Consider the following 44,893-nt stretch of genomic DNA (forward strand, 5'->3'; position numbering starts at 1 on the left):
TCAGTTCTCATTACCCCTGATAGACTTCCAGGCATGACCCTTAACAACGACGAGGTGCTGGGGTTCAGTTCTCATTACCCCTGATAGACTTCTCGGACGCACATTTGACTATGCGCGATAGCTGGGGTTCAGTTCTCATTACCCCTGATAGACTTCTTCAGTGCAGAAGAGATTGCTCAGATTCAGCTGGGGTTCAGTTCTCATTACCCCTGATAGACTTCGCCGCCGCGCTCTGGTGTACGCCGACGGGCTGGGGTTCAGTTCTCATTACCCCTGATAGACTTCAGTGTGGCCCCAAAAGGGTCGTTTAACTGGAGTTTATCGGTGATCCTCCGCTAGAAAATCGTGAGCTGAGGTGGGGTATTCTCCATTTCGGAAGGCTCTGATTTGGAAAAGCGAATCGCTTTCGACCATTGAATATCAGTGACGGATATGATTCTCACATCTCCGCCTTCTGGTAGACCAGACTTGATTTGCTTGACGGTTGTCGCGATACGGGAGGCGAGGGGGAAATACTGAACGTAAACGCTTAGTTGGGATCTACAAAAGCCAAGGTCTAAGAGGTGGTTTCGAAACCGGTTGGCCTCTCTGGTTTGAATTCTTGATTTAACGGGAAGATCGAACATGACCACGCACCACATTGGTTCACTATCTTTCGCCGGCATCGAGTTTTCCTTCCCAGACGGGAACGTTTAGGTGTTTTAGATTTCCCTCGATATATAGGCCATATTGTTGGCTGAACTCATTAAAAGCTGTGCTTAAGGATTTTCCACTGGAATTGAAGGGGCTGTTTAGATACTGCGATATGAGGGTCTTTTGCGGAGATCCTAATGCTTGTCCGTCACTAGAAACGGTGAATACAACCTGATCAACCATTGGTCGAAATGGTTCAATAAGGTCATCGACCAATGCCCACTTGTTGCCGCGGCCGTGGTGGAATACGCCTAATGCTCCAGATAATCCAGCGCTAGCTACAACTCGAATGCCGTGGCCGCGCAAAAGTGTGTAACCGTAATCGAGCGCAGAATTCCAGCCAGGTTCTCCGCTGCCAGGTAAACGTAAGTAAGCATGACCATGGGAGATGCAAGACCAGTATTTGCGCGCTGCCTGTGCTTCAAGATTCTCTGGATCGCCAGATTTAACGGTACGAGAGAGGGCGTAGAGTTCCTTGGCTCCAGGCTTAGCTAGTGCTTTTAGAACGGAAGCTTGACCAGAAATTTTGGCTGCGACAATTCGAGACCAAGCTTGCTTCTTTTTGGGCAAAGATAATTGTGATTGGGCTTGGTGGCGAGCACCGATCCGGGAATGTTCGTTCCATGGGTAAGCACCGGCGACCGGAACGTTTCTCCAGTCGCAAACTAAGAGGGCGATGTCGTAGTCACTGAGCTTCTGGAGAACGGCACCGCTGATTGTGCTTTCTGAGCCAATGAGGACGACTGCGATTTGGGCTAGCGGCAGCGAAACATCGGTTGGAGTATCTTCTCGATGGATGATGAGCTGGCCCCGGGAATACCGGAGAGACCCCTTCAAATTGAGACAATCAATGACCCGCCACCCAGAGTTCATTATTCTGCCTTCCAAGAAATGGGCAGATGAGCCTTGCTAGTCAGCCTTATTCTTCCCAGAGCATCTCGACGGACCACAGTCATGTTGCCTTCACCAAAAGCTTTGTTTACGGCTGGCAGCCAGCCCGGTCTATCTATTACTTTCTTGGAGGCTTGAGACACATCGGAAGATAGTCCCTCGGCACTCATATAAAGTGGGCGCAGTCGCAACTTAGAGTTTGAGAAGAACCCATCTAGGCGCCAGCGTTGAATTTGTCCAAACTCTTTTTGCACTTCCGCAATCTGTCCGGTGTTGAAGCTTGAGGTGTCGATGACTAGCTCATCGTCTACAACCAACCAACCAATATACTCTGCCGTGCCGTCGGCAAGGGCCTTGCGCAGTTTGGGCTCTGCCTGGCGGACTGACATTGTCTGCGGTTTGATCTCAGCGGAGAACAGGTCCCCATGTCGGTGCTGCATTAGATCGACATTATAAACCCGCAACATGCTGAAGGAGGAAGCCTTTTTCCCGGGGATTTTATAGATCCGGGCATGGTGGAAACGGCTTAGTTCAGCGTAACCACCTCGTACCTTGATAGCGCCTGCACCAACTGGAAAGACTTCGATTTCGTCGTCGGCATCGTACCAAGTGCCGTGCACACGAATTCGTCGTTCGGGATTCTCTGGCAGACCTTCTTTAGGATCGAAGTCTTCTTCGCGAGTGAGTGCACACCATAATGCTTCGGTGGATGCCCTGTCGATATCGGTGACCGAAATAGCATCGCCGACGCGTATCTTCTTTAACTCTCCGATTGTGTCCTCGTGGGCGCGTCCGTTGCCGATGCGTAGCCTTAGATTCGAGGTAACTACGACTCGGTCTTCATCCAACGCCTGCTGCAAGAGCATGGCGAGTTTTCGCATCTTAGGCAGCCAAGCATTCCACGCCGCGCGATGTGCTTCATCAGCTCCAGTGAATTCTTTCCACTGGGGTGCAGAGCGAAGCAGCTCAGCTTCTCGCTTTTTGTTTGAACGAATGGCAAGAGTTTCTGCGACGTAGTTTTGAGTAAAAGCTACTACTGCAGCATCGACAGCATGATGACGACGGTCGAGGCGAGATTTTCCAGTGCCATCGATGAAACGTAGTTGGCCTGATATTCCCGAAGCACGGCGAGCTTCCGCAGTGAGTGCACCTCGATAGACACTTACGGTAGTGCCGTTATCTTGAAAGCGCTGCGCAACTCTGCCGCGTAGTTCGTTCGCCATCCAAGCAACAGATTCCATCGAGCGGGCGTCGATCGGTTCATCCATGGCGGTTCGCTTCAGTCGCTCGCGGACGCTGGTACGGAATTTGTTGAAGTCCTTTGCTGACATGCCGGAATCTTCGGCCCAGTGGCGCGTACGGTCGAGTGCCTCCTTAACGCTCACACCTGGAATTCCAGACTGGGCTGCCCAAACAGCAAAGGGGAAGTTTTTCTTGGACAGATTACAGCGATGACACACAGCCACGAGGTTGTCACGAGTATTGGTGGAGCCTTGGCCAGCGCGGGGGACAATATGATCCATCTCGCACGTGGAATAAGTGATTGGTTCCCCGCAGTAGGCGCATTGGCAATTTTGGCGTTGTACTGATTGGAACCGCCAAAGGTCGGCACTGCGTGGCTTTCCTTCGATGCCTAGTTTCTCCTGCATATCTTGGAAAAGCTTTTGGTTGCGTTTATGGCGCGCGTTGTTCTCGCGATCAATTTCGTTAGCCTTCGATTTACTGACGAACCCATCGCGGACGTGTTCAATTACGACGGACTTTGGGGCACCCCATACGTCTGCGGCTGCTTCCAGCCACCTTGCCACGCCTTTCAGAACGCGATCTACAGCTGGGTTTCCTACTGGTTCACCAATTCGAGGAGCGGGAGGGGTCCAATCCTTGGGGATGTTAAATTCCGCCAAACGTGCCGCGTAAAGATCAAGATTTTCGTCCAGCATGCGGCTAGTTAGTCGCTTCAGAGTGTCTTCGCAGTATGCGGCACGGCCCATCGGCAGATGTAGAGAATCGAGCTTCTCATGCTCGGTCTCGTCGAGCTCCGCGAAGAAAGCTTGAACTTGAGCTCCTTCAGGGGAATCGAAATCATCAACTTCGGCATTCGACAGAGACTTGAGCATGGCGGCGCGTTCGTCATCCGAGGCCCGCTCCCACCAGGCAGCTAAAGGCTTCACCTTGCAGCCGAGAATCGTCCGGTTGGTGTCATGCACAGGTGGTCGAGCGCCTGCACGTTCGCCATCGTCAGTCATTATGGCCGTTCCTCTTAGTTGGCCACGGTCAATGCGCAAAAGCTCGGCTATGTCTAACCAGGTGGGTTCTTTCTTGTGAGAAAGATTGACAAGGTAATTAAAAACAATCAGCCGCTCATCGCGATCAAGGGGAGAGGTATCGCCGCCGCGGTTGATACGGAGGTTTCCGGTGAGAGCAGCGATACGGTACTGCTGAAAGACGTCAGAAGCTTTTAGAGCTCGGTCTTGACTGGGTTGCAGGGGGTCCTTGCCGACGCGCCCTTGTTGAGCACCTTTGGGGGATTCAGCCTCGAAGACTAGTTCTAAAATGTTTTTCCGTAGTGTGTCGTCTATCTTTTGGACACGGCAAATCTCGTTGATTTCGCGCGCGTGGTCTATCTGATGCAGCCGCGCAGAAATAACTGCCTGCTTCACCTCGTTTGCGGGCTTCTTGTCGTCTTTCTTCTTGCCACCGCCTCGTAGCCTGTCGGTACCCAATTGAGCAAAGGAAATGAGTTGCCCAACGGTGGCATCGTGAGGAATTGCGCGGCCGGTGGCCGCCTCCAGCTCCTTGCGTATTTGTTGAAAAGCCTCGCTAGGCTCGCTCGGTGCGTACAGGCTCGATACCTTCCAATATGGATTACGCCAACCTCGGTGGTTGGCAATATGGCGTAGCGCGATAGAAAGATATCGGCCTCGTTCTTCGTCATCGTGGATGAAGGAATTTACCAATTCCACGCGAGCCTTCCATGGAAGGTAAGGGTCGGAATAGTGCTCAAAAGGTAGAGTTTCCCAGCCTTGCGCTTTGAGAAACTTTTCAAGCTTAATCATGCGCTTGCGGCGACGGCGGTACAGACGTCGCGTACGTCGTGCGACTCCAGAAGAAGCAAGTCGGGTCACCGCTCGCTTTTGCTGGTCGGGATCTAGTCCTGAGTCGTGGATCAGCGAAACCGCACTGAGAATTTTTACTGGTAGATCATTTTCGTCGACTTCAATGGCGGTGCAGCCAAGCGAATAAGTTCCGACATCTATTCCAACGCGGTAAGAGAGAGACAAAGGATTAGCCCTTTCAGATAAAAAGAAAGCCGAACCCGAGGGTTCGGCTTGGAGCAATCAACGTCGGAAACGAGCCGACGCTTACTGAGGTTCAGTTCTGGTTAAGAACATAGCAGAATACGTCTCGTGTGTCTTGGTTTCCTCCACAAAATTGGCGGAAGACTATTGGGTTCGCACCGATGACTTTCATCCAATAAACATGAACGCAAACAGCGTGTTGAGCACCGTCGCCACAATCATGGGCACGGAGGTGCGCTTGACCAATTGGATGGGATTGACCTTGATGGCGCCGGCAACAATGAGTACCGCGGCGTTGACCGGGGAGACCTGGCGCATCAGGTTGGACGTACCCCAAATGGCGGTGAGCATCTGCGGGGCGTGGATGGAGGTCTGCGAGGCCAGGTTGGGCACTACCTCAGAGAAGGCGAAGTAAGGCGCGGTGCCGGAACCGGTGAGTGCGGCCATCGCGGCGGTCGCGGCGACGAAGATGAGAACGATGATGACGGCGGCGCCGGAGGAGCCTTCGGCGGCGTCGATGAGCATGTCAATGACGCCCATCTGCGTAATACCTTCGACCAGGACGGCGGCGGCAACCAGCAGGGCCACGACGCCCGCAGCACCTTCGCCCATGCCCTTGAAGAAGCTGGAGATGGAATCCACGGCACCCGTGACGGTGCGCTTGCGGATGGACTCGATGATCATCGCGATGAACAGGGAGACCACAGTCACTGGGAGGATGCCGCCCTCAAAGGGGATAACGCCCATGCGGTTGAGGATGGCGGAGACGATGATGAGTAGCAGCGGCATGAGCGGAAGCACGGCGTAGTAGCCCGGCAGGGAAGCGGCGCGGGCGATAGCTTCCTCGGTAGCGTCATCGTGCATCGAATCGGCGCTGACCTCACCGGAGCTTTCAGCCTTGCGGGCATCCACCTTATCGCAGTGGCGCTGCCACCACATGTGGACGAAGGCCGTGATGAGGAGCGTGGGAACGGTGGCATAGGCGACAGCACCGTAGACGAATTCCGTCGGCGTCATGTTGGTGAGATCGGCGCCCTGAATGAGGCCGGCCTCAAGTGGGGTGGGCACAATGGTAGAGGAGGTCACCACGATGGCGCCCACGGTCAGCGGGGTCAGGCCCGCAGCGATGAGCGCTGGCAGGAGAGTGGCCACAAGAAGCAAGGACAGCGCTGCGGCCGAGGGGATCACCAGCGAGAGCAGCGTGCCCAAGATGAAGCCCACTGGAACCAGCCAGTAGGAACCTTTGAAGCGCTTGAGCGGTGAGGAGAGCACCACGACCGTCTTGGCATCAGCACCAATGTGCCGCATATAGGACACGAAGCCGAAGAGCACCATAATCGCCATGCCGATGCCGGAGAAGCGTGCTTTGAATAGCGCGTCCACGACGAGCAGCTGATCGTAGAAGGCATTACCCGTGGCTTCGATTTCGGTGGTGCGGAAATCCGCGCGCCCAGTGAGGGCGGCGAGCATGAGCAGGACTACGCCAACGGCGAAGATGGAGGCCGCGGCGTGGACTTTCTTATAGATGAGGTAGACAACTGCGGCGATGGCCAGCAGTGCGATGAGAAGGTAAAGCATCTGAGGATCCTTCTTCTGGTTATATCCACTTACTGTTATAAGGTAACACCGGCTATGACAGGTGTCGCGCTCAACCCCCCCACACGTACGATGAACCTCATGCACATTGATGACGTCCTCGATCGCGCCCACGTGGTATCCCTGCCCCTCGCCGTGAAATTCCGCGGCATTACTACCCGGGAGGCGCTGCTTATCGATGGCCCCGCGGGCTGGGGTGAGTTCGCCCCCTTCCTGGAGTACGGAGCGGAGGAATCCGCCCGCTGGCTCGCCGCCGGGCTGGAAGCGGCCTACGAAGGCTTTCCGGAACCCGTGCGCGAGTGGGTAGAAGTCAACGGCACCGTCCCTGCGGTTCCTGCCGAGCAGGTGCCGGAGGTCATGGAGCGCTATCCCGGCTGCCGCACCTTCAAAATCAAGGTGGCGGAGAAGGGGCAGACCCTAGAGGACGATATCGCGCGCGTTCACGCTGTCCGCGCCTACATCGAGGCACAGGGTCGCGTGCCGGTTTTGCGCGTCGACGCCAACTGCGGCTGGAGCGTTGAGGAAGCCGTCACCGCGGCCAAGGAGCTCATGCCGCTGGATTACATGGAACAGCCGTGCAAGACCGTTGAGGAACTCAAGGAGGTGCGCACCCAGCTCATGCGCGCCGGGATTTTCGTGCGTGTGGCGGCTGATGAATCCATCCGTAAGGCTAGCGACCCTTATCGGGTGGCGGAATTGCAGGCGGCCGATGTCGCCGTGGTTAAGCCCGCGCCGCTGGGCGGGGTGCGCAAAGTACTCGAGGTAGCCTCCCACCTGCGCGAGCGCCACATGGACATCACGGTGGCCTCTGCCCTGGATACCTCGGTGGGAATCTCCATGGGACTTGCCGCAGTGGCCGCCTTGCCGCAAATCTATGACGACGAAGACATCGACGTCACCCCGGCCGCTGCAGGCCTGGCTACCGGGTCGCTGTTCCTGGAGGATGTGACAGCACCACGCGAGCTTGTCGACGGTCACCTGCGCGCCGAATCCCTTGCCCCCGATCCGGATCGCCTCAGCGCGCTCGCCGCGCCGGGCGAGCGCCGCGAGTGGTGGTTCGAGCGTGTGCGTCAGTGCTGGCCGCACCTTTAAAAGCACAGCTCACGGTCCATGTCCGGAGGTCAGCGTAGGCTGGCGGGCATGACGATTTCCGTGAGAGACGCGCACCTGCACAACCTTCGCAACGTGGATGTGGACCTTCCACGCGGCCAGCTCGTGGCCGTGACGGGGGTGTCCGGTTCCGGCAAGTCCTCGCTGGCCTTCGGCACCATTCATGGCGAAGGCCAGCGCCGCTACCTGGAATCCGTCGCGCCCTTTGCTCGACGCCTCATCGCTTCAGCGGTGGACCCGCAGGTCGGCCGCATTGAGGGGTTGCCGCCGACGGTGGCGTTGCAGCAGTCGGCGTCGGCAAGCAGCGCGCGCTCCACCGTGGGCACGATCTCCGCCATGTCTAACTCCGTGCGCCTTCTTTACTCGCGCTGCGGTGACAACCCGGAGGGCCTGTACTCCGATTCCTTCTCCCCGAATACCCCAGAAGGCATGTGCCCGGAGTGCCAGGGCACCGGCGTGGTCCACGAACCCACGGAGGCGTCCATGGTGCCGGACCCCAGCCTGAGCATCGAGGAAGGCGCGATTGCTGCGTGGCCCGGAGCCTGGGCGGGCAAGAACTTCCACGACATTCTGCAAGAACTGGGCTATGACTTGGATTCACCGTGGGAGGATTTGCCGAAGAAAGACCGCGAGTGGATCCTCTTCACCGAGGAGCGCCCGGTGGTAACCGTCAAGCCGCGCCGCGGGGCGGATCAGATCCAGCGCAATTACGAGGGCACGTGGCGCTCCGTGGCCAGCTACCTGACCAAGACCTATGCGGAGACGAAGTCGGATACACTCCGCGCCCGCGTCTTGAGCTTCATGGAACCCCGCCGCTGCGATACCTGTCAGGGACGCCGGCTGACGGCGAAGGCGCTCAAGGTCACCTGCGCCGGGCTGCCGATCGACGAATTCAATGCCCTTCCGTTGAGCGAAGCCTACGAGCTGCTTAACGGCCAAAGTCCGCAGCCGAATGACGCGGAAGACCTACTCCTCAAGGCTCTCCTGCCAGCCTTTGAATCTGCATTGGAACTCGGCCTGGGGCACCTCAGCCTGGATAGGCCTACGGACACGCTCTCGGGCGGTGAGGTGCAGCGCCTGCGCCTGGCTGCGCAGCTGCGCTCTGGACTCTATGGCGTGACCTATGTCCTGGATGAGCCCTCTGCGGGCCTGCACCCGGTGGAGCGGGGCGCGGTGCTGGATATGTGCCGGCGCTTCATCGCGGAGGGGAACTCGGTGCTGCTGGTGGAACACGACATGGAACTGGTCAAGCAGGCCGATTGGATCGTGGATGTCGGCCCGCTCGCCGGTGAGCGCGGCGGCCAGGTGGTGTACTCGGGTCCCGTCGCCGAGTACATAGAGGCGGCGGACTCTGCAGATACTCCCACCGCGCGTGCCTTGGCGCGCCCGCGCCCCACGCCCAAGTCCGATGTGCGCCCGGCACACGGGGACATCGCGCTGCACCAGGTGTACTCGCACACCATCGATGGCCTCGACGTGAACTTTGGGCTCGGCCAGTTTACGGCCATTACTGGGCTTTCGGGTTCCGGCAAATCCACGTTGCTGGACGCACTCCATGACATGCTCACGGGGCCGGACTGTCCGAAGCAGGTCAAGCGCGTGGTCTCCATTACCCAAAAGCCAATCGGCCGAACCCCGCGCTCCACGGTGGCGACGTACACCAACCTCTTCGACAACGTGCGCAAGCTCTTCGCGGCCACCCCGGAGGCCAAGAAGAAGAAATGGACGGTCTCGCGCTTTTCCTACAACGTTAAGCAAGGCCAGTGCCCCACCTGCGGTGGCGCCGGCCAGATCGAGGTCGAGCTGGTCTTCCTTCCAGGCTCCTATACCCAATGCCCGGATTGCCAGGGACAGCGCTATAACGATGACACCTTGTCCATCCGCTGGCAGGACAGGACCATCGCGGACATCCTCGACCTTACGGTGGAAGAGGCCCTGGAGGTCTTTGCAGATGAAGCGCCGATCCTCCACGCGCTGCAAACCTTGGAGGCGGTCGGTCTGGGTTACCTGCGCTTGGGCCAGGGCGCTCCGGAGCTTTCCGGCGGTGAAGCGCAGCGCATCAAGCTTGCCACGGAGCTGCAGCGCTCCCGCAACTCGCGCCGGGGCCATACCGTCTACCTGCTGGATGAGCCCACCGTCGGGTTGCACCCGGCCGATATTGACCTGCTCATCGCTGAGCTGCACTCGCTGGTGGAGGCCTCCCATACTGTCGTGGTGGCAGATCATGACCGTCACCTCATTGCCGGCGCTGACCGGGTTATTGAGATGGGCCCGGGGTCTGGTTCGGATGGCGGAAAGATTGTGGCGGATGGCACGCCGGGTCAGGTTTCCACGGGACTAACGCCCACCGGGCGGGTGCTAAGTGGCGCGGGTGCACGATAAGGTAAATCCCATGACCAACAACAACGGCGACAACGAGACGCGGCAGTTCGGCCGCGTCACCGGTGAGAACGAAACCCGCCAGTTCGGCGCGCCCCAACAGCAGCCGCCACAGCGTCCCCAACAACACTTCCCGGAGCCCGGATCCCAGAACGCGCAGGCCTATGGTCAGCCCTATCAGCAGGGCTATGACCAGAACTATCAGCAGCCGCAGTATGACCCGGTCCCGTCCAGCTACCAGGTGGAGCAGCCGAAGAAGGGCGGGGGAGCCCTGTCCTATGTCTTCGCGGCCATCGCTGCTATCGCCGTCGTTTTCGCCGGCGTGCTGTTCTTCCTGTGGCGCGGTGCGGCAGCGGATGCTGACAAACCCGCCCCGGAGCCGGTTACCGAGACCGTGACCACCGAGGTTCCCACCACGGTGACCACCACCAAGAGCTCGCCGCGGGATAACCTCCCCACCGATATTCCGACGGAGCTGCCGACGGAGCTGCCGCCGGACGTCCAGGACCGTGTGGACCAGGGTGGAGCCGAATTGGAAGGGTTGATCAATGACCTCTTCGAGCAATTCGATTCGGGCATGGAAGAGCTCGATACGGGTGGTGCAGGCAATGCCTAATACTGAATCTCACACCGAGCCCACTGCCTCCGCGCAGCCGGAGTCGATGCAGCTGGCCGAAGCACTGGCGGCCCAGCTTTCGCGGCACCTCACCGACGTGGTTATCTGCCCGGGTTCGCGCAACGCACCGCTGTCTTTGGCGCTTCTCGCGCGCAGCGATATTCGCGTGCATACCCGCCTGGATGAGCGCTCCGCCGCCTTCGCTGCTTTAGGTTTGGCACGCGTCCAACGCCGGCACGTCGGCATCGTGATGACCTCCGGCACCGCGGTGGCTAATGCCCTGCCCGCGATGGTGGAGGCGCATTACTCGCATACCCCGCTGGCCGTCATCAGCGCGGACCGGCCGGCCCGCTTGGTGGGCACGGGGGCCTCCCAGACTATTGAGCAGCCCGGCATCTTCGGCGTGTACGCAGAGACCACCCAGGTGGAGAGCACGAGTGATATCCCGCTTATCGCGGAGCGCTTTTTGAATGACCGCCAGGTGCACATCAACGTGGCTCTCGATGCCCCGCTGGTAGGCGAAGAGCTGCCCGGTAGCCCGACGGATTACACGCAGCACCGCGCTCGTACCCCGCGGTGGGCGAATCACGGAGAGGTGGCCGTCGATCTCAGCCGCAACACGCTCGTCATCGCCGGCGATGAGGCCTGGGAAGTCGAAGGCCTGGAGGATGTCCCCACCATCGCCGAGCCCACGGCACCTGCGCCCTATCACCCGGTGCACCCGGCCGCGGCGCACCTCTTCCGCCGCGCTCAGGTCTCCGCCAACGACTACGTGGTCAACACCAAGGTGGAGCAGGTCATCGTCGTGGGCCATCCCACCCTGCACCGTGGAGTTCTGGCGCTGCTGAGTGATCCCGATATCGACCTCATCTGCCTGTCCCGCACGGAAGATTTCACTAACCCGCGCGGCGGGGCCGCGCAGCTAGGAACCACCGTCAAGACCAGCGGCGAGCCCACGCGAGAGTGGATGAAAATCTGCGAAGGCGCAGCCCAGATGGCGGCCGACGGTGTTCGTGAGGTTCTCGCGGAGACCACCGGTGAGGAGGCTACTCAGCCCGAGATTGGCTTTACCGGTCTCCACGTCGCCGCCGCGGTGGGCGATACCCTCGCCGTTGGTGACACCCTTGTCCTAGGTGCCTCCAACGCAGTGCGGGATGCTTCCTTCATTGGCCTGCCTTTTGATGGGGTGGAGACCTATTCGCCGCGCGGGGCTGCCGGCATCGACGGCACCATCGCGCAGGCCATCGGTATCGCCCTGGCCACCCAGTCCCGCGAAGCCGACGCCCCGCGCGCACCGCGCACCGTGGCGCTCATGGGGGATGTCACCTTCCTCCACGACGCGACTTCGCTCATCCTCCCCGAAGACAACCCGCGCCCGGAGAACCTCACCATCGTCGTCTCAAATGACGACGGCGGCGGCATCTTCGAGGTGCTCGAACAGGGCCGCGAGCCCCTGCGCGACTCCTTCGAGAAGGCGTTTGGGACGCCGCATGGGGTGGGCGTGGCCAAGCTAGCGGAAGCCTGCGGTGCTGAGCACCGCGAGGTGAGCTCGGCGCAGGAGCTGCTCGACGTTTTGGCAGAACTCAAGGAATACTCCACCGGCATCACCGTGGTGGAGGCGCATACCACGAGGTCCTCGCGCCGCGCGCTGCAGGAAGCTTTGAATGCCAAGGTAGGTCAGTAAATGACGCGGCGCCGGGTACGCCAGCTGATCCTGGTGCTGTACGCCGCAGCTCTCGTGGGCATGGCGGGAATGGTCATCGGCCCTTTTCTCAATGACCGCACCATCGGCGCCAACCCCGGGCGCGCCCTGGCCACGGTGACGGATGTCGGCACCTTGCGTACCTTCGTGGATTTCCAGGACTCCGAGGGTATCTATCACACCCCGCCCACCGGCCTGCTTTATCCCACCGGGCTGGGGGAGGGCCAGCAGGTCTGGGTGCTCTATGCCAAGAACAACCCGGACCTAGTCAAGGTGGAAGGCCGAGAATGGACACTATCGATCATTCCGGCGCTGTCCTCTGCAGCTGTGGCGACCCTGATTGCCGGGGCGTTGTGGTGGGCAAGCGGGAAAATTAACCGGAATTTAGCGCGTGCTTTACCAACCGAGCACCCAGGAAAGGAATGATGGGGCGCATGCGTGTAGCCATCGTCGCGGAATCCTTCTTGCCTAACGTCAACGGAGTGACCAACTCCGTGCTGCGTGTCCTCGAATACCTCCACGAGCACGGCCACGAGGCCATCGTCATCGCTCCTGGTGCCCGGGATGGGCAGGAGGAGATCCCTGATTACCTCGGGTTCACCATCGTGCGCGTGCCCACCGTGCGGGTGCCACTGGTGGATTCGCTCCCGGTCGGCGTTCCCACTTCCGCTGTGGACGAGGCGCTGCGCGAGTTCAAGCCGGACATCATTCACTTGGCCAGTCCCTTCGTTCTCGGAGCTGCGGGCGCATTCTCCGCACGTCAGCTGCGCATTCCGGCAGTGGCGCTGTACCAGACGGACGTCGCGGGATTCGCCACCAAGTACCATGCCTCCGCGCTGGCCTATGGGGTGTGGGAGTGGCTGCGCACCATCCACAACGCGTGCCAAATGACTCTCGCGCCCTCCTCACTGACCATCAGCGACTTGGAGAAGCACCACATCAAGAACGTGCGCCACTGGGGCCGCGGCGTAGACTCGGAGCGCTTCCACCCCTCGAAGCGCTCGGCGGCGCTGCGCCGGAACTGGGACTCTACGGGGAAGAAAAAGATCGTCGGCTTTGTGGGCCGGCTGGCCGCAGAAAAGGGCGTGCACCGCCTGTCCGCGCTCAATGATCGTGAGGATATTCAGCTCGTCATTGTTGGCGATGGCCCAGAGCGTCCGCTGCTGGAGGCCCAGCTGCCAGGTGCAGTCTTCACTGGGGCGCTGGGTGGCGAGGAGCTCGCAGCCGCATATGCAAGCCTTGATGTCTTCGTGCACGCCGGCGAGTTCGAGACTTTCTGCCAGGCCATCCAGGAAGCGCAGGCCTCCGGCGTGCCCACCATCGGCCCCCGCGCGGGCGGCCCGGTGGACCTCATTGAGGAGGGCTATAACGGGTTGCTTCTCGATGTCCCCACGTTCGTCGAGGATCTCCCGAATGCCGTCGACGCGCTTCTCAATCCGGAGATTCACCAGGAGATGCGGGAGAACGCCCGGAAGTCGATTGCCTCCAAGACTTGGCCGGCGTTGTGCGAGCAGCTGCTGGGCTACTACGAAGAGGTTTTGGAGAATGTCCGTGAGGTCCCGCTGACCATTCTGGGCCAGCGTCCGGAGCTGCCGCGTTGGGCCGCTCGCGCTCTGGGAGCGCGCGTCGCCTAAACTAGGCGCTTGTGTCTAAGGCAGATCTGGAGAAGAAGCCCTTCGATGTCGCGCGCATGTTTGACGCGGTGGGCAAGAAATACGACATCACCAACACGGTGCTGTCCTTTGGGCAGGACGCGCGCTGGCGCCGTCTGACGCGCGAGCGGCTCAACCTGAAGCCAGGGGAGAAGGTCCTCGACCTGGCTGCCGGAACGGCCGTCTCGACGGAAGAGCTGTCCAAGTCCGGCGCGTGGTGCGTGGCCTGTGACTTTTCCCTCGGCATGCTCGCGGCTGGCGCGGAACGCGATGTTCCCAAGGTGGCCGGCGATGGAATGCGCCTGCCCTTTGCGGATAACACTTTTGACGCGGTGACCATTTCCTACGGTCTGCGCAATATCCACGATTTCGAGCTGGGCCTGCGGGAGATGGCGCGCGTGACCAAGCCCGGCGGGCGCCTAGCAGTGGCGGAGTTCTCCAAGCCGGTCATTCCGGTCTTTGGCACCGTCTACAAGGAGTATCTGACCCGCCTGTTACCGCCGATTGCCAAGGTCGTCTCCTCCAACCCGGAGGCCTATATCTACCTCGCGGAGTCCATCCGTGCGTGGCCGGAGCAGCATGAGCTGGCCGCCGCTATTAATCGCAATGGCTGGAAGCAAGCTGGGTGGCGCAACCTGACCTTCGGCATCGTGGCGTTGCACTCCGCAGTTAAGCCCGCCTAGGCACCTTAGGCCCAGAGAGGTGTATCGCGCCGCAGCGTAGAAACTGCCCCGCCGGCCAGCCGCCAGGCGCGGGCAAGCAGATCCTTGTCCTCGTCGGTGATGAGGTTGCCCATAAGACGCGCTGCGGCCGGCATGAGCATGCGGCCCACCGGCCCGCGCATGGCCACAGGCCCAGCCAGCGGCAGGAATTGTGGGTAGGTCAGCAGGCGCGCGGCGGTGCGGGCAAGTAGGAAGGCCTCGCCATACTCGGCGCGCAGCCGGTCTGGCCACGCCAAGGTGAGGTCCTTGGTGCCGAGCATCTCCACGGCGAGTGCTGCCGTTTCCAGGCCATAGTCGATGCCCTCGCCGTTCAGCGGATTTACGCAGGCCGCAGCGTCACCGATGAGCATCCAATTGGCGCCGGCAACTCCAGACACCGCACCACCCATCGGCAGCATCGCCGAGGTGACGTTGCGCAGCTCGCCTAGACCCCACTCCGAACGCTGCTGTTCGGCGTAGAAATCCAGCGCCTTCTTCGTGTTGAGGCGGGCCGGGCGGGCGGCCGTAGAGAGCGCGCCCAAGCCGATATTGACCCCCTGGCCCAGCGGAAAGATCCAGCCATAGCCCGGCTGCACCACGCCCTCGGGGTCCTTGAGCTCAACGTGGGAGTGCATCCATTCCTCGCCGTCCCGCAGTGAATCGGCATAAGCGCGTGCAGCAATGCCATAGACCTCCTCGCGGTGCCAGGTGCGGCCCAACTGCTTGCCAAACGTCGAGCGCACCCCGTCGGCCACGATGACCCACTGGGCGCGCACGCGGCGCTTGCCGACGGAGAACTCCACCAGCCGGTTGCCGTCCAGCTCCGGCTGTGTCGCCGCGCCGGTTATCAGTTGCGCGCCGGCTGCCTGCGCAGCCTCAACCAGCAGCGCGTCGAATTCATAGCGCGGCAGGGCTGTGCCTTCGTGCGAGGGGTAGGCCTCAGGCCACGGAGCGGTTACGGTGCCGCCGAAGCCGTGTAGCTTGAGCCCGCGGTTGCGGTAGGACGCGTTGACCTCGATGCCGAGGAGCTCCAACTGGTGCATGGCGCGCGGGGTCAGTCCATCGCCGCAGGTCTTGTCGCGGGGGAAAGGGGAGGCGTCGACAAGCAGCGTCTCATGGCCGGCGCGTGCGGCGTGGATAGCGGCGGCAGCGCCGGCGGGCCCGGCACCTACGATGGCGACGTCAACAAGGGTGGAATCGATCTGCTCCGACATGGGGACTATCATTGCACGGGATAGTGGCCACAAGTGTGTTGAGGGCCGTGCCATGGGCTACGGTAAGTAAACACTAGGATTTTTGAGCTTAAAGGAACACGTTTAATGTCACACGGCCAAACTCACGCCAAGCACGTGGACTTGGGGGATGCGCAGCTCACCGAGCGTATCAACGCCGGGATGGCTGCTGTAGAGGACCTGCTGAATACGGAGCTCGACCGCGGGCAGGACTTCATCAAGGACAAAGTGCGCCACCTGTCCCTGGCTGGTGGCAAGCGTTTCCGCCCGATGATGGCGTTGTTGGCCTCCGAGTTCGGTGAACGTTCACAATCCCCCGAGGTGGTGAAGGCGGCAACCGTGGTGGAAATGGTCCACGTGGCTACGCTCTACCACGACGATGTCATGGATGAGGCGGAGCGCCGACGCGGCGTGGATTCCGCGAACTTCCGGTGGACCAACTCTGTGGCGATTCTGGCGGGCGATGCACTGCTCGCGCACGCCTCGCGGCTGATGAGCCAGCTGGATACCCACACGGTGGAGCATTTCGCGGAGACTTTCGAGGAGCTCGTCACCGGCCAGATGCGGGAAACCATCGGTGCTGGCGAAGCCAATGCCGTAGAGCACTACACGGCGGTGATCCGGGAAAAGACCGCGGTGCTGATCGCGTCCGCCGGCTACCTGGGTGCCTACCACGCGGGTGCGGGTCCAGAACAGTGCGAGGCGCTGCGCCAAATCGGTGCGGCCGTAGGCATGATTTTCCAGATCGTCGACGATGTCATCGACATCTTCTCCGACTCCGAGGAATCCGGGAAGACCCCGGGCACGGACCTGCGCGAGGGCGTGTTCACCTTGCCGGTGCTCTATGCCCTGGAGGAGGAAGGCGAGGTCGGCGATGAGCTGCGCGCCCTGCTGACAGGCCCGCTGGAGGATGACGCTTCCGTGCAACGCGCCATCGAGCTGCTGTGGCAGTCGGGCGGCCGTGACAAGGCGTTGGCCGACGTCAACGCGTACCTGCGCGTGGTCGAGGACCAGCTTTCCCTGCTGCCGGAATGCACGGCTAGTGAAGCACTGCGCCAGTTGGCGGACTATACCGTTCAGCGCGTGGGTTAAAAGCCCCTCCTGCCTGGCGATTTGCATGTTAGGTGGGAGTTCGTAGTAAAGTACATAACCGCACTCAAGAGTGCCTGCCAGGTTGCCCGAGCGGCCAAAGGGAGCGGACTGTAAATCCGCCGGCTTTCGCCTTCAGAAGTTCGAATCTTCTACCTGGCACAACATGAATCCCGCAGACACATCACATGGGTCTGCGGGATTTTTCGATCTCCGGGTGACTCAGGGGCTAATCCAACGTGAACAGCTCTCGCTGGAAATCCGTGGGGTTCTTCAACCGCTCAGCCTTGGGCAACGGCCCCGGCAGGGTGGTGCCTTCAGCGAAGGGCGCACCCGGCAGGTGATCGCGGCCGTGGGGCTGTGCCAAACCATTAAGGTCGGGGCCGGCCGGCACCACTTGGGTGGGATTAATTTCGCGGTGGACGATGTAGTAGTGCTGCTTGATCTCGGTGAAGTCGGTGGTATCGCCGAAACTGGGGAGCTGGAATAGCTCGCGCAAGTAGCCATAAACGTTCGGCATCTCGCTGATCTTATTCCGGTTGGTCTTGAAGTGGCCGTGGTAGACAGCGTCAAAGCGGATCAAGGTGGTGTATGCCCGGATATCGGTCTCCGTGATGTGCTCGCCCATGATGAAGCGGCGGTGGGCTAGCCGCTCCTCCAGCCAGTCGAGGACCTCGAAGACATCCGCATAGGCCTCTTCATAAGCCTCCTGGGATGCGGAGAATCCCGCGCGATACACGCCGTTGTTGAGCTTCCTGAAGATGACGTTGTTGACTTCCTCCATCTCCTCCTGTTGCTCGGACGGCGGCAGCAGGTTGGGTGCGCCTTCTCGTTGGAAGTCGGTCCACTCTGTCTGGAAGTCCCGCACCATGGAGTTGAAGTCGTTGGTGACAACCTTGCCGCTGGACTCTTCCACAATGGCTGGCACCGTGATGCCCCGCGGATAGGCAGGAAAGCGCGCGAAATACGCATCCTGCAGGCGGGGGATGCGTAGGACGGGGTCGAGCCCGTCGGGGTCGAGGTCGAAAGTCCAGGAGCGCTTGTCGTGGGTGGGGCCCGCCAGGCCTAAGGAGATGATATTTTCCAGTCCCAACAAACGCCGAACGATGATCGCGCGGTGCGCCCACGGGCAAGCGCGCGCAGCAATGAGGCGATACCGGTGGGGCTGCACCGGCCAGTCGAGGGCCTCGCCGCTACCAGCCACGGAAGGCTGTGGTTCGTCACCGGTGACCGAGGCAAGAATGCGGTCGCCGATGTAGTTGGTGTCTCGCTTGAATTCGCCGTCCGTCGAGGCATTCTGGGCGTCGCCGACCCAGTCCTTCGGTGTCTGCTTCTGGGTACCAGAGCTCATGTGTCCTCCCTAGAGCACATAAAGTATTTGATACGTCAACAATAGCTGGGTTTGGTGCGCCTGGAGTAGGGGCGGTCTACCGCGAGAGTGGTGCAAGGGTGATGTGTGCGAGTTTAGGTGCCTGAAAAGTGCGCAAAAACCATTGTCGTACTGGCGATTTGTGTTGTTTAAGCGTTTCGGGTTAATCTTTTCAAGGCTTCAACGAGAGCACAGCGGAAGAAACTCCGTGACTCTAAGAGGCTGTGCCCCCTTAGCTCAGTCGGCAGAGCGTTTCCATGGTAAGGAAAAGGTCGACAGTTCGATTCTGTCAGGGGGCTCCATTCATGTTTCTGGAAGCTTTCAGAAAGTGAATATGGCGGTGTAGCTCAGTGGTAGAGCAAGCGACTCATAATCGCTGTGTCGCGAGTTCAATTCTCGCCATCGCTACCGGGAAAGAAAAGCGCCCGCATACGGGCGCTTTTTCACTACCGACTCCCAGCCTTATACGGCACGTGGTTTCCATGGGGAATCACCGTTCTGGTAGGGTTGTGCGTTGTCCCAAAAGGGCACGCAGAGGGGCGTGGCGCAATTGGTAGCGCAACGGTCTCCAAAACCGTAGGTTGCAGGTTCGAGTCCTGTCGCCCCTGCCACATCACTTCCAAGGAGGGAATCGCCGTGAGCGAGGAAAAGCAGCCGAGCACCGGGGCTCCGCGCCCAACCGGCAAGCGTCAGCTCTCTGGCGCAGCGACCACCTCTACTGATTCCTACACCGACAAGCGCGTCGTGCGCGTCGAGGATAAGAAGGAAGATTCTTTCGGCGGATCCGTCGGCTCCTTCCCGGGTGAAGTCGTCTCTGAGATGAAGAAGGTCGTGTGGCCTACCGGCAAGGAAATGCTTCAGTACGTTCTGGTGACCTTCGCCTTTCTTATCGTCCTCACCGCTCTGGTGTGGGGTGTGGACACGCTGACCGGCCTCGGAGTTGAAGCAATCCTCGCGCCTTAGTACACTAATTTCATACTTTCATCCCGCCGCCTTCCCGCTAGCTCGACTAGGGGAAACGGCGGGATACTTTTTGCCCTAGTCCCGCCGAGTACCCTGGTGGGGGACTGGAAGAATGAACACCAATTTGGAGTAGCAGACAATGAGCGAAGAAAACACTGGCACCTCCCTCGAGCAGGCCATGATCGATAACGTCCAGGAACAGGCCGCCGAAGCGGTCGAGGCTACTGAGGAATCCCAGCAGCCGCAGGAGGAACTGTCCGCTGAGGAGAAGGAAGCTGCCGAAAAGGAAGCTGCTACCAAGGCCGCTGAGGCTGCTCTCGGTGGCGTCACGGATGAGGCTGAAGGCGAGGGTGCAGGGGAGGCGTCGGCAAGCGCTGAGGCAGACGCCGCCGCTGCCGCAGACGCCGAGTACAAGTCCCGCCTGCGCGCCTTTACCCGCGAGCTGAAGAAGCAGCCGGGCCAGTGGTACATCATCCAGTGCTACTCCGGTTATGAGAACAAGGTGAAGACCAACCTCGACATGCGCGCCCAGACCCTCGAGGTGGAGGATTCCATCTTTGAGGTCGTTGTGCCGGTCGAGCAGGCCATTGAAAAGAAGGACGGCAAGAAGAAGGTAGTCAAGCGCAAGCTGCTGCCGGGCTACGTGCTGGTGCGCATGGAGCTTAACGACGCCGCCTGGTCCGTCGTCCGCGATACCCCGGGCGTGACCTCCTTCGTGGGCAATGAGGGCAACGCGACCCCGGTGAAGATCCGCGACGTTGCTAAGTTCCTCATGCCGAACGATCCGACGGTCTCTCCGGAGGACTCCGCAGCAGACTCCGAGGGCGAGCAGGTTGTGGCCATGCCGGAGAAGGAGGCCGCCAAGGCCTACGCGCACGACTTCGAGGTGGGCGAGGCCGTCACCATCCTGTCTGGCCCGCTGGCTTCCGTCTCCGCCACCATCTCCGAGATCGACCCAGAGACCGGCAAGATGCAGGGCCTGGTGTCCATCTTCGGCCGCGAGACCCCGGTGGAGCTGTCCCCGACGGAGATCGAGCGCATCTCCTAAAAAGCGATTTTGAGCTGGGCGCACGGTGTTCTAGACTTGAACGCCGTGCGCTTTTGCGCATCTTGAAACGTTCATCCTCCGGTGGCCCACAATGCGTGAGCATCCGGACGGGGCGCTGTTATTCATCGTGGCGGCACTCCGGTACCACAGGAAAGAGGTAATTCGATGGCTCCCAAGAAGAAGGTCACTGGCCTGATCAAGCTCCAGATCGAGGCAGGCGCTGCTAACCCGGCTCCGCCGGTCGGCCCGGCACTCGGTGCCCACGGCGTCAACATCATGGAGTTCTGCAAGGCTTACAACGCTGCGACCGAGTCCCAGCGCGGCAACGTCGTTCCGGTGGAAATCACCGTGTACGAGGACCGCTCCTTCGACTTCAAGCTGAAGACCCCGCCGGCAGCTAAGCTCCTGCTCAAGGCCGCTGGCATCAAGAAGGGCTCCGGCGTTCCGCACACCGACAAGGTTGGCTCCGTGACCTGGGATCAGTGCAAGGAGATTGCACAGACCAAGTTTGAGGACCTCAACGCTCGTGACATCGAGAACGGCGCCCGCATCATTGCTGGTACCGCTCGCTCCATGGGCATCACCGTTGACGGCGTCCCGGCTAAGTAAAAATTCGATTTAATGCGCGATACGTTCTGTATCGCGCGTGGCAGGGCCAGCTTCGGCCCGCTAACACCACATCAATCCAAGAAAAGGAATTGCACTTATGAGCACCAAGTCCAAGGCATACAAGGCTGCCGCTGAGCTGGTAGACCGCTCCCGCCTGTACCGTCCGATCGAGGCCGCCAAGCTGGCCAAGGAGACCTCCTCCAAGAACTTCGACGCCACCGTTGATGTTGTCTTCCGTCTCGGCGTTGACCCGCGTAAGGCTGACCAGCTGGTTCGCGGCACCGTCTCCCTGCCCCACGGCACCGGTAAGGACGTCCGCGTGGCTGTCTTCGCTGAGGGCGACAACGCTGAGGCTGCGAAGGCTGCTGGCGCCGACATCGTGGGCACCGAAGAGCTGATCGCTGCTATCAACGAGGGCAAGATCGACTTCGACGTTGCTATCGCTACCCCGGACCAGATGGCCAAGGTTGGCCGCGTTGCCCGCGTGCTGGGCCCGCGTGGTCTCATGCCGAACCCGAAGACCGGCACCGTGACCGCTGACGTGACCAAGGCTGTTGCTGACGTCAAGGGCGGTAAGATTTCCTTCCGCGTTGACAAGGCTTCCAACCTGCACGCCATCATCGGCAAGGCTTCCTTCGACGCTGAGAAGCTGGCTGAGAACTACGGCGCGCTGTACGACGAGATCATTCGCCTGAAGCCGTCCTCCGCTAAGGGCATCTACGCCAAGAAGATCACCATCTCCACCACCTCCGGCCCGGGCATCCCGGTCGACGCTTCCGTGGAGAAGAACTACACCGAGTAAATCGGTCGAGCGCATCGCGCTAAATGGCACAGGGCTTCGAGGTTTACCCTCGGAGCCCTTTTCCTATGCCTGCCAGTCCCGTGCAGATAGCGGCGGGGATTGTTAAGCGTCGATATCGTCTGGCTCCCAGCCCCGGCTGTCTGCGTCCAGGTAGACATTGCGTGCTAACGGAATCTGGTGAGAGGCAGATTCCAAAATATGCATGAAGTAACCGGCGGTGTTGGGGATAGCGAGGGTATCGCCCACCGCTATGCCCTCTGGGAAATCGAGCTCGCGGCGCAGGATGACTTCATCTTCGATGCAATAGGCCCCCACCACGAACCCGGTGCGCGGTTCCCGGCCCACCGCACCGCGGTCTCCGGCAGTGGGCACGAGGAGCGGGTCGAGCAAAATGTCATCCGCCGCGGTACGGCACTGGGTGCGGTTCATGGCGACGCCGATGAGAGGTAGGCCGTCGGAGCGCTCTTTGAGGAAGCTGACCTCAGCGAGAATGATGCCGCAGCCATCGAGCAGGCTGCGCCCTGGCTCCAAATGAAGAGAAATATTCCGCTCGCTCAAGGCACGGCCGGCAGGTCCAAACCCGGCTACCTCACCAGAAAGAAGTTGGTCTAACCACTGGCCGCGGGTGGGTGTTTGCCAGAAGGGGTAGGTATTTGAGAGCGGGTCGAACTTCCAGGTGAAAGGCTCACCGGTGCCGGCGCGCTGGGCTGCGATGCGCTGCTGGTAATACTCCCATTGCTCGCGGGATTCGAGGTAGCTCATGGGAACACCGCCGCCGATATCGATGAAGGAAGCAGGCTGGCCAACTAAGCGGAGGTGCTCGATGAGGGCGATGGCCTCCGCGAGTGCGGTGCGGCGGTCCGATTCGCTATAACCATGCAGGTGTACGTGAACGCCGTCAGCGTGGATGGTTTCGGGCCACGCGTGGCTTTGCCATGCGTGAAGGAGCTCACCGAAGCGCGTCGGCGGTAGGTTATCCGGGTTGGGGGCAAGGCGCGGTGCGACATGCGCGGTGTGGTTGAGGGCCTTGGCAAGGGCAGCGATGCGCTCGGCTTCCGCTCGCGAATCGCAGGAAATGGTGACTCCGCGGTCGATAGCTAGGCGCAGCAACGCGTCGGTCTTAATAGCCGCGCTGAGGATAATCCGTTCGGGCGCGACTCCACGGTTAAGCACTTGGCGCAGCTCATTTTCACTGGCGACGTCCACGCCCAGACCAGCCTCGCGGGCGGCATCGACGAAGCACAAGGCTTTATTGGCCTTGCGAGCGAAAAATACCTGGGTGTCCACGCCATGAGAGGCGCCGGCATCGAGGAGCTCTTGGGCGTTGCGGCGCAGCGGCGCGGGGTTGAGCACATTAACGGGCGAGCCATACTCGGAGGTAAGGCGGGAAACTTGCTGTGGGTCGCCCACCAATTCCGTCATCCACTCTTCCCACCGCGCGCGCAGCGCAACGGTGCCATGAACGGGTAACGGGGTGGTGTGGTTGGTCATGGGTTTACTACTTTCTCCGCCCAACGGGGGATGTCATCGTGCACGGAACGGTTCAACGAGTCATGGCCGGGAAGCTCAAGCTCATTCATGCGGCCGATTTCCACGACGCCGGGGACATCGTGGAAAGGGGTGGGGATGGCTTGGGGAGCTACGGTGGCATCGATAAGCAGATCAATGCCACCCTGCTCGCGCCAGTGGTCTATCTGGTCCGGGGCGGCGAGGTAGCGGGTATCTACCACGCCTGTGCGGATGAGCTCGAGCAGGTGCCGCGCGGTGACCGGTGGTGGGCCAAAGGCCACGCGCTCGAGGGTGCGCGAGAGCTCACGGAAGCCGGGCATGGCGCCATGAGTCTTATGCCATTCAACGCATTCTTGAAAGAGCCCCCGAAACGCCGCGCCTACAGCCGCAGCCGGGGTAAGCGGCCCGGTGCCCTCGGCGGCGCGGAGGGAGGCATCCAGCTCCGCGACGGCATCGCCGGAAAAGTCGTGGCCGTCGAGCACTGCAGCGAGGTCCCCGGTGGAAAACTCACCCATCGATCCGGCGGCCGCCAGGAGGATGTCGCGCAAATCATCGGCATTGTGCACGCCGGCACAGGCGCGCCTTACATTAGCCGGGATCTCGGGCTGCGGCGTGCCCGGCGCGGGCTTGACCTCCATGAAACGCCCGCTGCGGCTCACCGGGAAGATGAGCTCGGCGGTATCGCCGTACAGCAGGCAGACATCGATGAAGCTCAAGGCAGCACCGCGCACCCCAATCCGTCGCGGGGCACTGGGCAAATCGGCGCCGAAGTAGAGTCCGGTGATCGGAACGCGGGAAGGCTCGTGAACTAAGGCACCGGGGTGGAGGTGATCGTGGCCGGTGCAGACGAGGACTTCGTCGAAGGGCGAGCCATCGACGATGAACCCGTCGTCAGCGGTAGACACCGAACGCACACGCTGGGGTAGGTGTCGAATGCGCACGTGCTGCGGGGCGCGGTGCAGGGCAGCAGCCCACGTATCGGCCAGGAATTGCCCCACCTGCGCGCGCGGCGGGAAGGCATCGGTGGTGGATTCCCCGCGGCGGGTACGCCAAGCGTTGAAGCTATCGTGTGCGGTGGTGACGATGGCGCAATTGACGTTAAGGCGCCATTGCGGCGGCTGCTGCGGGCGATACACCGCGCCGGCGCCGGCGGGGTAGGGATCAAAGACGGTGATATCCACGGGGATGCGGGCACGCTCGATGAGCTCTTCTACAGCCCACAGCCCGCGTGGGCCGCCGCCGATGATGGCGATGCGGCGGGAAGGTTCCTGCTGGCTCACTCTGAATCCCCTTCGACGCGCGCGGCGAGCTCGGGAGGAGAGATATCGAAGTGCTCGCAGACCCAGGAATCGTTGTAGATGGTATCGAGGTAAGGCTGGCCACCGTCGTGGAGTACGGCGACGACCTCTGCACCGGCCGGAAGGGTAGGCGCGAGACGCTGGAATGCCGCGATAACCGCGCCACCGGAGGCCCCAGGCAGAAGGCCTTCGGCCTGGGCGAGGCGACGGGCTGCCACAATGGCATCCAGATCGGGCACACGCTCTACTGAGGACGGTGAGAATTTGGTGGATAGATCGGTGACAATGCCAGCACCATAGCCCGGCAGCATGCGGGTGCCGCGCTGGCCCCCAAACAACACGGAGCCTTCGGCATCGACACCGATGGTCTCCGTATCCGCGCCAAGCTCAGTGAGCTTTCGCACGCAGCCGCCGAGAGTACCGGTGGTGCTCATAGCGACGAGCAAGTGGGTGGGTGCCTGTCCGAGCTGGTCCACGATTTCCGTCATCGTGCCTTCGGCGTGGGCGTAAAAGGCGGCCTCGTTGGAGTACTGGTTGAGATTGAAAGAATTGGGGATCTCTTCTAGAAGCTCGGCCACGCGGGTGCGGCGAGCGGTGAGCCAATCGCCGGTTTCCGGGTCCGGGTGATCCAGCAATTCTACGTGGGCGCCGTAGGCCCGCATCGTGGCCACGGTGGAGGAATTGACGCGCGGATCGACCACGCAGTGGAATTTCATACCCGCAAGTGGGGCCTGGCGGGCCAGTGCCATGCCGAGGTTGCCCGAGGAAGACTCCACCAGGGTGGATCCGGGGCCTATGTCGCCGGCGTCAAGCGCGGCTTGGATGAGTGCGCGTGCGGTGCGGTCCTTGGCGGATCCGCCCAGGTTGAATTGCTCTAGCTTGAGATAGAGGTGCACATCGGTACGGGGATTAATGGCGTCCACGCGCATCAGCGGGGTATGGCCAATAGGTGGTTGGGCTTGAGAATGAATCCGTGGGTTCATCATTAGCCCCATGGTAGACCTCTGCCTGCGGCTTTTCCCGTGTCTAGTGCTGGATTTGTGTAGGGTAACGGCACTTTTCTCACTAACAGGCAATTGGCAGGTTGGTGGTATGGGATTACAAGGAACATGCCGCATAATAATCTTGTGCGTTTGAGAGAGGCGCATGAGAGATAGAGAGAACACCCTGAGTCTTGCAGGGCGGGCGGCGTGAGAAACCGCCTGATAGACAAGACCCCTTACAACGCGGGTCCCAGATTTTACTGGGACCCGCGTTGTACTGTGTGCGGAGACTTTAGCCCCAGGTGGCTTTAACCCCCAGCGCACCTGAGGCACGTGACTGGAGGAGGGGAAGGGGGACCAGACTAAAGACACCATATGCAGCGCTGAATCGAGATAAGCCCAGGTGAATGCATGCACTCCTTTGCATAAGGTGCCATTGCTTTGGTCCCTGTACCCCAGGCAGCAGGCTCTAGAGGTGAAGACTGCGCTAAGGCCGCGGCCTCCCTTTCATCCAGTACACGGACCAGATGACCTCTTCGCGCGGAACGCCCCAGTCATGCACGGCTAATGAGCGCACAGCTTTTGCGAGATCCCCTTCACCGGCAACCCATACCGAATCTGGTGCGGTATCGGGGGTGAAGCGGGAGCCGAGAAGTTGTCTGGCGCGTGTGCAGTGTTCGTCGTGTGGAGCCAGGACCATGGTGAGTGAGCGGACCTTGCCGCGCCACGTCTCCTCCAAGCCGTCTTCAACTTCATCGTCGTCTGTGATCATGGCAACGACGTCGACTGCATCCAAGATTTCCGGTGAGAAGGCTTCGTAGTGCTCGAGGATGTGCCACAGTGCCGGTAGAGCAGAGGCATCCGCGAGTAACAGTTGTGACTTCCTAGGGGCCTGCCACAGTGCTTGCCCGGTATATATTCCGGCGGTATCCCCGGGTTGGGCATTGAGGATCCAGTGTGAACCCGGGCCATTATCGCCATGGGTCACCACGTCGACATCGATGGTGCACGCTTCTTGGTTGAGCTTGCGAATGGTGTACCAGCGCAATGCTGGGCGAATGTCGTCGGGCAATCGGGTGACGGCGGCGCGAACATTGGCATCGTCGACCGCGAAGGGCGAAAAATCCTGCTCGTCTTGGGGCATGAGGAGCCCAAAATACTCGTCAGGCCCGGCTAAGGGGTAGTCCCTAAAAGCCGGCGAGTGAAAAGTTAAACGGTGCAGTCGCGGCTTGAGGCGGGTGTTCCCGGTGAGGGTTACGGGCAGTAGGCGGTGATGCGTCAAGGGAATTGATCCTAGGTAGAGGCCAAATTTGAAACCATCATAACGCTCAGGTTAGGCTAGCCTCAAATAAGTTAGGGGGCGCGTTAATGTGCGTGCCGCTTCCCTGTGAAGGAAAGGTTCATTCCATGGTTGCTATCAACCGGCGCGCGAAAGCAATGCTCGCTATTGTCTCAGCGGCAGCGGTTGCTTTAGCGGGGTGCTCGCGCGGAAGTGGCGAGGACAGCGCGGGTGCGGACAGTGCTGAGGAGGTACGCGTTGCCAGCCTGGGGCTCGGTGATGCCGATACCGTGCTGGCACTCGGAATCACTCCGGTTGCCGTAGCACCCTGGGGTTCGCAAGGCGACGGTGATGGCTCCGGCGTTGGCCCATGGGCGAAGGAACTTTTGGGTGACGCCCAGCCCGAGGTGATTTATAACACCGCTTCCGGTTTCACGGCAGAGGTTCTTGAACAGGTCACGGCCTCGGATCCCACGCAGATCATCGCCGTGAACCAAGCTGTGGATCAGGAGGCGAAGAAATCCCTCGAGGATATCGCCCCGCTGACCGTGAAGCCCGAAGGTTTCGAAGACTGGCAGATTCCCTGGGAGGAGCAAGTTAAGACCATCGCCTCTGCCGTGGATAAGGAAGAGGAGGGGGAGAAGCTCATTGACCAAGCGGAGGACGCCTTTGAGCAGTTCAAGGACTCCCACCCGGAGCTGCAGGGCAAGCGTGCAGCCATCGTCATGCCCTATGACGGGAAGCTGGGCCTCTACACAGCAGAAGACGGCCGCGGCCAGTTCATTGAGAACCTCGGCTTTGACATTCCGCAGGAACTGCAGGGTGATGGCTCCAGCTTCTTCGTGGACTATGCCCCGGAAAACTACTCCCAGCTCAACAACGTGGACTTCCTGTTCGTCTTGGATTACAACGGCGCGGCCGATGAATTCAAGAAGGATTCCACGTTCCAGGGCCTCGACGTGGTCAAGGATGGCCGTGTTCGCTACCTGGACACGGACACCGGCAATGCGATGAGCATGCCGAACCCGCTGACTATTCCGTGGGCCGTCGACAAGTTCGAAGAGAAGCTTTAAGTGCTCGCATTACCGAGGAAGGCTGAGGCTATCCACGGTGCTGCGGGTGCGCGCCACGGCGGTGAGGCAGCCGCATTGGATTCGCGGGGGAGAAGCCGCGCACTGCTCACCACGGCCCTAGTTGTGTCGACCTTCCTCCTTTTGCTGTGCTCATTGGCGGTAGGCTCGAGGGCTATTCCGTTGCCGGATCTGTTGTCTGCGCTCCTCCGCGGAGGCGAAGCAGATATCGAGAACATCGTGTGGGATTTGCGTATCCCCCGCACGTTCGTGGCCTACTTTGCTGGTGCGGCCATCGCGGTATCGGGTGTAATCGCCCAGTCTTGGACTAGGAACCCCCTGGCCGATCCGGGCTTCATCGGTATCACCGCGGGAGCTTCGTTCCTGGTTGCCCTCGGGACGGCGCTAGGTGTCGCCACCTCAACCGGAATGCGGACCGCGCTCGCCCTCCTCGGCGCTGGCTTAGCCACGGCATTAGTGCTGGGCGTGTCCCGCAGGTTTCAGGATCCCCTGACGCTGGTTCTAGTCGGCGCAGGCGTTGCTGCCGCCTTGAGCTCTGGCGCCATGCTGATCGGCCTGTACTCCACGGATGTTCTCGACAGCATGCGCCGGTGGACCATTGGCTCCACGTTCGGGCGCGGCCCAGAGGATGTCGCCATCGCAGGTGCCGGATTGCTCATCGGGTTTATCATCGCCGCACGTGTCGCGCGCCCGCTCGATCTTCTGGCAATGGGGGAGGAATCCTCGGTTGCCCTAGGCGGCTCTCCCACGCTGGCGCGGCGCGGTGCTGTCTTGAGCATCGTTGTCCTAGCAGGATGCGCTACCGCGGCGACGGGGCCCATTGCTTTCGTCGGATTCGCCATCCCCCACCTGCTGCGGCGGTTCACGGGGCCAGAAGTTACCGCGATGATTGCTCCTGCCGCATTGCTCGGTGGTTGCTCCGTACTCGCTGCAGATATTCTGGGCCGCCTCATCGCGGGTCCCTCTGAGCTGGAGATGTCCATCGTCTTGGCCTTTGTGGGCGCACCATTTCTCATCTGGGCCGTACACCGTGGGGAGCACAAGCTATGAGGGGGTTGCAGAAGGGGGACGTCGCCAAGCAACTGCGTTCCCAAGAGCGGCAGCGCCGGACATGGATATGGGCAGCGACCTGCTTCTTTGTTCTGGTCGCAGCAAGCTCCTATGTCCTCCTTTTGGGTCAGGGGCCTGTGGCCTTGAGCCCGGGGCGGGTCCTGGAGATTCTCAACGGCGGCGGAAGCCGAAGCGAAATCCGCGTTGTCTGGGACCTTCGCATGCCGGTAGCTCTAGCGACCCTCATCGTGGGTGCCGCGCTCGGGCTGGCGGGATCGTGGACGCAGTCAATGTCACGCAATCCGCTGGCCTCGCCTGACATTCTTGGCGTGACTGGTGGCGCGTCCGTCATGGTGGTCCTCGGAACGGTATTCTCCCGGCCGCTGCTTGCCGACGGGCTCTCCATGTTCTGGTGGAGGGCCGGACTCGCGCTGTTGGGTGCCGTGCTAGCAGCCATCCTGCTGGTGGCACTTGGGGGAATCGGCACGAGCAACCGCATCGTCATCGTCGGAATCGCGCTCTCCCTGCTGTTTCAAGCGCTGGTGGCGTATCTCTTGCGCGCAGCCGAGCTCCTTCGCGCGGCGCAATCCCAGCTGTGGCTGGCGGGAACCACGGGCTTCGTGCGGATGGAAGTCATTCTTCCTTTGCTCGTGGGGTTGACTCCTTTTGTGGTGCTTGGCCTGTGGTGTGCTCGGGAGTTGCCGCTTCTTGCGCATGATGATCTCTCGGCCCTTTCCCTCGGGGTTAACATCACGCGAACACGGGCGCTGCTGCTGGTCGCAGCTACGGGCATCTGCGCGGTGACCGTATCCGTGGCCGGCCCCATTGGTTTCATCGCGCTCCTGGCCCCGCATGTGGGGCGCATTGTTGCCCGAACGCCCACGCCGGTGCCCCTAGTCTCCTGCGCTGCCGGCGCCGCCTTGTTGAGTGTGTGCGCTGTCATTGCTGGAATGCTGCCGATGGACGCTCCCGTAGGCGCTGTCTCCTCCATCATCGGAGGTTGTGCCCTAGTCATCTTGGTGTGGAACGCCGCACGGCGGAGAGGATAAAAAGCTTGTGAAAGACAGAGAAATTACAGCTACCGGTATTCATGCCGGCTATAAGGACGGGGAAGACATCCTGTCCGGCGTTGAACTGGTGGCTCGCCCGGGTGAAATCACCACGCTTATTGGCCCTAATGGCTGCGGTAAGTCCACGTTGCTAAAGACCTTGTCCAAGATTCTTCGCCCGCGGCTGGGGCGCGTGCACATCGGCGAGCTAGACGTGCACGACATGAGCCCGAAGGAAGCAGCTGCCCACGTTGCACTCCTTCCGCAGCAGCCGACGGCGCCGGATGGCCTGCGTGTGGGCGAGCTCGTCGCGCGCGGCCGCTACCCGCACCTGGGCCGCGGGCGGGGACTGTCCGCGAAGGACCGCGACATCATCGCGCAGGCCTGCGTGGAGACGGGCATTACGGACTTCATCGACCGTGACATCGCGGCGCTCTCGGGCGGCCAGCGCCAGCGGGTCTGGCTCGCGCTGGCCTTGGCGCAGGACACGCCAGTGCTGCTTCTCGACGAACCCACAACCTTCCTCGACCCAGCCCACGCCATGAGCGTTTTGCAGCTCGTGCGCAAACAAGCCGACTCGGGGAAGACAGTCGTCGTCGTGTTGCACGATCTCATGTTGGCCGGTCAGTACTCCGACACCATGGTGGTCATGAACAACGGCGAGATCATCGCGCAGGGAACTCCCCGCCAGGCGTTGACAAAAGAAGTGCTGGCAGCCGCGTATGGCATCGACGTGGAAATCTGGGATGACCCGCGAGGTGACTCTCCGGTTATCGTGCCGCGTGGGGTGCTCGGTGAGTAACAATCCTCATCGAGGAACCCGAGTGGACAGCTCTCAGGAGAGAGAATTTCGAGAAGCGATTTGGAGTTGTGGCAGGTCGGGTTGTAAAGTACCTAGCGAAGTTTGAACGGCCCGCTGAGGCCGCGTCAAAGTTCACCGAAGACCGTCGGTCATCCGGATATCCGGATCGAAGGCTCCTCATCCTAGAGGGCGGCCCACGCAGGAGACACTTTGCGAATGAGCGCGGATTTCCGCGCGCGCCCTGTGCTCTTGCACGGGGCTTTTGTTATTTCGGTTGTCCATCGGGCAAGCGGAGTAGGGAAGGCCCCGGCGGAAAACACAAGAGATGTTTCGAAAGGAGGCGAAGTAGAAAATGGCAAACCCGAAGAACACCGCAGACCTGGCGGCACTGAAGGAGAAGCTCGAGGGTGCAAACTCCATCGTGCTTACCGAGTACCGTGGCCTGACCGTGGGTCAGCTCCAGGAGCTGCGTACCAACCTCGGCTTTGACGTTGAGTACTCCGTCGCCAAGAACACCCTTTTCAAGATCGCTGCCAACGAAGCTGGCATCGAGGGTCTTGACGAGCACCTGACTGGCCCGACCGCTATTGCGTTCATCAAGGGTGAGGCAGTGGATGCTGCGAAGGTCATCACCAAGTTTGCTGATGACAACAAGGCACTCGTTATCAAGGGTGGCTACATGGACGGCAACGCTCTGTCTGCCGACCAGGTTGAGGCCATCGCCAAGCTGGACAACCGCGAGACCACCCTCGCAAAGCTGGCTGGCGCCATGAAGGGTTCTATGGCAAAGGCTGCCGCCGTATTCAACGCTCCTGCAACCAAGATGGTCCGCACCGCTGCGGCCCTGCAGGACAAGAAGGCTGCGGAAGCTTAAGACGCCACTTACAGGCGCACAACTTAAACACACACACACTTATCTGGCTGCCTAGCGCGGCCAGGAACAATGAGAAAGGATGCCAATCATGGCTAAGCTCACCAAGGACGAGCTCATTGAAGCTTTCAAGGAAATGACCCTCATCGAGCTCTCCGAGTTCGTTAAGGAGTTCGAGGAGGTCTTCGACGTTGAGGCCGCCGCTCCGGTTGCTGCTGTTGCTGCTGGTGCCCCGGCTGCCGGCGGTGCCGCTGAGGAAGAGAAGACCGAGTTCGACGTCGTTCTGACCGACGCTGGCGCTAAGAAGATCGGCGTTATTAAGGCTGTCCGCGAGATCGTCTCCGGCCTGGGCCTGAAGGAAGCTAAGGAGCTCGTTGAGGGTGCTCCGAAGGCTATCCTCGAGGGTGCTTCCAAGGACGACGCTGAGGCTGCTAAGGCTAAGCTCGAAGAGGCTGGCGCTTCCGTCGAGCTCAAGTAATTCACCTGAATTACTCAGCTTTCCCGCGCAGCACACTCGCTGCGCGCCAACAACCCCGTTCCGCTTGTACGCGGTGCGGGGTTGTTCCCGTTTTGCCGGAACCCCGATGGCCCGGCGGATTCTAAACATTTCGTGTCAAGTCTTGATACTAGGGTCAAAAAGAGACACTATTGGAGTGTGCAATTTCGGCGTAGAAGTCTCGAGCGGTTCCATCAGGATGGTGTGCCGCCGCGATATATTCCATCGGAATTGCGCTCGGTAGTGCGCCGCAAGTTACTTATGATTGGGCGGTCTGTAAATGTCACGGACCTTCGGATTCCACCAGCAAACCGGTTGGAGCGGCTCAAGGGTGACCTTGGTGGTTACTACTCAATTCGCGTCAACTCGCAGTGGCGCATCATATTCAAGTGGACACCCGAAGGAGCTGTTGACGTTGACTTTATCGACTACCACTGACGCGCATACTCATGTTGATGTTGTTCCCGTTCCGCATCCTGGAGAAATTCTTCTCCTAGAATTCCTCAAACCCTGCGGTATCACCCAGTATCGCCTGGCCAACGACATTGGCACTACTCGCTCTCAAGTTTCCAAAATCACCCGCGGTACGCTCGGTATCAGTGCTGATATGGCTTTGCGTTTGTCGGCCTACTTTGGGAATTCCGCGGAGTTCTGGCTCGGACTTCAAGAGGAATACGATCTGTGGAAAGCTCGCCAGACTACGGATGTCAGCGCCATCGTCCCGTGGAATCACAAAGAAGAAGCCGACTCTCACTCATAGAAACAGATAACTTGCGCTCAATGCGAGGTAAGGGTCGCCCCGCAGCGCCCCATAAATCTGTAACGCACCCTCCAGGGAAATGTGTTTTGAACAAACGAGTCGGTAGGATAAGCCACCATGCTGCCCAAGTCCCGTATCTTCTCCGTCCTCCTGCTCGGCCTCGGCGTTGCGCTGATCGCAGCTGGCCTGGCGGCGTCGAGCTTCTTGAGCTTTAGCCCGCGCCTGCCGCTGGATATCAAGGACACCACGTGGACGATGCAGGATGAGAGTGCCACTGGGCAAGCACTGTCTGCAGAGGGCGCCTCGCAGTACGAGGGGCCGATGACCTATCAGCTCAACCTGGACATCCAGGACCCGGCGGACAAGGACACCGCAACGCTGCGGGTGGGGGAGTCCGCCATCCGCGGTGGCACGGGCAACGTGGAGGACTTGAGCTTTGCGCGCGTGTGGAACTATCCCGTCGACCGCCTCAGCGGTGAGGCCACGGGCCCGGCGGCGCTCTCCCACACCATGGGCTCGCCCACGGCGGAGGTGCCCGTTGAGGGCTATTGGCTGAAGCTGCCCGCCAATGCCGAGCAGACCACCTACCCGGTCTTTGACCCAGTGTTGCGCAAGGCAGCGGATGCCGTCTTTGAGGAATCCCTCGACATCGATGGCCGCACGGTCTACCGCTACCACCAGGAGGTTGAGCCCACCAATGTGGCTACCCTTTATGCTGGGAACACGACTACCACGCTGAGCAACGAGGATGGATCCACCGAGCAGGGCTACCTCTTCCACGCCGCAACACGGGACCTCTTTGTAGACCAAGCCACCGGACTCGTCGTGGGCATGGACGTCGATATCAAGGACTACTGGGCCGACCGCGAGGGCAACGAGCGCGAGGTGCAGTTCGCCTTCAACGGTGCCACTGATGAGGAATCCCGCGCGGAGCTGCTCCAGCAAGCAGAGCGCTTCCCGCGGAGTGCTGTGGGGCAGTGGGTGCGCTGGGGTGGCGTCGGCATCGGCGCCCTTCTGGTGCTGCTCGGAGCGCTGGGCGCTTTCCGCCGTCCCGCCAGCCGTCACTCTCGCTAGCCGCGCGTGCGAATCTCCGCAGCGACACGCCGACGGCACGTTTCGCCTTTACAAGGCTGCCATTATGCTATAGGCTATTTCGTTGCGCTGGAATCTGGATCTTTAGTGCACATTTAGCCTTTCGAGCGGTGATGGTAAAACCGACTTGACAAGGTGATTTTGTGCATTCTAAACCCAGTCATTCCACAGCAGACCGAATGCTAAATCTACCAGCGGTTTTGCACCTCACCGGCCAGGGTGGGGCCGCAATCCGCCAGAGGTACTGGAAGGACCCATCTTGGCAGTCTCCCGCCAGACCAAGTCAGTGGCCAACATCCCTGGAGCCCCGAAGCGATACTCCTTCGCTAAAATCAGCGAGCCTATCGCTGTCCCGGGCCTCCTCGATCTACAACTCGATTCTTACGCGTGGCTCATCGGCACCCCCGAGTGGCGCGAGCGCGAGCAGGCAGAGCGCGGCGAAGACGCACGCGTGACGAGCGGCCTTGAGGATATCCTCGAGGAGCTTTCTCCGATCCAGGATTACTCGGGCAACATGTCCCTGTCCCTGTCGGAGCCTCGCTTCGAGCCGGTGAAGAACACCGTGGACGAGTGCAAAGAGAAGGACATCAACTACTCGGCGCCACTGTATGTCACCGCAGAATTCATCAATAACGACACCCAGGAGATTAAGTCCCAGACCGTCTTCATCGGCGATTTCCCGATGATGACCGATAAGGGCACCTTCATCGTCAACGGCACCGAGCGCGTTATCGTTTCGCAGCTCGTGCGTTCCCCGGGTGTCTACTTCGACCAGACCATCGACAAGTCCACCGAGCGCCCGCTGCACTCCGTGAAGGTGATTCCTTCCCGCGGTGCATGGTTGGAGTTTGACGTCGACAAGCGCGACACCGTCGGCGTTCGTATCGACCGCAAGCGCCGCCAGCCGGTCACCGTGTTGCTCAAGGCCCTGGGGTGGAGCGAAGAGCAGATCAAGGAGCGCTTCGGCTTCTCCGAGCTCATGATGTCCACCCTTGAGTCCGATGGCGTGGCCAACACCGATGAGGCTCTGCTGGAGATCTACCGCAAGCAGCGCCCAGGCGAGCAGCCCACGCGTGACCTCGCACAGGCACTGCTGGATAACTCCTTCTTCCGCGCCAAGCGCTATGACCTGGCCAAGGTGGGCCGCTACAAGGTCAACCGCAAGCTCGGCCTGGGCGGAGACCACGATGGTCTGATGACCCTGACCGAGGAAGACATCGCCGTCACCCTCGAGTACCTCGTGCGCCTGCACGCCGGCGAGCGTGAGATGAAGGCCCCGAACGGTGAGATGATCTCCATCCACACCGACGACATCGACCACTTTGGTAACCGTCGTCTGCGTACCGTCGGCGAGCTCATCCAGAACCAGGTCCGCGTGGGCCTGTCCCGCATGGAGCGCGTCGTCCGCGAGCGCATGACCACCCAGGACGCCGAGTCGATTACCCCGACTTCCCTGATCAACGTCCGTCCGGTTTCTGCTGCCATCCGCGAGTTCTTCGGTACCTCCCAGCTCTCGCAGTTCATGGACCAGAACAACTCCCTGTCCGGCCTGACCCACAAGCGTCGCCTGTCCGCGCTGGGCCCGGGCGGTCTGTCCCGTGAACGCGCCGGCATTGAGGTGCGAGACGTTCACGCTTCGCACTACGGCCGCATGTGCCCGATTGAGACGCCGGAAGGCCCGAACATTGGCCTGATCGGTTCGCTGGCTTCCTACGCCCGTGTCAACGCTTTCGGCTTCATCGAGACCCCGTACCGCAAGGTGGTGGACGGCAAGGTCACCGACCAGGTGGAGTACCTCACCGCCGATGAAGAGGATCGCTTCGCTATCGCGCAGGCTGAGGTTGAGAAGGATGCCGACGGCACCCTGACCGGCGACCGCATCGAGGTCCGCCTCAAGGATGGCGATATCGGTGTGACCGACGCCTCCGGCGTGGACTACGTTGACGTGTCCCCGCGCCAGATGGTCTCCGTGGCAACCGCCATGATTCCGTTCCTCGAGCACGACGATGCTAACCGTGCGCTCATGGGCGCGAACATGCAGCGCCAGGCCGTGCCGCTGGTGCGTTCCGAGGCCCCGTACGTGGGCACCGGTATGGAGCAGCGCGCTGCCTACGATGCCGGTGACCTCATCATCACCCCGAAGGCGGGCGTGGTGGAGAACGTCACCGCTGACCTCATCACCATCATGGATGATGAGGGCCAGCGTGATACCTACATGCTGCGCAAGTTCGAGCGAACCAACCAGAACACCAACTACAACCAGACTCCGCTGGTCTCCCTGGGTGACCGCGTGGAGGCAGGCCAGGTGCTTGCCGACGGCCCCGGTACCCACAACGGTGAGATGTCCCTCGGCCGCAACCTGCTGGTTGCCTTCATGCCGTGGGAAGGCCACAACTACGAGGACGCCATCATCCTCAACCAGCGCATCGTGGAGGAAGACATCCTCACCTCGATCCACATCGAGGAGCACGAGATCGATGCTCGCGATACCAAGCTGGGCCCGGAGGAGATCACCCGCGAGATTCCGAACGTCTCCGATGACGTTCTGCGTGACCTCGACGAGCGCGGCATCGTCCGCATCGGTGCTGACGTCCGCGCGGGCGATATCCTCGTTGGTAAGGTCACCCCGAAGGGTGAGACCGAGCTGACCCCGGAGGAGCGCCTCCTGCGCGCCATCTTCGGTGAGAAGGCCCGCGAGGTGCGCGATACCTCCATGAAGGTGCCGCACGGTGAGACCGGTAAGGTCATCGGCGTCTCCCGCTTCTCCCGCGAGGATGATGACGATCTGGCCCCGGGCGTCAACGAGATGATCCGCGTTTACGTGGCTCAGAAGCGCAAGATCCAGGACGGCGATAAGCTCGCTGGCCGCCACGGCAACAAGGGCGTTGTGGGCAAGATCCTCCCGCCGGAGGACATGCCCTTCATGGAGGATGGCACCCCGGTGGACATCATCCTCAACACCCACGGTGTGCCGCGTCGTATGAACATCGGCCAGGTTCTCGAGGTTCACCTCGGCTGGCTGGCACACGCTGGTTGGAAGATCGACACCGAGGACCCGGCCAACGCTGAGCTGCTCAAGACCCTGCCGGAAGAGCTGTACGACGTCCCGCCGGAGTCTCTCACCGCAACCCCGGTCTTCGACGGCGCCACCAACGAGGAGATCTCTCGCCTGCTGGCTTCCTCCAAGCCGAACCGCGATGGTGACGTCATGGTGGATGAGCACGGCAAGGCCCGCCTCTTCGACGGCCGCTCCGGCGAGCCATACCTGTACCCGGTTTCCGTCGGTTACATGTACATGCTCAAGCTGCACCACCTCGTCGACGAGAAGATTCACGCCCGCTCCACCGGTCCGTACTCCATGATTACCCAGCAGCCGCTGGGTGGTAAGGCACAGTTCGGCGGCCAGCGCTTCGGTGAGATGGAGGTGTGGGCAATGCAGGCATACGGCGCTGCCTACACCCTGCAGGAGCTGTTGACCATCAAGTCCGATGACGTGGTCGGCCGCGTCAAGGTCTACGAGGCCATTGTCAAGGGTGACAACATCCCGGATCCGGGTATTCCGGAGTCCTTCAAGGTCCTCCTCAAGGAGCTGCAGTCCCTCTGCCTGAACGTGGAGGTTCTCTCCACCGACGGCACCCCGATGGAACTGTCCGGCTCCGACGATGACGACATGGACGGCGCTCCGTCCCTGGGCATTAACCTGTCCCGCGACGAGCGCTCCGACGCAGACATCGCCTAGCTTCTTGGTCCGCCGCCTATCAACAGCGGCGGGCATAACGAAACACCACCTACATTCAAAGCCATCAACTTCCCCCTGACGGGGGATGAAAGGGAGACATTACGTGTTTGACGTAAATCTCTTCGACGAGCTCCGCATCGGGCTGGCCACCGCAGAGGACATCCGTCGCTGGTCCAAGGGCGAGGTCAAGAAACCCGAAACCATTAACTACCGCACCCTCAAGCCGGAGAAGGACGGCCTCTTCTGTGAGCGCATCTTCGGCCCGACCCGTGACTGGGAGTGTGCCTGCGGTAAGTACAAGCGCGTGCGCTACAAGGGCATCATCTGTGAGCGCTGTGGCGTCGAGGTGACCAAGTCCAAGGTGCGCCGTGAGCGCATGGGCCACATCGAGCTGGCCGCGCCGGTTACCCACATCTGGTACTTCAAGGGCGTTCCTTCCCGCCTGGGCTACCTGCTGGACCTGGCTCCGAAGGACCTTGAGCGCATCATCTACTTCGCCGCCAACATCATCACCTCCGTGGACGAGGAAGCTCGCCACAATGACCAGTCCACTCTGGAAGCAGAAATGCTGCTGGAGAAGAAGGACGTGGAGGATGACGTCGAGGCAGAGATCGCTGAGCGCGCTGCCAAGCTCGAGCAGGATCTGGCTGAGCTGGAGGCCGCCGGCGCTAAGGCCGACGCCCGCCGCAAGGTCCAGAACGCTGCCGACAAGGAGATGCAGCACATCCGCGAGCGCGGTGAGCGCGAGGTTGCTCGCCTCGATGAAATCTGGAACACCTTCATCAAGCTGGCTCCGAAGCAGATGATCATCGATGAGACCATCTACGAAGAGCTGGTTGACCGCTACGAGGATTACTTCACCGGCGGCATGGGTGCAGAGGCTATCCAGACCCTGATCCGCAACTTCGACCTCGAGGCTGAGGCCGAGGAGCTCAAGGAGATCATCAACAACGGCAAGGGCCAGAAGAAGATGCGTGCCCTTAAGCGCCTGAAGGTTGTTGCAGCCTTCCTGCGCTCGGGCAATGACCCGGCCGGTATGGTCCTGGATGCTATCCCGGTGATTCCCCCGGAGCTGCGCCCGATGGTGCAGCTGGACGGTGGCCGCTTCGCTACCTCCGACCTCAACGACCTCTACCGTCGCGTGATCAACCGCAACAACCGCCTCAAGCGCATGATCGACCTCGGTGCTCCCGAGATCATCGTGAACAACGAGAAGCGCATGCTGCAGGAGTCCGTTGACGCGCTCTTCGACAACGGCCGTCGCGGCCGTCCGGTCACCGGCCCGGGTAACCGCCCGCTGAAGTCCCTGTCTGACCTGCTCAAGGGTAAGCAGGGCCGCTTCCGCCAGAACCTGCTGGGTAAGCGCGTGGACTACTCCGGCCGTTCCGTGATTATCGTTGGTCCGCAGCTCAAGCTGCACGAGTGTGGTCTGCCGAAGCTCATGGCACTGGAGCTTTTCAAGCCCTTCGTCATGAAGCGCCTGGTGGAAAACGACTACGCGCAAAACATCAAGTCGGCTAAGCGCATGGTGGAGCGCCAGCGCTCCGAGGTGTGGGACGTCCTCGAAGAGGCCATTTCCGAGCACCCGGTGATGCTGAACCGCGCACCTACCCTGCACCGCCTGGGTATCCAGGCCTTCGAGCCGAAGCTCGTCGAGGGTAAGGCCATTCAGCTGCACCCGTTGGCTTGTGAGGCTTTCAACGCTGACTTCGACGGTGACCAGATGGCAGTCCACCTGCCCCTGTCCGCCGAGGCACAGGCTGAGGCACGTGTGCTGATGTTGGCTTCCAACAACATTCTGTCCCCGGCTTCCGGTAAGCCGCTGGCTATGCCGCGCCTCGATATGGTTACCGGCCTGTACTACCTCACCATGGACAAGGCCGAGGACGAAATCGGCGGTGAGGGTCGTTACCAGCCCGCCACCGAAGACCGTCCGGAGCAGGGCGTGTACTCCTCCTACGCGGAGGCCATCATGGCTCGTGACCGCGGTGTCCTGGGCCTGCAGGCCCCGATCAAGGTGCGCATCTCTCACCTGCGTCCGCCATCAGACATTGAGGCAGAGCAGTTCCCGGATGGTTGGCAGAAGGGTCAGGCTTGGCTCGCTGAGACCACCCTGGGCCGCATCATGTTCAATGACCTGCTGCCGTGGAACTACCCGTACCTTGAGGGCGTCATGGTCCGTAAGGGCGGCGCTGGCAACAAGATGCTGCTGGGTGACGTCATTAATGACCTCGCCGCGAAGTACCCGATGATTACCGTTGCCCAGGTTCTGGACAAGATGAAGGACGCGGGCTTCTACTGGTCCACCCGTTCCGGCGTGACTATCACCATGCACGACGTTCTGGTTCTGCCGAACAAGACCGAGGTCCTCGAGTCTTATGAGAAGGAAGCAGAGCGCATTGAGCGCAAGTACTGGGAGCAGGGTGCCCTGACCGAGCGCGAGCGCTACGACCGCCTGGTGGAGCTGTGGAAGGATGCCACGGACACCGTGGGTAACGCCGTCGAGGAGATGTACCCCGACGACAACCCGATTCCGATGATCGTGAAGTCCGGTGCTGCCGGTAACATGCGTCAGATCTGGACCCTGGCCGGCATGAAGGGCATGGTCGTGAACTCCAAGGGTGACTACATCACCCGTCCGATTAAGACCTCCTTCCGCGAGGGCCTGTCGGTTCTGGAGTACTTCAACAACTCGCACGGTTCCCGTAAGGGTCTGGCGGATACCGCTCTGCGTACCGCTGACTCCGGCTACCTCACCCGTCGTCTGGTGGACGTGGCGCAGGACGTCATCGTCCGCGAGGAGGACTGTGGCACCCGCCAGGGCGTGCGCGTCCCGCTCGGCGTCGAGGTTGCCCCTGGCTCCTACGACCTGCACGAGCTGTGGGAGACCTCCGCCTCCGGCCGCGTCGTGGCTAACGACGTCAAGGATGAAAACGGCGAGGTCATCGCTGAGGCAGGCACCGACCTGACTGAGGAACTCAGCCGCACGATCGTCAACGCTGGTGTTCTGGAAATCAAGGTCCGCTCCGTGCTGACCTGCCAGACCCCGGCCGGTGTCTGTGCCAAGTGCTACGGCAAGTCCATGGCCTCCGGCCAGCTGGTCGATATCGGCGAAGCCGTCGGCATCGTGGCCGCGCAGTCCATTGGTGAGCCGGGTACCCAGCTGACCATGCGTACCTTCCACCAGGGTGGTGTCGGTGGCGATATTACCGGTGGTCTGCCGCGTGTTCAGGAGCTCTTCGAGGCCCGTAACCCGAAGAACCGTGCTCCTATCGCCTCCGTCGACGGCACCGTCTCCCTGTCGGATGAGGGCAACTTCTGGACCCTGACCATCACCCCGGATGATGGCTCCGACAACGTCGTTTACGAGAAGCTGTCGAAGCGCCAGGGCCTGGCTCAGGTCCGCCGCCCGATGGAGTCCAACCCGGATGCGATGATTGAGCGCTCCCTGCGCGACGGTGACCACGTCAGCACCGGTGACCGCCTCATGCGTGGTGCGGCTGACCCGCACGACGTGCTGGAGGTCCTCGGCCGCCGTGGTGTGGAGAAGCACCTCATCGACGAAGTCCAGGCCGTCTACCGTGCACAGGGTGTGGCCATCCACGACAAGCACATCGAGATCATCATCCGTCAGATGCTGCGTCGCGGTACCGTCATCGACGCCGGTACCACCGACCTGCTGCCGGGTAACCTCATTGACCTCTCTGAGGCCAAGCAGGTTAACGCCGCTCAGGTCGCTGAGGGTGGCCAGCCGGCTCAGCTGCGCAGTGAGATCATGGGTATTACCAAGGCCTCGCTGGCTACGGAGTCCTGGTTGTCCGCTGCCTCCTTCCAGGAGACCACGCGCGTGCTTACCGACGCCGCCATCAACAAGCGCTCGGATCAGCTCATTGGTCTGAAGGAGAACGTCATCATCGGTAAGCTGATCCCGGCCGGTACGGGTATTTCCCGCTACCGCAACATCAGCGTGAAGCCGACTGAGGCTGCACGCAATGCTGCGTACTCCATCCCGACCTACGGTGATTCCATCTACGGCGACGATGGCTTCGGTGAGTTCACCGGCGCTTCCGTCCCGCTGGAGGAGGACTACACCTTTTAGGACCTAGTCCTTCGCCACCAAAAGGGAAACCAAGACCCGCACTTCACCCACCACACACTGGTGGGGACGGAGTGCGGGTCTTTTGGGCTGTAGGACAATTTGGCTTTCTTTTCATAGGCGCTTTCTACTCGTCCCTGACCCTCCGCAAACCGGGTGCGGCCTTCGTGGGCTATGTCATGACCGTCATTCTGCGTCGTGCGCTAGTTGGAAGCTTTGAACAGCTGAGTTGGCCAACAATCCTCGTCACCGCCCTAGCAATGGAGGCAGCCTTCCTCGCTTTTAAATACAAGCGCTTCACCATTCTCACCGGCGCACTGTCCGGGGCCGCTGCGGTGGTGGTTACCGGAATCGCGACCTTCACCACCCTCAACCTCGCCCCAGGGACTGCCGCGATCCAATTCCGCGCGGAAGTCATTCAGCTCCTTGTCACCGTTGTGACTGTGGCGCCGGTGTCCTACCTTCTAGCAATGGCGGTGCGCTCGGCATTCTATAAAACTTCTTAGTTTGAACCTCAGGTTGATACCCCCACCAAAGGCCCCTCTAAAGGGCCTTTGGTGGGGAAATTTATTTGAGGCCTAAGTTACAACCCTAAAAGTTTCTGTTGGCGCCGTGAACATTGGAACCGTCTGTGGCCTGCAGCTTTACAGATCTCAGGATGCTGAACGCTTGTGAGGTGCATGGACACCGTTAACCGCCGAGGAATTTAGCTCTTGCGGAGAGTGGCGGGGGGGGGTAACGTCTCAGCTTGAGTCCAGTCTGCCTTCAGGAACGCTTAAGAGGCTTCGAAATCTGACCTAGGGCAGCAGTTGACCCATTCCCTAATTGTTCTCATGAAAGGATTCTTCATGAATTTGAAGAGTTTCAACGGTTCCGCTCGTCGTCGCGGTACGACGATCGCAGCCGCCGCGCTCTCTGTCGCCATGGTGGGCCCGTTTGTACAGCCGGTTTTCGCGCCGGCTGCTGCTCCGGCTGCCTTTGCTCAGGATGGTGCAGCTCCAGCTTCTACTGCAGATCAGAACGAGATTATTGACGCTGACATGATCGCCAGCGGTCGTGTCACGAAGGCTGCTAACCTGACTGACGGCGGCGGCGTTGGCAAGGGTTTGATCTCTGGTCACGTGTACATGGCTACCCCGGGTGGTAACCCTGGTGCTGCCTACGACAACGGCAACGAGAAGCTGGATGGCATCACGGTCTACGCCCAGTTCCGAGACAGTGACGGCTCGTACTCGCCGGTCTTTAGTGCGAAAACTCACGAACTCCCTGACGTGGTCGGCGGTAACGGTGGCAAAGGCACCTTTGCCTTCGGTACTGGTGATAAGGGCATTACCTGGACTGACAAACTCGGTCGCGAACATACCTACCAAGCTCGTCCTTCGCAGAAGCATCGTATCTGGGTGGAACCGTTTACGAATGAGCGCGGCAACAAAGTTGTCATGTTCCGCCAGGCGAACGGCTTTGTGCCGGGATCTTTCAATGGTGTTGTTGAAGCCCCGCTTGGGTCCTTCGTTTCGGCTGGCTTGAATATGCAGTTGATGGCTGCTTTCTTGCAGGAGGTTCCGCCGAGCCACGAGACCAGCTGGATGGCTGCGAAGGGCGACAAGCTCATTGAGGACCCGGAGGGTCCGATTGATGCAGCGGCTACGCAGCTGAATGAATCGAACGTTCTTTCCGGTCGAGTGTGGCTCGAAACTGGTGGACCGGACAAGGGGATTGTTGCTACCGGTCCGTCGAAGAACGGTATAGACGAAGCTGCTGACGGCTACACCGTGTACGCATCGACCCTGACCAAGGACGGTGCTGCGGCGAACAAGAAGCTGCACGAGCAGTACAAGGATGACCCGAGCAAGCTTGCCGACGCGACGAAGAAGATGCTCGAGGATAACCCCGAGTACATCCTCAAAACCGTCCACGGAAAGACTGATCCGGATGGCTACTACTCGCTGCGTTTCGGTGAACTGACCGACGCAAATCAGACCAACGAAGATTCTCTCAACAAGGACCACGTGTTCGTCTGGGTGGAGAACAAGGATGGCGTGGTCCAGAACGGATACACCGGTTTCCACACCCCGATCTTCCAGAACTACAAGGATGGCGGCAATTTCCGTGCATCGGCGGTGCCGAACCGAAACATTACAGTTACCGCGCGTATTGAAGACCAGGGCAAGCCACGCTACGGCAAGCAGGTCAACTCGATCTACAACGTCAATTACGGCATCATGCCGTACACCCCGGTGTCGATCACGGCTGACTACAACGCGACCGACAAGCCGGCTGCCCCGGGCACCACGGTGACCCCAGAGTTCAACGGTAACTTGTCAGACTTGCCCTCCAAGGTTGAGTGGCGTAACCAGAAGGGCGAAGTCCTCGAGACCTGCGAGCTCGACCAGTCCAAGGGTATTAAGGACCAGGTTAAGGCCTGCACCTTCGACATTCCGGACGATGCCAAGAAGGGCGACTACTTCAACGTCGTTCTGGTCTCCGGTGGCAATGACGTTTCCGCTTGGACCGTTCTGGTAACCAAGGACTCGGACGAGTACACGCCAGAGTACGAGGACAAGCTCGTTGTTCCGGGCAAGGAGACCAAGTCGACTCCGACCTTTACCAAGACTGGCGAGGACGAGGAGGGGAACCCGACCGAGGAGAAGGTCGGCACTCCTGAGGGTTCGAAGTTCTCTATTCCGAAGGACTTCAAGGCTCCTGAGGGCTACGAAGTCAAGATTGATGAGAACACCGGTGAAATCACCGTTACCTACCCGGACAAGTCCAAGCTGAACAAGGACACCGCCGAAGAATTCGACGTTCCTGTCACGGTGACCTACCCCGATGGCAGCAAGGATGACGCTAAGGCGAAGTTCAAGCTGGATACCGATGGTGATGGCCAGCCTGACACCGAGGATGACGACGACGATAACGACGGCATCCCGGACGGGGACGACAGCAACCCGAAGGTTCCTAACCACAACTTGGCCTACGAACCTGCTTACGAAGAGAAGTTGGTTGTTCCGGGTGAGGAGACGAAGT

General features: G+C 60.7%; 35 protein-coding genes, 4 tRNA genes and 1 CRISPR repeat array. Of the genes, 29 read left to right on the top strand and 10 right to left on the bottom strand.

The genetic code is table 11. From position 1 onward, the window contains the following. Window positions 1-56 precede the first annotated feature (56 nt). A CRISPR array of direct repeats spans window positions 57-285; the repeat unit is 36 nt; unit sequence GCTGGGGTTCAGTTCTCATTACCCCTGATAGACTTC. 50 nt (window positions 286-335) lie between these two features. From cas2 to dcuC, 4 genes are all read right to left on the bottom strand, one after another. After that, window positions 336-665 carry a CRISPR-associated endonuclease Cas2 gene (cas2, locus tag HMPREF2943_RS05700; protein ID WP_070533915.1) on the bottom strand — a complete coding sequence of 110 codons (330 nt, stop codon included), beginning with the start codon at window positions 663-665 and terminating at the stop codon, window positions 336-338. Next, window positions 649-1,566, bottom strand: coding sequence for a type II CRISPR-associated endonuclease Cas1 (gene cas1, locus HMPREF2943_RS12185; RefSeq protein WP_083315650.1), 918 nt, complete (start codon window positions 1,564-1,566; stop codon window positions 649-651). The genes cas2 and cas1 overlap by 17 nt, the downstream gene beginning before the upstream one ends. Further along, window positions 1,566-4,865, bottom strand: coding sequence for a type II CRISPR RNA-guided endonuclease Cas9 (cas9, locus tag HMPREF2943_RS05705; protein ID WP_070711043.1), 3,300 nt, complete (start codon window positions 4,863-4,865; stop codon window positions 1,566-1,568). The genes cas1 and cas9 overlap by 1 nt, the downstream gene beginning before the upstream one ends. A gap of 186 nt (window positions 4,866-5,051) precedes the next feature. Then, window positions 5,052-6,461, bottom strand: a complete 1,410-nt coding sequence (dcuC, locus tag HMPREF2943_RS05710; RefSeq protein WP_070711044.1) for a C4-dicarboxylate transporter DcuC — start codon at window positions 6,459-6,461, stop codon at window positions 5,052-5,054. Between the two features lie 99 nt (window positions 6,462-6,560). Between dcuC and HMPREF2943_RS05715 the strand changes: the two genes are divergently transcribed. From HMPREF2943_RS05715 to HMPREF2943_RS05745, 7 genes are read left to right on the top strand one after another with little or no spacing between them, the layout of a single operon-like run. Beyond that, complete coding sequence (locus HMPREF2943_RS05715; RefSeq protein ID WP_070711063.1) at window positions 6,561-7,571, top strand: o-succinylbenzoate synthase; 1,011 nt, start codon at window positions 6,561-6,563, stop codon at window positions 7,569-7,571. A gap of 48 nt (window positions 7,572-7,619) precedes the next feature. Beyond that, window positions 7,620-9,971: an ATP-binding protein gene (locus HMPREF2943_RS05720; protein ID WP_070711045.1), complete on the top strand. Its 2,352-nt coding sequence runs from the start codon at window positions 7,620-7,622 to the stop codon at window positions 9,969-9,971. A gap of 10 nt (window positions 9,972-9,981) precedes the next feature. After that, window positions 9,982-10,584 (top strand): hypothetical protein, encoded by a 603-nt coding sequence (locus HMPREF2943_RS05725; protein WP_070711046.1) that lies wholly within the window; start codon window positions 9,982-9,984, stop codon window positions 10,582-10,584. Further along, complete coding sequence (gene menD / locus HMPREF2943_RS05730) at window positions 10,577-12,268, top strand: 2-succinyl-5-enolpyruvyl-6-hydroxy-3-cyclohexene-1-carboxylic-acid synthase (protein ID WP_070711047.1); 1,692 nt, start codon at window positions 10,577-10,579, stop codon at window positions 12,266-12,268. Before HMPREF2943_RS05725 ends, menD begins: the two co-directional genes overlap by 8 nt. Beyond that, window positions 12,269-12,712 (top strand): DUF3592 domain-containing protein, encoded by a 444-nt coding sequence (locus tag HMPREF2943_RS05735; RefSeq protein ID WP_070711048.1) that lies wholly within the window; start codon window positions 12,269-12,271, stop codon window positions 12,710-12,712. It abuts the gene before it with no gap. A gap of 8 nt (window positions 12,713-12,720) precedes the next feature. Continuing rightward, window positions 12,721-13,920 carry a glycosyltransferase family 4 protein gene (locus HMPREF2943_RS05740; protein ID WP_070448041.1) on the top strand — a complete coding sequence of 400 codons (1,200 nt, stop codon included), beginning with the start codon at window positions 12,721-12,723 and terminating at the stop codon, window positions 13,918-13,920. Window positions 13,921-13,931: 11 nt separating this feature from the next. Then, window positions 13,932-14,621 carry a demethylmenaquinone methyltransferase gene (locus HMPREF2943_RS05745; protein ID WP_070711049.1) on the top strand — a complete coding sequence of 230 codons (690 nt, stop codon included), beginning with the start codon at window positions 13,932-13,934 and terminating at the stop codon, window positions 14,619-14,621. Window positions 14,622-14,626: 5 nt separating this feature from the next. On the opposite strand, the gene HMPREF2943_RS05750 is transcribed toward HMPREF2943_RS05745, so the two are convergent. Beyond that, window positions 14,627-15,865, bottom strand: a complete 1,239-nt coding sequence (locus tag HMPREF2943_RS05750) for a geranylgeranyl reductase family protein (protein WP_070644703.1) — start codon at window positions 15,863-15,865, stop codon at window positions 14,627-14,629. 93 nt (window positions 15,866-15,958) lie between these two features. Between HMPREF2943_RS05750 and HMPREF2943_RS05755 the strand changes: the two genes are divergently transcribed. Beyond that, window positions 15,959-16,963 (top strand): polyprenyl synthetase family protein, encoded by a 1,005-nt coding sequence (locus HMPREF2943_RS05755; RefSeq protein ID WP_070447998.1) that lies wholly within the window; start codon window positions 15,959-15,961, stop codon window positions 16,961-16,963. Between the two features lie 76 nt (window positions 16,964-17,039). Continuing rightward, a tRNA-Tyr gene (locus tag HMPREF2943_RS05760) sits at window positions 17,040-17,122 on the top strand. A gap of 67 nt (window positions 17,123-17,189) precedes the next feature. On the opposite strand, the gene HMPREF2943_RS05765 is transcribed toward HMPREF2943_RS05760, so the two are convergent. After that, a complete protein-coding gene (locus HMPREF2943_RS05765; RefSeq protein ID WP_070711050.1) occupies window positions 17,190-18,311 on the bottom strand; it encodes a glutathione S-transferase C-terminal domain-containing protein in 1,122 nt (373 codons plus the stop codon). 244 nt (window positions 18,312-18,555) lie between these two features. On the opposite strand from HMPREF2943_RS05765, the gene HMPREF2943_RS05770 reads away from it, so the two are divergent. From HMPREF2943_RS05770 to rplA, 7 genes are all read left to right on the top strand, one after another. Further along, window positions 18,556-18,631, top strand: a tRNA-Thr gene (locus HMPREF2943_RS05770). A 34-nt stretch (window positions 18,632-18,665) separates the two neighbouring features. Then, window positions 18,666-18,737 (top strand) — tRNA-Met (locus HMPREF2943_RS05775). A 127-nt stretch (window positions 18,738-18,864) separates the two neighbouring features. Beyond that, window positions 18,865-18,940: transfer RNA gene (locus HMPREF2943_RS05780), tRNA-Trp, on the top strand. Between the two features lie 25 nt (window positions 18,941-18,965). Further along, entirely contained in the window at window positions 18,966-19,292 is a 327-nt protein-coding gene (gene secE / locus HMPREF2943_RS05785) for a preprotein translocase subunit SecE (protein ID WP_070448002.1), read from the top strand. Window positions 19,293-19,431: 139 nt separating this feature from the next. After that, complete coding sequence (nusG, locus tag HMPREF2943_RS05790; protein WP_070711051.1) at window positions 19,432-20,340, top strand: transcription termination/antitermination protein NusG; 909 nt, start codon at window positions 19,432-19,434, stop codon at window positions 20,338-20,340. A 165-nt stretch (window positions 20,341-20,505) separates the two neighbouring features. Then, window positions 20,506-20,949, top strand: coding sequence for a 50S ribosomal protein L11 (gene rplK / locus HMPREF2943_RS05795; protein WP_010189723.1), 444 nt, complete (start codon window positions 20,506-20,508; stop codon window positions 20,947-20,949). Between the two features lie 97 nt (window positions 20,950-21,046). After that, a complete protein-coding gene (rplA, locus tag HMPREF2943_RS05800) occupies window positions 21,047-21,751 on the top strand; it encodes a 50S ribosomal protein L1 (RefSeq protein ID WP_070711052.1) in 705 nt (234 codons plus the stop codon). Between the two features lie 102 nt (window positions 21,752-21,853). Here the strand turns inward: rplA and HMPREF2943_RS05805 are convergent, their stop codons facing one another. The 4 genes from HMPREF2943_RS05805 to HMPREF2943_RS05820 form a co-directional block, all read right to left on the bottom strand. Continuing rightward, entirely contained in the window at window positions 21,854-23,242 is a 1,389-nt protein-coding gene (locus tag HMPREF2943_RS05805) for a type III PLP-dependent enzyme domain-containing protein (RefSeq protein ID WP_070711053.1), read from the bottom strand. Then, window positions 23,239-24,540: an FAD/NAD(P)-binding protein gene (locus HMPREF2943_RS05810; RefSeq protein ID WP_070711054.1), complete on the bottom strand. Its 1,302-nt coding sequence runs from the start codon at window positions 24,538-24,540 to the stop codon at window positions 23,239-23,241. Before HMPREF2943_RS05810 ends, HMPREF2943_RS05805 begins: the two co-directional genes overlap by 4 nt. Next, window positions 24,537-25,553, bottom strand: a complete 1,017-nt coding sequence (locus tag HMPREF2943_RS05815) for a pyridoxal-phosphate dependent enzyme (RefSeq protein WP_070448016.1) — start codon at window positions 25,551-25,553, stop codon at window positions 24,537-24,539. Before HMPREF2943_RS05815 ends, HMPREF2943_RS05810 begins: the two co-directional genes overlap by 4 nt. Before the next feature lie 475 nt (window positions 25,554-26,028). Continuing rightward, complete coding sequence (locus HMPREF2943_RS05820; protein ID WP_070711055.1) at window positions 26,029-26,823, bottom strand: siderophore-interacting protein; 795 nt, start codon at window positions 26,821-26,823, stop codon at window positions 26,029-26,031. Window positions 26,824-26,948: 125 nt separating this feature from the next. Here HMPREF2943_RS05820 and HMPREF2943_RS05825 point away from each other — a divergent pair, with 125 nt between their 5' ends. From HMPREF2943_RS05825 to HMPREF2943_RS05880, 13 genes are all read left to right on the top strand, one after another. Next, window positions 26,949-27,893: an ABC transporter substrate-binding protein gene (locus HMPREF2943_RS05825; RefSeq protein WP_070711056.1), complete on the top strand. Its 945-nt coding sequence runs from the start codon at window positions 26,949-26,951 to the stop codon at window positions 27,891-27,893. Beyond that, complete coding sequence (locus HMPREF2943_RS05830; RefSeq protein WP_083315651.1) at window positions 27,894-28,961, top strand: FecCD family ABC transporter permease; 1,068 nt, start codon at window positions 27,894-27,896, stop codon at window positions 28,959-28,961. Then, window positions 28,958-30,010 carry a FecCD family ABC transporter permease gene (locus HMPREF2943_RS05835; protein ID WP_070711057.1) on the top strand — a complete coding sequence of 351 codons (1,053 nt, stop codon included), beginning with the start codon at window positions 28,958-28,960 and terminating at the stop codon, window positions 30,008-30,010. The genes HMPREF2943_RS05830 and HMPREF2943_RS05835 overlap by 4 nt, the downstream gene beginning before the upstream one ends. Before the next feature lie 7 nt (window positions 30,011-30,017). Then, entirely contained in the window at window positions 30,018-30,812 is a 795-nt protein-coding gene (locus HMPREF2943_RS05840; protein ID WP_070711058.1) for an ABC transporter ATP-binding protein, read from the top strand. 352 nt (window positions 30,813-31,164) lie between these two features. Then, window positions 31,165-31,686, top strand: a complete 522-nt coding sequence (gene rplJ, locus HMPREF2943_RS05845; protein WP_070644693.1) for a 50S ribosomal protein L10 — start codon at window positions 31,165-31,167, stop codon at window positions 31,684-31,686. Between the two features lie 88 nt (window positions 31,687-31,774). Further along, window positions 31,775-32,161 (top strand): 50S ribosomal protein L7/L12, encoded by a 387-nt coding sequence (gene rplL, locus HMPREF2943_RS05850; protein ID WP_010189710.1) that lies wholly within the window; start codon window positions 31,775-31,777, stop codon window positions 32,159-32,161. A gap of 222 nt (window positions 32,162-32,383) precedes the next feature. Further along, window positions 32,384-32,617, top strand: a complete 234-nt coding sequence (locus HMPREF2943_RS12190; protein ID WP_246815784.1) for a type II toxin-antitoxin system RelE/ParE family toxin — start codon at window positions 32,384-32,386, stop codon at window positions 32,615-32,617. Continuing rightward, on the top strand, window positions 32,595-32,939 hold the full coding sequence (locus HMPREF2943_RS05855) for a HigA family addiction module antitoxin (RefSeq protein WP_246817274.1): 345 nt from the start codon (window positions 32,595-32,597) through the stop codon (window positions 32,937-32,939). Before HMPREF2943_RS12190 ends, HMPREF2943_RS05855 begins: the two co-directional genes overlap by 23 nt. A 117-nt stretch (window positions 32,940-33,056) precedes the next feature. Then, the gene (locus tag HMPREF2943_RS05860) at window positions 33,057-34,013 is read left to right on the top strand and encodes a cell envelope lipid trafficking protein PgfA (protein ID WP_070711060.1); all 957 of its coding nucleotides are present in this window, start codon (window positions 33,057-33,059) and stop codon (window positions 34,011-34,013) included. A 277-nt stretch (window positions 34,014-34,290) separates the two neighbouring features. Further along, window positions 34,291-37,770 (top strand): DNA-directed RNA polymerase subunit beta, encoded by a 3,480-nt coding sequence (locus HMPREF2943_RS05865; RefSeq protein ID WP_070448029.1) that lies wholly within the window; start codon window positions 34,291-34,293, stop codon window positions 37,768-37,770. Window positions 37,771-37,873: 103 nt separating this feature from the next. Next, on the top strand, window positions 37,874-41,869 hold the full coding sequence (locus HMPREF2943_RS05870) for a DNA-directed RNA polymerase subunit beta' (protein WP_070547322.1): 3,996 nt from the start codon (window positions 37,874-37,876) through the stop codon (window positions 41,867-41,869). A gap of 71 nt (window positions 41,870-41,940) precedes the next feature. Then, window positions 41,941-42,372 carry an ECF transporter S component gene (locus HMPREF2943_RS05875; RefSeq protein ID WP_246817275.1) on the top strand — a complete coding sequence of 144 codons (432 nt, stop codon included), beginning with the start codon at window positions 41,941-41,943 and terminating at the stop codon, window positions 42,370-42,372. Between the two features lie 342 nt (window positions 42,373-42,714). Continuing rightward, a partial coding sequence (locus tag HMPREF2943_RS05880; protein ID WP_210399722.1) for a YPDG domain-containing protein occupies window positions 42,715-44,893 on the top strand: 2,179 nt, incomplete at its 3' end.

The organism is Corynebacterium sp. HMSC072D12, assembly GCF_001813925.1.
In the GTDB taxonomy this organism is placed as follows: domain Bacteria; phylum Actinomycetota; class Actinomycetes; order Mycobacteriales; family Mycobacteriaceae; genus Corynebacterium; species Corynebacterium aurimucosum.

Coding starts and splice junctions, on each gene's coding strand:
- HMPREF2943_RS05835 (WP_070711057.1), top strand. CDS start 28,958: ATGAGGGGGTTGCAGAAGGGGGACGTCGCCAAGCAACTGCGTTCCCAA.
- HMPREF2943_RS05725 (WP_070711046.1), top strand. CDS start 9,982: ATGACCAACAACAACGGCGACAACGAGACGCGGCAGTTCGGCCGCGTC.
- HMPREF2943_RS05765 (WP_070711050.1), bottom strand. CDS start 18,311: ATGAGCTCTGGTACCCAGAAGCAGACACCGAAGGACTGGGTCGGCGAC.
- cas1 (WP_083315650.1), bottom strand. CDS start 1,566: ATGAACTCTGGGTGGCGGGTCATTGATTGTCTCAATTTGAAGGGGTCT.
- rplL (WP_010189710.1), top strand. CDS start 31,775: ATGGCTAAGCTCACCAAGGACGAGCTCATTGAAGCTTTCAAGGAAATG.
- menD (WP_070711047.1), top strand. CDS start 10,577: ATGCCTAATACTGAATCTCACACCGAGCCCACTGCCTCCGCGCAGCCG.
- HMPREF2943_RS05735 (WP_070711048.1), top strand. CDS start 12,269: ATGACGCGGCGCCGGGTACGCCAGCTGATCCTGGTGCTGTACGCCGCA.
- HMPREF2943_RS05715 (WP_070711063.1), top strand. CDS start 6,561: ATGCACATTGATGACGTCCTCGATCGCGCCCACGTGGTATCCCTGCCC.
- rplK (WP_010189723.1), top strand. CDS start 20,506: ATGGCTCCCAAGAAGAAGGTCACTGGCCTGATCAAGCTCCAGATCGAG.
- dcuC (WP_070711044.1), bottom strand. CDS start 6,461: ATGCTTTACCTTCTCATCGCACTGCTGGCCATCGCCGCAGTTGTCTAC.
- HMPREF2943_RS05740 (WP_070448041.1), top strand. CDS start 12,721: ATGCGTGTAGCCATCGTCGCGGAATCCTTCTTGCCTAACGTCAACGGA.
- HMPREF2943_RS05815 (WP_070448016.1), bottom strand. CDS start 25,553: ATGGGGCTAATGATGAACCCACGGATTCATTCTCAAGCCCAACCACCT.
- rplA (WP_070711052.1), top strand. CDS start 21,047: ATGAGCACCAAGTCCAAGGCATACAAGGCTGCCGCTGAGCTGGTAGAC.
- HMPREF2943_RS05860 (WP_070711060.1), top strand. CDS start 33,057: ATGCTGCCCAAGTCCCGTATCTTCTCCGTCCTCCTGCTCGGCCTCGGC.
- HMPREF2943_RS05805 (WP_070711053.1), bottom strand. CDS start 23,242: ATGACCAACCACACCACCCCGTTACCCGTTCATGGCACCGTTGCGCTG.
- nusG (WP_070711051.1), top strand. CDS start 19,432: ATGAGCGAAGAAAACACTGGCACCTCCCTCGAGCAGGCCATGATCGAT.
- HMPREF2943_RS05755 (WP_070447998.1), top strand. CDS start 15,959: ATGTCACACGGCCAAACTCACGCCAAGCACGTGGACTTGGGGGATGCG.
- HMPREF2943_RS05825 (WP_070711056.1), top strand. CDS start 26,949: ATGGTTGCTATCAACCGGCGCGCGAAAGCAATGCTCGCTATTGTCTCA.
- rplJ (WP_070644693.1), top strand. CDS start 31,165: ATGGCAAACCCGAAGAACACCGCAGACCTGGCGGCACTGAAGGAGAAG.
- HMPREF2943_RS05750 (WP_070644703.1), bottom strand. CDS start 15,865: ATGATAGTCCCCATGTCGGAGCAGATCGATTCCACCCTTGTTGACGTC.
- HMPREF2943_RS05720 (WP_070711045.1), top strand. CDS start 7,620: ATGACGATTTCCGTGAGAGACGCGCACCTGCACAACCTTCGCAACGTG.
- cas2 (WP_070533915.1), bottom strand. CDS start 665: ATGCCGGCGAAAGATAGTGAACCAATGTGGTGCGTGGTCATGTTCGAT.